Raw genomic sequence first — 56139 nt, forward strand, 5'->3', positions numbered from 1 at the left:
GCTGGCCGGGTTTTGCGGGCAGTTTATCCACCTGCAACAGCACTTTGCGCCCAACCATAAGCTCGGCCAGTTCCTGCGGGTTGGTATCGGCGGTTTTGACTGTGGCCGTCATCTCACCACGCCGCATGACCGAGACGGTGTCGGTGTTTTCCATGATCTCGCGCAGCTTGTGGGTGATCACGATGATCGTCTTGCCCTCGGACCGCAGCCGGTCGAGGATTCGGAACAGCTGATCGGCCTCGGCCGGGGTCAGAACCCCGGTAGGTTCGTCCAGAATCAGGATCTCGGCCTTGCGATACAGGGCTTTGAGGATTTCGACACGCTGCTGCATGCCCACGCCTATTTCGTCGATACGCTTGTCAGGGTCGACGAACAGCTCGTATTCTTCTTCCAGCGCTTTCAGTTCTTTACGCGCTTTGGACAGCGAGGGGGCAAGCAGCCCTCCGTCCTCGGCACCCAGAACGATGTTTTCCAGAACGGTGAAGTTTTCCACCAGCTTGAAATGCTGGAATACCATCCCGATACCTGCCGCAATCGCAGCCTGACTGTCGGGAATTTCGGTCTTGTCACCGTTGATCCAAATCTCGCCCTTATCGGCCTTGTAAAAGCCGTAGAGGATACTCATCAGCGTGGATTTGCCCGCACCGTTTTCACCGATGATCCCATGGATCGATCCGGGGGCGACGCTGATGGAAATGTCTTTGTTGGCCTGAACCGGCCCAAAGGCTTTGGAAATCCCTTTGAGCTCAATGGCGGGGACGCTCATGTCTTGTCCTCAGATTGCCGAAAAGGCCGCATGGCGCGCGGCAGGGTAGGAGGCCGGGCGGAGGCTAAAACCCCCGCCCGCGCGATATCAGAACTGCAGTGCGGGGCAGCTGTCGTTCTCGTAATAGCTGGTCACCGTAACATTGCCGTCAATGATGTCCTGACGCGCCTTGTCGACCGCGCCTTTCATCTCGTCCGAGACCAGCGACGCGTTGTTGTCGTCCATGGCAACGCCCACACCTTCTTCGGCCAGACCCATGGCGAAGACGCCGGTTTCAAGGTTCTCACCCGCTTTCATCGCGTCATAAACGGCGACGTCCACGCGTTTCAGCATCGAAGTCAGAACTTTGCCCGGATGCAGGTGGTTCTGGTTGCTGTCCACGCCGATCGACAGGATGCCTTCGTCTGCAGCGGTTTGCAGAACACCCACGCCGGTGCCGCCTGCGGCTGCATAGATCACGTCAGCACCTTGGCTGATCTGCGCTTTGGTCAGCTCGGACCCTTTCACCGGGTCGTTCCATGCAGCCGGAGTGGTGCCGGTCATGTTGGCAACAACTTCGATATCGGGGTTCACAGCTTTGGCGCCCTGGGCATAACCACAGCCAAAGTGACGGATCAGCGGGATGTCCATGCCGCCAATGAAGCCAACGGTGCCAGATTCAGACGCCATCGCCGCCATCATACCAACCAGATACGAGCCTTCATGCTCGGCAAAGCCGATCTGACGGATGTTCGGAGCGTCCAGCCAGTTCACGTCAACCGCGACAAATTTGGTGTCGGGGTAGTCGCCCGCAACTGCCGACAGCGGATCGGCCATGGCGAAACCCATGGTGATGATCGGGTTCAGACCGGCCTCGGCAAAGCGACGCAAAGCCTGCTCGCGCTGGGCTTCGGATTGCAGTTCGATTTCGCGATAGCTGCCACCGGTTTCATCGGCCCAACGCTGCGCGCCATTATGGGCGGCCTCGTTGAATGACTTGTCAAACTTACCACCCAGGTCAAAGATCAGGGCCGGCTCAGCCAGGGCCGCACCTGCGGTTAGTGCGACGGCTGCGGCGGCGCCCATCAAGGATTTCATCAGGGTCATTTGTTACTCCCGTTGTTATTGTCGGTCGGAGCCAAGATAGCCCCGTTCACCCACTAAGAGCGAGCATATCTGTTGTGATGGCGGGAATTAAGGCCGTTTGCAACAGCCGGGGTCAACTGATTTTTGACCACTTGGTCGAGAAAAAATTCGACGACTATTCAGGTCAAGTCACATTCCATCACGAGAGCGTCAATTTTCTGATTGTTTTCGCGCACATAGTACGATTTGCGTAATCCACAGGGGCGGTAGCCGCAGCTGTGGTACAAGGACAGCGCCGGAAGATTGTCCTGCGCCACATCCAGAAAGGCGCGCGTCGCGCCCAATCTTTGGGCCTTTGCATGCCACTCGGCCATACGGATTCTTGCGAGCCCCTGACGCTGCAGGTCAGGATGCGTCGCTATTGTAAGCAGTTCCGCTTCGTCGGCGATTACCTGAAACAAAGCAAAGGACGTCGCGATTCCGACTACGTGAGTAAAACGATTCTGCAGTAAATCCGCGAATTCTGCCTCGGACCACGGCCGGGATTGTGTAAAAGCCGCAGAATGGGTTTTGGCAAGGGCTTGCGGAGTCATCCGTCCAACAAAACCGGTGGCGAGTCTTTGGACGGGGCCGCATCTGCCGCGCGGATGTAAAGCGGCGCAGGCGCGCTGTTTGTGGTTTGCCACTTCTGAGAAGCCGCATTTGCGATCCCGCGAACCTGCACTTCGGGGTCATCGTTGAAAGCCAGTGGACTTAGTGATTCTGCCTGTTCAAGCGGGATCAAGGCCGGGTCTTGACCTTCGGGTGAGATATACACTTGATCCCGTGGTGCGCGAATGGCCGGTAACGCGCCTTGAGTTTCTTGCGCCAGCGCCTCAAAACCCGAAACGCCGACGGCCGGAACGCCAAGGCCCAACGCCAGCCCACGCGCAGCGGATACCGAAATTCGGATGCCGGTGAAATTGCCCGGCCCGATACCAACGCCGATGGCTGAAAGGTCTTTCCACGTGTATCCGGCATGGGTCAGCAAATCTTCCAGCATGGGCATCAAGTGTTCTGCCTGACCGCGTGTCATGGCGTCGACTTGAACCGCAATGATCTGATCTCCGCGTAACAAAGCGGCCGCGCAATGCGCGGCCGATGTATCAAACGCCAGAATCAGCGGGTCAGACGGCAACGGGGCGAACCTCGGTCACTTCAGGGATGTAGTGACGCAGCAGGTTCTCGATCCCCATTTTCAGTGTCAGGGTCGAGGACGGACAGTTCGCGCAGGCCCCTTGCATGTGCAGATACACAACGCCGCGGTCAAAACCATGGAAGGTGATATCGCCACCATCTTGGGCCACAGCAGGGCGCACGCGGCTATCCAGAAGGTCCTTGATCTGATTCACGACTTCCGCGTCTTCGCCGGTGTGTTCGGCATGACCAGATGCGGTTGTGGCGTCAGCGGCCATGACCGGCTGGCCCGACTGGTAATGCTCCATAACTGCGCCAAGGATCGCGGGCTTGATGTGGTCCCACTGAACATCGTTAGATTTGGTGACAGTCACAAAATCATTGCCAAAAAAGACGCCGGTTACGCCGTTGACGGTGAAAATCCGGTTGGCCAAAGGGGACTTCTCAGCCGCTTCTGCCGATGAAAAATCTGCGGTGCCCGCCTCCAGCACAGTTTGACCGGGCAGGAATTTCAGGGTTGCAGGGTTCGGCGTGGATTCGGTCTGGATGAACATAGCGCGGCTCCGTTTCAGTTGCCTCTGATATGCGGGTCCGCGCGCGGGAAGTCAAGATTTGGAACGATTCTAAATTTCAGCCGCCAGCTTTATCGCCTCATCTAGCCGGTCATCGCCCCAGAACAGTTCATCCCCGACCAGAAAACTGGGGGCACCGAACAGTCCTTTGGCCTGCGCGATCTCGGATTGTTTTTTCAACGCAGCTTTGATCTGAGGGTTTTGCGTCTGGCTCAACGTCTCTTCGGGCAATCCGGCGGCGGTCAGACAAGTAACCAGAACCGCGTCATCAGCGATGTTCTGGCCATGGGCAAACTCAGCGGAATAGACGGCGCGGACAAAGGCGGCTTTTTGGGCCGGGTCTTCGATGGCCAGCGTCAGGCGGGCCGCCTTCAAGCCGTTTTGCGGAAATGGATCGGGGCGCTGGAACGGCAGGCCGCGGCGGGCGGTCAGACGCTCCATATCGCGCCACATATACTGCCCTTTGGCTGGATAGAGGTTGAAGGGCGAATCCGTCCAGCCCTGTGCAAAAAAGATCGGGCCCAGCAGGAAGGGCTGCCAATCGACACTCACGCCATGCCGGGCGGCGGCCTCTTCGATCCGCATCGCGCTGAGGTAGGAATAGGTCGAGGCGAACTCGAACCAGAACTGAATGCTGTGGGGCATCTAGGTGATTTCTTCCAGTTTTTCCTTGCTCAGATCACCGGGAACGATGGTGATCGGGATCGGTAAACTGCCGGAGTTTTTGGTCAGTTGCGTCACCAGAGGACCGGGGCCCTTCTTTTCGACGCCCGCGCCCAGTACCAGCACGCCGATCTCGGGATCGGATTGCACGTGTTCGATGATTTGCGCCACTGGCTCGCCCTCGCGGATGGCCAGTTCCGGATCAACGCCCTGCTTGTCACGCATCCATTTGGCGAACACTTCGTAATGGGCGTGGATGCGTTCACGCGATTCCTCGCGCATCACCTCGGCCACTCCGATCCAGTGGTTGAACTCATCGGGGGGAATGACCGACAGGATCGTCACGCCGCCGCCCGTATGGGCCGCGCGCATGGCTGCAAAACGCATTGCGTTCAGGCATTCGCGGCTGTCATCCAATACCACCAGGAACTTACGCATGGGTGTCCTCATTCATTTCGGGCGATCATGCCCGACCAAATGCGCGCTGGCAACCGAAGCCTATCGCGTGCTGGCAGCCCAGTCCCAATACAACTCGCGCGCGCGACGGGCGACGGGGCCGACCTGATATTGCGTATCCTGCAACGCCGTGACCGGGGTGATCTTGCTCATGTTGCCGGTCATGAAGACCTCATCAGCTTTGTGGAAATCCTCGAAACTCAGGATCGCTTCGTGCACGGTCACACCGTCTGCACGCAGGTTTTCGATGTGGCGTGCGCGGGTGATTCCGGCCAGAAACGTACCATTGGGGGTGGGGGTGAACACCTCGCCATCCCGGACCAAAAAAATGTTCGCAGTCGCGGTTTCGGCCACATGTCCCAGCGCATCCGCGACCAGGGCGTTTGAGAAGCCGTTGGACCGAACTTCTTGCAACATCCGCGCATTGTTGGGGTAGAGACAGCCCGCCTTGGCGTTCACAACCGCCGATTCCAGAACCGGGCGACGGAAGCGCGTGTAGCCCAGTGTCACCGACGCAGATTCGGGCGCCATTGGAATCTCTTCGAGGCAAATCGCGAAGCCCGTACTGTTCTCCAGCGGTACGATTGCCGTTCGGTCGCCGTCGATGCCCCAATACATCGGACGGATATAAACCGCTGCGTCGGGCGCATAACTTTCCAGCCCTTCGCGGATGATCTCGACCATCTGCTCGGTGGTCACAAACGGCGTCAGCATCAAAGCCTCGGCCGAGCGGTTCACGCGGGCACAGTGCGCCTCAAGATCGGGGACCAGACCGTCGAAATAGCGGGCTCCATCGAAGACGGACGACCCCAGCCAAGCGCCGTGATCGGCTGCCCGCATGATGGGCGCATCCCCGTCATGCCACTGACCTTCGAAATAGGTGCGAATATTCTTGCCGACTGCCATCACGCCCTCCCAAGCTTTGCGGCAAACCTAGGAAGACGCCGCGGTAACGTCCAGAGCAATCAGCCCTGTTTTGCGCCAACCATGCCCACGATTTCGTAAGTTTGTTGCAGGATCGGGGCGGCAACAGCGCGCGCCTTTTCTGCCCCATTGGCCAGAATCCGGTCAATCTCGTCCTCTTCGCCCATCAGGCGGGCCATCTCGCCCGAAATCGGAGCCAGTTTCGACACGGCCAGTTCGGCCAGCATAGGTTTGAACTCGCCAAACTGCTTGCCGCCAACCTCGGTCAGAACCTGCTCGGCGGTTTGATCGCTGAGCGCCGCGTAGATATTGACCAGATTGCGCGCCTCAGGGCGTTCGGACAGGCCATCCACATCCGAAGGCAGAGCATTGGGGTCGGTCTTGGCCTTGCGGATTTTCTTGGCAATCGTGTCGGCGTTATCGGTCATGTTGATGCGCGTCATATCCGACGGGTCCGAGGACGACATCTTGCGCGACCCGTCCCGCAGGTTCATCACGCGCGGGGCAGGGCCGCCGATGACGGGTTCGGTCACAGGGAAGAACTCGACGCCATAGTCATGGTTGAACTTGATGGCGATGTCGCGGGTCAGTTCCAGATGCTGTTTCTGATCCTCACCCACCGGCACATGCGTCGCGTGGTAGGTCAGGATGTCCGCCGCCATCAGCGCCGGATAAGCAAACAGACCCAGTGAGGCATTCTGAGCATTCTTGCCGGCCTTATCCTTAAACTGCGTCATCCGCTGCATCCAGCCCATCCGGGCGATACAGTTGAAAATCCAGGCCAGTTGTGTGTGCTCGGGCACTTGGCTTTGATTGAACAGGATGGATTTTTCCGGGTCCAGACCAGCGGCGATGAAACCGGCGCAGACCTCGCGCGTTTTCTCGCGCAGGCGGGCGGGGTCCTGCCAGACGGTGATCGCGTGCAGATCGACCATGCAATAGATGGTCTCAAAATCGTCGCCCTGCATATCCACGAACCGCTTGAGCGCACCCAGGTAGTTGCCAAGGTGCAGGTTCCCCGACGGCTGGATGCCGGAAAACACGCGCGGTGTGAACTGGGTGTCGGTCATCGAAGGGAACTCCCGTCTGGAAAAATAGGCCCCCGTCGCTTACCCATGAGGCCAAGGGACGTCAACAGCCGCGAAAGGCCAGCCCAATGAGCAGTGAGCATTATACACCCGCCGTGAACCCTTTGCCGCCCGTGGTGGCGGCGTTGGCCTTGTTCATCTTCGGGATCGAACTGGCCCTGACGCTGGGCTCGCGCGGGTTGATCGGAGGGCCATCGGCCGTGGGCTGGCGGCTGGATGCGTTGCAGCACTACTCCTTTTCGCCGGACATTTTCGACTGGATGATGGAAAACGGGCGCTGGCCGTTTGAACATCTGATCCGCTTAGTGACATATCCGTTCGTGTCGGCCAATTTCACTCAGGCCATCTTTGTCTGCGTCTTTGTTCTGGCCATGGGCAAAATGGTGGCCGAGGTTTTTGGCAGCGTGCAGATGCTGGTGATCTTTGTGCTGTCGGGCATCGGCGGGGCGCTGGCCTATGCGCTGCTGCTGGACCCGCAATATCCGCTGGTCGGAGGGTTCCCACCCGTCTACGGCCTGATCGGAGCATTCACGTGGATTTTGTGGCGTAAGCTGTCGCTGGTGGGTGAAAACCAATCTCGCGCCTTCAGCCTGATTGCCGTATTGATGGGGATCCAGTTGTTGTTCGGTCTGATCTTCGGCGGCACGTTGGACTGGGTGGCCGATCTGGGCGGGTTCGCCACAGGCTTTGTTCTGTCATTTGTGGTTGGTCCCGGCGGTTGGTCCCGGATCATTGGTGGTATCCGCCGCGACTGATCAGGACCGCCGCAGGGCCTTTTTGAACTCGTTGATCTGGAAGGCGCGCAGCAGGTGGCCCAGCACAAAATACAGCACTGCCGCACCGATGATGAGGGCCAACAGTGCCACATAACGCCAGCCTGGCAGGTGAAATGCCCACCCGAACAGGGAAAGCGCGGCAAAAAGGCCAACGCCCATCCCAAGCGATGCGGCTACGATCCGCCATGCCCGACGTTTGAACCGGTCATCAAAACGCGCCTCCTCGCCCATACGTCGCGCCCCTAGCGCCAGCAGTCCGACCATGGCCCACCCGGCGACCGAGGCCGCAATTGCAGGCGCGATCCAGCCCAGCAGTGGATAAAGCCCAAAGGCCAGCCCCGCATTCACCACCATCGCCACCACCGCATAGCGGAACGGAGATTTTGTGTCCTCGCGTGCGAAGAACAGCGGTTGCAGCAGCTTTTGCAACATGAAAGCCGGCAGGCCGATGCCATAGATCGCCACGGCCAGCGCAGTGGCGGCGGTATCCTCGGCGGTGAACTGTCCACGCTCGAACAGGACCGAGACCAGAGGGATCGGCATGATCACAAAGGCCACTGTTGACGGAAGGGTCAGCAGCAGCGTGAACTCTCCGGCGCGGGAAAAGGCGTTGCGGGCGCCGTCTTTGTCACCCGCACGCAGGCGGCGAGACAGGTCAGGCAGCAACACGATTCCAACGGCGATGCCCACCACACCCAAGGGCAGTTGATACAGCCGGTCCGCGGCAAACAACCAACTGACCGCGTTTTCGGTTTTTGAGGCCACAAGCTGCCCCACCACAAGATTGACCTGCGTCACCCCCATCGCCAGCGCGGCGGGGACGGCGATGCGGACCATACGCTTCATCTCAGGGCTGAGTTTCGGCAGGCCGGGGCGGATGCGGATACCCGCGCGCTCGGTCGCGACCCAGACCAGCGCAAGCTGCGCCACACCGGCCAAGGGGATGATGGCGATCAGCCAGCGGATGACTTCGCCACCCGACAGTGCTCCGGCGATCATGGCGGTGCAGGCGAAAATGTTCAGCAGAACGGGCGCTGCGGCAGCGGCCGCAAAGCGGCCCGTGGCATTCAGAACGCCCGAAAACAGTGCTGCCAGTGACATGAACAAGATGTAAGGGAAAACCACGTAACCATAATCCACGGCCAGATCGAACCGGTCGTCGCCGTAAAACCCTTCGGCGGTGATCCAGACCAGTGCGGGCATGAACACCATCGCCAGCCCAACCAGCGCCAAAACGGCCACAGCCAGCAGGTTGAAGGCGTCCTGTGCGAAACCTTCGGCGTTCTCGTCCCCTTCCAGCCGTTTGGAAAACATCGGGACGAAGGCCGCGTTGAACGCACCTTCGGCAAAGAAGCGGCGGAACATGTTGGGCAGGCGGAAGGCGGCCACAAAGGCGTCCATCACCGGGCCCGGCCCGATAAAAGCCGTCAGCAGGATTTCCCGCAAAAACCCCAATATCCGACTGGCCAGGGTCCAGAACCCGACCGTGAATAGGCCCGAGAACAGCCGAATCTGCTTCATGATTCCGCGCGCTCGGCGCCCTCGGTGATGGCTTTGCGCAGCTTGGCTTCAAGTCCGCGCTGCTTGCTGTCCGAGTGGTATTTCAGCCCGAACATGTCTTTGACATAGAACGTGTCCACCACCTGTTCGCCATAGGTCGCGATCACCGCGTTGGCGACATAGACATTGGCTGCGGCCAGCGTGCGGGCCAGATCATAGAGCAAACCGGGACGGTCACGGGTATCGACCTCGATTATCGTGTAGATCTCGGACCCGTCATTGTCGAAGATGATATGCGTCGGCACGTTGAAGGCGCGTTCGCGTTTCTTAATCTTGTCGCGCGATTTCAGCGCGTCACGCGCCACAACTTCGCCCTTTAACGTTTTGTGTATCATTTGCGTCAGGCGTGGCAGGCGGCTGGCTTCGAATGGGCGGCCATCTGCGTCCTGTATCCAGAATGCATCCGTGACATAACCATCCTTGGTCGTATAGCTGCGCGCATCGACCACGTTCGCTCCAACCAGCGCCAGCGCGCCAGCGATCCGCGCGAAAATACCCGGATGATCGCCCATGGCGAAACAGGCGCGAGTGGCATCGCGATCCTCGTCCGGTTGCAGGCGAATTTCCATCGCGCCCGCGTCGCCACTGTGATCCAGCGCTTGCAGCATCTCGGCAAATTCAACATGCGTCGACAGGTTAAGGCCCTGCCAATAGGGGTCGTAATGCCGACCGGTCTCGGTTTTCAGGTCAGCCTTGGACCAATCGGCCAATTCGGCGCGTAGGGTCTTTTTCGCCTCAGCCCCGCGATTGGCACGGTTGAGGTCTTCCATCCCGGTCTCAAGCGCGCGTTTGGTTTCCGCGTGCAGTGCGCGCAACAGGGTGGCCTTCCAGTTGTTCCAGGTATCCGGACCGACGCCGCGAATGTCACAGACTGTCAGAACTGTCAGCAAGTCCAACCGTTTGACCGTTTTCACGGCCTTCGCGAAATCGCGTACCGTTCGCGGATCGGAAATATCGCGCTTCTGCGCCATGTCGGACATCAGCAGGTGATAACGCACCAGCCATTCGACCGTTTCGCAATCAGCCTTGTTCAACCCAAGCCTTGGCGCGATTTTGCGCGCCATCTGCGCGCCGAGGATCGAGTGATCTTCGGGCCGCCCCTTGGCAATATCGTGGATCAGCAGGGCGACATACAAAACCTTGCGGTTCACGCCCTCTTTCAGGATCGACGAAGCCAACGGGAGGGATTCCACCAGTCTTCCGCGTTCGATCTGGTTGAGGTTGACGATGCACTGGATGGTGTGTTCGTCCACCGTATAGCTGTGATACATGTTGAACTGCATCATCGCGACGATGTGCTCAAATTCGGGGATAAAGGCTGACAGGACCCCCAGCTCGTTCATCCGGCGCAGGGCGCGTTCGGGGTTGCCGTGTTTCAGCATAAGATCAAGGAAGATACGTTGTGCTTCCTTGTCTTCGCGCATGTCCTCATCGATCAGGTTCAGATTCGCTGTCACAAGACGCATCGCATCCGGATGGATCAGCATGCCCGTGCGCAACCCTTCCTCGAACAGACGCAGCAGGTTCACCTTATCGGACAGGAACTGGTCCGGGTCAGCGACGTCCAAACGACCATGAACGACTTGATACCCTGCCTTGACCCGTGGGCGGCGGCGGAAAATCCGTTCCAGCAGCGGTGCGCCCTTCATGTGTGCGGCTTCCAGCTTGGTCAGGAAGATGCGGGTCAATTCACCCACCATCGTCGCCTCGCGGAAATACCGCTGCATGAAAACCTCGACGGCACGGCGACCGGCGCGATCCTCATAGCCCATGCGATCGGCTACCTCGACCTGCATATCGAAGGTCAGGTGCTCAGTGGCGCGGCCCGTTACCAGATGCAGATGCGAGCGTACGGCCCACAGGAACTCCTCGGCCTCGTCGAAGGCTTTGTACTCGTCTTCTGTTATCAGCCCCAGCGGTACAAATTCAGACACGTCCTGAACGTCGTAGATGTATTTCGCGATCCAATACAGCGATTGCAGGTCGCGCAGCCCGCCTTTGCCTTCTTTAACATTAGGCTCGACCATATAGCGCTGGCCCTGCTTTTTGTGACGCTCGTCACGCTCTTGCAGTTTGGCTTCGATAAATTGACGTTCAGTGCCCTTGAACAACTCGTCTCGCAGGCGGGTTTTGAGTTCATCGCCCAAGGCCGTGTCGCCCGCCAGATAACGCTGCTCCAGCATAGCGGTGCGGATAGTGAAATCCTCGCCCCCAAGCCGCAGACAATCCTTGATGGTGCGCGAAGAATGCCCGACCTTCAGACGCAAATCCCACAGGATATACAGCATGGACTCGATCACGCTTTCGGCCCATGCAGTGATTTTGTAGGGCGTCAGAAACAGCAGATCGACATCTGACGCGGGGGCCATCTCGCCCCGCCCATAGCCGCCCACAGCCAGAACGGCGATCTTTTCGCCCTGCGTCGGCGTGGCCAGAGGGTGAAGATCGTGGCTTGCGACCTGCATGGCGGTGCAGACCAGTCCATCGGTCAGATAAGTGTAAGAATGGGTCAGCGGCCGTGCGTCGAACGGGCGTTGGAAAAACGCATCAGCGATGGCTTGCCGCCCTGCCTTTTGGGCATTCCGCAGAATGCGCACGCATTCGGCCCGGCGCGCGGTGTTGTTTGATACGTTTTCAAAGGCTTCCGACAGTTGCGCCAGAACGGCGGTGCTGTCGAATATGTCTTGGGCCGGGCAGATCAGCTCACCTTTTGGGGTGAGCGTCAGTGCCGGTCGATCAGAAACCGGCGCCTGAGAAGCTTTGTGGGGCAGGGTCAATCACTACTACCTGTTTGTTCTGGATCGTGGCAACTGCCAGACCGCGTTCGTTGGTACCGTTCGAGCGCAGGCGAAAGATGCCGCCCACGCCCTGGAAACCGGCATTCTGTGTCAGGGCCGAAGCCGTAAGCGCATCCGATTTACCCTGGCTGACCAAGGCTCCGATTGCTGCGATGCCGTCGTATGCCAGCCCGCTGATAGGGTGCGGTGCCTCACCATAGGTATTGTTGTACCGCTGACGATAGGATTGTGCCTTGGCCGGGTCGGGTAGCGCGAACCATCCCCCCTGCACGCCCGGCAATTCAAGCGTCTGAGCCGGAATATCCCAGCGTGTCAGACCGATATATTGCGTCGTTGCTGGCGAGACACCCGCCTCTGGCAGCAACTGCGAATAGAGTGGCAACGCACCAGCCGTGGTTGCCGTAAGGAACACCGAGTCAGCCGCCGATGCATCCACCGTGGCCTTGATTGTCGGAACCGAGTTGATCACGCCCTGCTGGGACCGGTCATAGCCGACTGTTCCAGCGTTGTTGACGCGACTGTTACTTAGCGCGTTGGCGATGGCAGATTGTCCCAACTGGCCTGCCGCATCGTTGCTGTGCACGATGACCATGTTGTTTTTGCCCCGCGAACCGGCAAAATTAACGAGTCGGTTAGCCGTGTTGTCGAAGGTGGGGCCCAGGACAAAGACGTTCCCGCCCGCGATGCTGGTGTTGTTCGAGAACGACAGGACATTCACGTTGTTGTTTAAAACGGCTAACCCTGCCGAGTTTGCTGCCTGCGCGTAAACCGGACCCAGGATAACCTTTGCACCATCCGCCACGGCCCGTTGGGCCACCTCCGCCGCTGTGTTCGAGCTGCCGCGCGTGTCATAAACCCGAAGGTCGATCTGCACATTTTGCAAATCTGCCATGGCCATACGTGCTGCATTCTCAAGGCTTCGGGCCAAGGCCGCATCGCCCGAATTGGCCGATCCCGCCGGAACCAGCAGCGCCACAGGCACCGGCTTAGAGGTGTTAATCGATGGCCCTCCGCCCAGTCCTGTTGTCTCACAGGCGGTCAGAAAAGCGGCGGTGGCCAAAACGGCGGCGGTTTTTGCCAGTTTGCGAACGGGCTTGCAAACGGTAAACATCTGAATGAAAACTCCCTGTCCCGGCGACTTGAAAGACGCCATTTTATTAGGTCGCGATAATAAACGTCACGCTGCGAGGGTCCAGCTTTGAATCACCAAAAAGTCAGATTGGGCGCGGGCCTGTATTTTGTCGCCACTCCGATCGGAACGGCGCGCGATATCACGCTCAGGGCGCTGGATGTGCTGGCCTCGGCTGATGTGGTCGCTGCCGAGGATACCCGCAGCCTTCGGCGCCTGATGGAGATTCACGGTGTGCCGTTGGAGGGACGGCGCATTCTGGCCTATCACGATCACAGCGGTGCAGGCGCGCGGGGCAAGATCCTGGACGCGCTGGCCGAAGGGAAATCGGTTGCCTATGCCTCTGAGGCCGGGATGCCACTGATTGCTGATCCGGGTTATGATCTGGGGCGTCAGGCGGCTGAGGCCGGTCACATGGTGACCTGTGCGCCCGGGCCATCGGCGGCTTTAATGGCCCTGACATTGGCCGGATTGCCAACGGATGCGTTCTTTTTTGCCGGATTCTTGCCCAATGCGTCGGGCGCGCGCCGGGCACGGATCGAGGCGTTGCGCGACATACCCGGCACGCTTGTTTTCTACGAATCGCCAAAGCGTGTCGCGGCCTGCCTGTCCGATCTGGCGGATGTATTGGGAGAGTCGCGTCATGCCGCCCTGTGCCGCGAATTAACCAAGAAATTCGAAGAGGTTCGCCGCGGGACTCTGAAAGACCTTGCCGAAGGGGTGCAGGATCAGACCACCAAAGGCGAAATCGTTCTGTTGGTGGATCGAAGCCATTCGGAAACTGTTAACGAATCTGACGTAGAAGAGGCTTTGAAAAGGGCCTTGGAAACCCATTCGGTTCGGGATGCGGCGGATCTGGTTTCGGAAATGTACAAACTTCCGCGCCGTCCAATCTATCAGAAGGCGCTGAAACTGGGAAAGAGATGACATGTCTGCGCGATCCGTTCGAAGCTCTGTCTCTAATGAGGCTGGTCAATCCGCCGAGATGCAGGTTGCGACCGATTATGAACGTCGTGGCTTTTTTATCGCTCACCACCGTTGGCGCGGGGCCGGTGGGGAAATCGACCTGATCGCGCGGGATGGTGACTGCCTTGTGTTCATCGAAGTTAAGAAAAGCAGCAGTTTTGACCGAGCTGCGGCACGGATCAACCAGCGTCAGATGAAACGGATCTGCGCCTCTGCTTCACAGTTTTTGGAAAATGAACCCGCAGGACAACTGACGAATGTGCGCTTTGACGCAGCGCTGGTGGATGCCACTGGCGCAGTCAAAATCGTTGAAAACGCCTTTGGGCAAGCCTGACCCCCATTGAACCCGCGGGCTCGCTGGGCCATGTATCTGGCGTGAAACTGAGGGACACGCCATGAAAATCGCCTTTCAGATGGACCCGATCGGGGCCGTGGATATCAATGCAGACAGCTCATTCCGACTGGCCGAAGAGGCGCAGGCACGTGGGCATTCGCTGTTTTTCTACGGACCGGATCAGTTGGCGTATCAGGAAGGGCGCATAACAGCACGCGGCCATGACATGACGGTGCAGCGTGTGGCTGGAAACCCGGCGAAACTGGGGCCTGAGCGTGAGGTTGATCTGGCTGATTTCGATGTGATCTGGCTGCGTCAGGATCCTCCGTTCGATATGCACTATATCACGTCAACGCATTTGCTGGACCGTCTGAAGGGCAAGGCGCTGGTGGTCAATGATCCGTTCTGGGTGCGCAATTACCCCGAAAAACTGCTGGTTCTGGATTTCCCCGATCTAACGCCGCCGACGACCATCGCGCGTGATTTACAGACGATCAAAGCGTTCAAGGAAAAGCATGGCGATATCATTCTCAAGCCGCTTTATGGCAACGGCGGTGCGGGCGTGTTCCGGCTGGATGCCAATGACCGCAACCTGACTTCGCTGCACGAGTTGTTCACGGGTTTCTCGCGCGAGCCGCTGATTGTTCAGAAGTTCCTGCCCGACGTCAGCAATGGCGACAAACGGGTGATTCTGGTTGATGGTGAGGCAGTCGGCGCAATCAACCGTGTGCCTGCCAAGGGCGAGACGCGGTCGAATATGCATGTGGGCGGTCGCCCGGAAAAGATCGGCCTGTCCGACCGGGATTTGGAGATTTGCGCCGCCATCTGTCCGTTGCTGAAGGAAAAAGGCCAGATCTTCGTCGGTATCGACGTGATCGGAGACTATCTGACTGAGATCAACGTGACCTCGCCTACCGGCATTCAGGAGTTGGAGCGGTTCGACGGTGTGAACGTCGCCGAAAAAATCTGGCAGGCGATTGAGGCCAAAATCTAAGACGCCGCCCGGGCGCTGATGCGAAAGCTCAGCGCCTCGGCCACGTGGGGTCGGCGGATATCTGGCGCGCCTTCAAGATCAGCAATGGTGCGCGCGACCCGCAGGATGCGGTGATAGGCGCGCGCCGACAGGCCGAACCGTTCGGCGGCTTTCAGCAACAGCTCTTTGCCTTCGGCGTCGGGGGCGGCGATTTCCTCCAACAACTTACCCTCCATATCCGCGTTCTGGCGGGGCTCCATGCCCTCAAACCGCTCCGCCTGCACAGTACGGGCGGCTTCGACCCGTGCGGCAACCGTGGCAGAACTGTCCCCCGAGGGCGGCAGGTCCAGATCGGTGAACCCGACCGGAGGCACCTCGATCCGCAAGTCGAACCGATCCAAAAGCGGGCCAGAAATGCGACCCAGATAGTCCTCGCCACAGACCGGCGCACGGGAACAGGCGCGGGCGGGGTCCGTTAGATATCCGCATTTGCAGGGGTTGGCGGCGGCCACCAGCATGAAGCGGCAGGGGTATTTCACATGGGCATTGGCGCGGGCAACCATGACCTCGCCCGTTTCAATCGGTTGGCGCAGGGTTTCCAGAACGGTGCGTGGAAATTCGGGGAATTCGTCCATGAACAGAACCCCGTTATGAGCCAAGGAAATCTCACCGGGTTTCGCGCCTCGACCACCGCCGACAATCGCAGCCATCGAGGCGGTGTGATGCGGTTCTCGGAATGGGCGGGAGCGGCTGATCCCGCCTTCGTCCAGCAATCCGCAGAGCGACTGGATCATAGAGGTTTCCAGCGCCTCGGATGGGGTCAGAGGCGGCAGAATTCCCGGCAGACGCGCGGCCAGCATGGATTTGCCCGACCCCGGCGTGCCGATCATGATCAGGTGGTGTCGCCCGGCGGCGGCAATTTCCAACGCGCGTTTGGCCCGTTCCTGCCCTTTCACATCGCGCAGGTCGCGCGCGCTGGACGCAAGGCTGACCTCGCCGGGTTGGGCGGCGGATAAAGGGGCCTGACCTGAGAAATGCCGCACCACATCGCCCAGTGATGTGGCCCCGATAACCTGTGTAGCATCGACCCAAGCCGCCTCAGCGCTGGAGGCTTTGGGGCACAGCAGCGCGCGATCTTCGGCGGCGGCGGTCATGGCGGCGGGCAGAGCGCCGACCACGGGTACAAGCGATCCGTCCAGTGACAGCTCACCCAAGGACACCGCACTTTCGGCGGCGTCGGAGGGAATGATCTCGAGCGCGGACAGCAGCGCGACGGCGATGGGCAGGTCGAAATGGCTGCCTTCTTTGGGCAGGTCGGCGGGTGAGAGGTTGATGGTTATTCGCTTGGATGGCAGCGCGATGGCCATGGAACTGAGCGCGCTGCGCACGCGGTCGCGGGCCTCGGACACGGCCTTGTCGGGCAGGCCGACGATGGAAAAAGCGGGCAGGCCCGGCGAGACGGCGCATTGCACTTCGACCGGGCGGGCCTCGACCCCTTGGAAAGCAACAGTATGAGAGCGGGCGACCATGAACGACCTTTTTGGTAAACAGGTCGTTGCTGGCACGCCGCCGGTTTAGGAATCGTTAACGCCTGCGACCATGGCAGAGAATTTCGGCCAAGCGCCCGGGTCTGCGGCGGTTTTGTCACGGCAGAACGGGTTGCAGAAGCCCCAGATGCGGCCGTCCAGTTCAAGGAAATTTGTCACAGGGTCGCCGGAATAGGGGCATGTGGTGTTGACCGAGGGGCCTGCGTCCACAACGCGGGCTACGGGCGAGCCGACTGGCCAGGGTTGTGTTGCCAATCCCAGTGCGTAGGGGAAAGGGTCATAGGACACAGTCAATCCCATCGCGCGCCATTGGCGGACGGACAGGCCTGACAGCAGGTCAAGGCAATAGACCCGGTTTGCGTCCGAGACTGGCAGACCATAGCCGATAATCCGCGCGGCCACCGGCGTATAGAAGACATCCGCCAGGGAATAGTCGCCAAACAGCGGACCGGAGGTGGCCCCGGACACGCTGCGAGAATGGGCCCATAGGGTCTCGATCCGGTCAAGGTCGCGCAGGGTATCTGCTGAGGGTTCAAACCCGGTCCAGCAATGGTGCAACTGCATCGGGCATTCGCCGCGCAAGGCGGTGAACCCGGCCACCATCTCGGCGCATAACCAGCGCGCGGTGGCGCGGGCGGCTGGATCTGCAGGCCACAGCCCGGTGTCGGGATGTCGTTCGGCCAGAGTTTCGGCCATGGCGAGGCTTTCGCCTACCACCGTCCCGTCGGGCATGCGCAAGGCGGGCACCAGACGGGCGGGGGCGAGTGGCTTCACATCCTCGGCCATGGTGCCGGAATAGAGGCCGATCATTTGGGTCTTGTAAGGCAGGCCGAACTTTTCCAGCATCAGCCAGCCGCGCATGGACCAGCTGGAAAACAGGCGGTCTCCGATAAACAGATCATAGGTCATGCACGCAGGATGGCGTGGCCCGGCACGGCGGTAAATCAGAGATTTGTGCGCTGGTACATCACGCGAGGTGATTGATCCGCCCGACCGACCAGCGATCCCCGTGATGGGTCAGTTCCGTGACCGAGAGGTTGTCGATCTTGTGGCTGAACGCCTCTTGTGCCGTCACGTCCAGCGCGCGCTGTACCTGTGTCAGGATCACGCCGAAATGCACCACGATGACCAGATCGCGCCCGCTATGATCGGCAATCAGCCGGTCGATCACGGCATCTACCCGCGTACGCACCTCGTTCCAGCTTTCGCCGCTTGGGGGCCGCACGTCGCCGGGATTGTCCCAATAGGCGAAGGCCAGTTCCGGGTCTTCGGCCTCAATCTCGCGGAAGCCGCGCAGCTCCCACGTGCCGAAATTGATCTCGCGCAGGTCGGGGTGATGGGGCAGGCGGGTGCGTGTTCCCTGAATGGCCGAGGCCGTATCCGCTGCGCGGGACAGGTCGGATGAGATAACAACCGCATCAGACGGCAGATGGTCATGCAAGCGTTGGATCGCCACTGAGTCGCTGAGATCAGCGGGCAGGTCGGACCAGCCGACCATGGTTTTGGCATGGGTCGGGCCGTGGCGGACAAGATGCAGGCGAGTCACGGCAGCTGTCCTTTCAGTACCAGAGGCAGCCCGGCTGTGACTTGCACCACCAGATCGGCCTGCGCGGCCAATGCGATGTTCAGCCGTCCCTGTGCCTCTCGAAAGCGGCGGGACAGGGCGTTGTCGGGGACAATGCCGTGGCCGACTTCGTTCGATACGACTACAATCTGGGCTTTGCAGGTATTCAGCGCATCCAAAAGCAGGGCTTGTTCTTGTTCGAGATCGTTTTCCGCCAACATATGATTGGTCAGCCACATCGTCGCACAGTCAATCAGACAGACCTGATCCCGCGTCAGAGCGGCCAGAGCAGGGCGCAGGTCGAACGGAGCCTCGATCGTCGTCCAACCCTCCCCTCGTTGCTTCACGTGCGACTTCACCTTTTTGTGCATTTCATCATCAAGCACTTGTGAAGTCGCGAGGTAGATGCGGCTTTTCTCTTTTGAAACAGTGAGTTGTTCGGCAAATGCCGACTTTCCCGAGGCTGCTCCGCCTATAACAAAGGTCAAATCCGAACCCACTGGTGTTACCTTCCATGTGATCCACCCGGTTTTGTCCTGCGTATCGACCACAAGTCGACAAGGCAAGGCTGGCTAGGCCTGCGAAAATGGGAGGCTTCCATGGCTCTGGATAATACAAACGATTTTTCGATGTCGCGACAGGCGATGAAAGCGGAACTGCTGGATGCAGAAACCGAGCTGAAACTGGCGTATGCGTGGCGAGATCATCGCGACGAGCAAGCCCTGCATCGCTTGATTACCGCCTATATGCGGCTGGCGATTTCCATGGCGGCCAAATTCAAACGGTACGGCGCGCCAATGAACGATCTGATCCAGGAGGCCGGTCTGGGCCTTATGAAAGCCGCCGACAAGTTCGACCCGGACCGGGGCGTGCGGTTCTCGACCTATGCAGTCTGGTGGATCAAGGCCAGCATTCAGGATTACGTGATGCGCAACTGGTCGATGGTGCGAACCGGCTCGACCTCATCCCAGAAATCTCTGTTTTTCAACATGCGTCGTGTGCAAGCCCGGCTGGAGCGTGAGGCCGCGACGGATGGAATGGATTTGGACCGCCATCAGTTGCATCAAATGATCGCCGCAGAAATCGGTGTGCCTTTGCGTGACGTCGAAATGATGGAAGGCCGCCTTTCGGGATCGGATTTCTCGCTGAACGCGGTGCAATCTGCGGATGAGGATGGTCGAGAGTGGATTGACGCGCTGGAAGATGAGCGCGAACAGGCTGCCGAAATGGTCGAAAACAGCCATGATATGGAACAGCTGCGCCATTGGCTGGTCGCCGCGATGCAATCGCTCAACGAGCGCGAGCGGTTTATCGTCCGCGAACGGAAACTACGTGAGCCTTCGCGTACCTTGGAAAGCCTGGGGCAGGAATTGGGTCTTTCAAAAGAACGGGTGCGTCAGCTTGAAGCGGCGGCATTCGTAAAAATGCGCAAGAACCTTGAAGCGCAATCGCGCGAGGTGCAACACTTCATCGCATGAGACAGTTTGCGATTCTGCTGTGCGCGTTTGTGGTTGCAGCCGGTATAGGCCGGGCTGAAGGTTTGATTCCGGATGACGTCGCCGATGCGATGCGTGCGGCTGACGTGGTGATCCTGGGTGAAATCCACGACAACCCGCAGCATCACATCGTCCAAAAAGAAGCATTAGAGATCGTCAACCCCTCGGCCGTGGTCTGGGAAATGGTCACCGAAGAGGGCGCGCAACGGCTGGCTCAGAAAGCTGCGACCAACCCCGAGGAATTGGACCGTATTCTGAAATGGGCCGAGATGGGGTGGCCTTCCCTCAGCATGTATTACCCGGTCTTTCAGGCTACTGATGCGCCGGTCTATGGGGCGATGGTTCCCCGTGCGGCGGCGCGCGCTGCAATGGAACGGGGTGCTGCCACGGCGCTGGGCGCGGATGCGGCGCGCTATGGGCTGACAGTGCCTCTTTCGGCTACGGATCAGGCTGCACGCGAGGCCGATCAACTGGCGGCGCATTGCGATGCGCTCCCGCAAGAGGCGCTGCCTCAGATGGTTGCAATCCAACGTTTGCGCGACGCGGTTCTGACGCGTTCGATCTTGCGTGCCGATGACGAAACAGGCGGGCCGATTGCTGTGATCACCGGCAATGGGCATGCCCGCAAGGATCGCGGGATTCCGACGTTCACGTCCCGGCTGCGCCCTGGTTTGAAAGTCTTTGTGTTGGGGCAGTCCGAGGATGGCGCGATCTCAGGCGAGTTTGACGCGGTGATCGACAGCCCTTCGGTCGAACGCGAAGACCCCTGTCTGGCATTCCAGACGCAGAATTAACCGCTGGAACTGTCTGGCCTGCTTGCCTAATGTCAGGGCCGACCGGGACGGGAAGGGCTGAACATGCTGGCATCGAAACGAATTCTGCTGATCATCGGCGGAGGCATCGCAGCCTATAAATCACTGGATCTGATCCGACGCCTGCGTGAACGCGGCGCGGCTGTGACCCCGGTTCTGACCCGCGCGGCTGAAGAATTCGTGACGCCTTTGTCCGTGTCTGCCTTGGCCGGAGAGAAGGTCTATCGCGATCTCTTCGATCTGACCGATGAGGCCGAGATGGGCCATATCCAACTGTCCCGCTCCGCCGATCTGGTGGTCGTCGCCCCGGCCACTGCCGATCTGATGGGCAAAATGGCGGGTGGGTTGGCCAATGACATGGCCTCGACCCTGCTGATGGCGACCGACACGCCGGTTTTGAGTGCGCCCGCGATGAATGTACGGATGTGGGATCACCCAGCGACGCAGCGCAATCTGGCGCAATTACAGGCGGATGGTGTCCGCTTTGTTGGCCCGAACGAGGGCGACATGGCCTGTGGCGAATACGGCCCCGGCCGCATGTCCGAACCGCTTGAGATCGTCGCAGCGGTTGAGGGCGAGTTGGGCGGCGGCCCGTTACAGGGCAAGCGTATTCTGGTCACGTCTGGCCCCACACATGAACCTATTGATCCGGTGCGCTATATCGCCAACCGGTCCTCGGGCGCGCAGGGAACGGCGGTGGCGCGGGCGCTGGCCGTGTTGGGGGCAGAGGTGGTGTTTGTCACCGGCCCTGCGGATGTTGCCCCGCCTCAAGGGGTGCAGGTGGTCGCGGTCGAGACCGCACAACAGATGTCGGATGCGGTGGACGCCGCCTTGCCCGTGGATGCGGGCGTCTTCGCGGCAGCTGTGGCGGATTGGCGGGTGGCCAGCGCCTCGGACCGGAAGCTGAAGAAAACCCGCGACGGTTTGCCTGCGCTGGAGTTTGCAGAAAACCCAGACATTCTGAAACGCGTCTCGCATCTGGAAACGGGTCGCCCCGCGCTGGTCGTGGGCTTCGCGGCCGAAACCGACAATGTGATCGACCACGCCACCGCAAAACGTGCGCGTAAGGGGTGCGACTGGATCGTGGCCAATGACGTCAGCCCCGCCACCGGCATCATGGGCGGGTCTGAGAATGCGGTCACGCTGATCTCGGACGCAGGGGCCGAAGAATGGCCGCGTATGGGCAAGGACGACGTGGCCGAGCGTTTGGCGCGCAAGATCGCTGACGCGCTGACCGCGTGAGGGAAAGGAAACAAGATGGTTGCAATCCGTGTGATCCGCGAGGGCGGCTCTGACCCCTCAGTTCCGTTGCCGTCCTACGAAACCACCGGCGCGGCGGGGGCCGATGTGCGGGCCAACCTGCCGGGTGGCGCGTCGATGACGTTGGAGCCTGGGCAGCGCGCCCTGGTTCCCACCGGTCTGCGGATCGAAATCCCGAATGGCTATGAGGTGCAGGTCCGCCCAAGGTCCGGGCTGGCGTTGAAACACGGGATCACGTTGCCTAACACACCGGGTACAATCGACAGCGACTATCGCGGCCCGCTTGGCGTAATCGTACTGAATGCGGGGCAAGAGGTGTTCGAGATCACCCACGGTGAACGCATCGCGCAACTTGTCGTGGCCCCGGTCGTGCAGGCCACGTTTGAGTCTACCGATACACTCAGCGATACCGAACGCGGCGCGGGTGGGTTCGGCTCGACCGGGCGGGGCTGATGTTGCTGGTTTTCGTTCTGGCCGCAGGGCTGTGGGGCGTTGGCTATCTGGCTGGCGTGTCGCGCAGCGCGCGGATGACATCCGTCGGGGTGATGCTGTTGGGCGTGATCACGGCGCAACTGGTTCTGCCGGATGGCCACCCCTTGCGTCAGGCGACTGGCGGCTCTGCAGCGATGTGGCTGATCTTGGGTGGTTTCGCGGTTCTGGTTCTGGTTTATGGAAGGGTGCTGAAAGCGTTGCGAAACCGTGCAACGCCCGCCACGAAGGAGCCCGCCATGCCATCCGACCAATTCTCAGAGACCGAACTGGAACGTTATGCCCGCCATATCGTGCTGCGGGAATTGGGCGGGCCGGGTCAGAAAAAGATGAAACAGGCCCGTGTGCTGGTCATCGGCGCAGGTGGTCTGGGCGCGCCTGCCTTGCAATATCTGGCCGCAGCCGGGGTTGGAACCATCGGTGTGATCGACGATGACGAGGTTGAGAACGCGAACCTGCAACGTCAGGTGATCCACCGCGACGCGGATATCGGGATGCCCAAGGTGTTCTCGGCCCAGCAAGCAATGCTGGCGCAGAATCCAAACGTGACGGTGCTGCCCTATCACCGCCGTCTGACCGATGAGATTGCCGCAGACCTGTTTGCCGATTTCGATCTGATCCTCGATGGCACTGACAATTTCGACACGCGCTATCTGGCCAACCGCACGGCGGTTGCGCTGGGCAAGCCGCTGATCTCGGGTGCGCTGTCGCAATGGGAAGGGCAACTGAGCGTCTTTGACCCCGCTCATAACGCCCCCTGCTATCAGTGCATCTTCCCCGAGGCCCCGGCCCCCGGATTGGCCCCGTCGTGTTCCGAGGCGGGGGTGATCGGCCCTCTGCCCGGCGTGGTGGGATCGATGATGGCGGTTGAGGCGATCAAGGTGATCACCGGGGCGGGGCAGGCCCTGCGCGGTGAAATGCTGATCTATGACGCGCTTTATGGGGAAAGCCGCAAGATCACACTGTCACGCCGCGCCGATTGTCCGATTTGCGGTAAGTGAGCGCGCGCACTGGATCATTCCACCTTGCGTTCCTAGGTTGTGCTCAAAGGAGAGTTTCATGACCAACCCGATCCTGTCCAACTGGACCACACCGTTTGAAATCGCGCCCTTCGACACGATTGCCGACAGCGATTTCGCGCCCGCGCTCGATGCGGCCCTAGAGGCCCACAACGCGCAGATCGACGCGATTGCGGACAACCCCGGCGCGCCCAGCTTTGCAAACACGGTTGAGGCGCTTGAGGCCGCAGGCGAGCAATTGGACAAGGTCCTTTCCGTCTTTTTCACCGTGGCCGGGGCCGACAGCAACCCGGCGCGCGAGGAACTGCAACGAGACTTCTCGCCCAAACTGGCGGCGCATTTCTCGGGGATTTCGTCGAACAAAGCACTGTTTCAGCGGGTGGCCGATCTGTGGGCGCGCAAGGATGATCTGGGCCTGACGGACGAACAGGCGCGGGTGCTGATGCTGACCCATCGCGGCTTCGTGCGCGCAGGCGCGGCGCTGACCGGGGATGCAGACGCAAGGATGCAGGAAATCAAGGCGCGGTTGGCCTCGCTGGGGACGTCCTTCACTCAGAATCTGCTGGCGGATGAGCGTGAGTGGTGCATGCCCCTGTCCGAGGATGATCTGGAAGGTTTGCCCGATTTCGTCGTTGATGCCGCCCGGGCTGCCGGGCAAGAAAAGGGTGCAGACGGCCCGGTTGTGACCCTGTCACGATCAATCATCGTGCCCTTCCTGCAATTTTCGCCCCGCCGTGATTTGCGTGAGGTTGCGTGTAAGGCCTGGACCGAGCGTGGCGCCAAAGGGGGTGAAACGGACAACCGCGAGATCGCCGCTGAAATCCTTTCGCTACGCGAAGAACGCGCCAAGCTGTTGGGTTATGACAATTTCGCGGCCTACAAGTTGGAAACCGAGATGGCCCGCACTCCAGACAAGGTGCGTGACCTGCTGATGCAAGTGTGGGAGCCCGCCAAGGCCCGCGCGGATGCGGATGCCGAGACCCTGACGCAGATGATGCAGGCGGACGGGGTCAATGGCCCACTGGCCGCGTGGGACTGGCGCTATTATGCCGAGAAACGCCGCAAGGCCGAGCATGATCTGGATGAGGCGGCGCTGAAACCCTACTTGCAGCTGGACCGGATGATCGAGGCCGCCTTTGCCTGTGCCAACCGTCTGTTCGAGTTGGAGTTCGCGCCGCTGGACGTACCGCTCTACCACCCGGATTGCCGCGCGTGGGAAGTCACGCGCAACGGTCAGCATATCGCGGTGTTCATCGGGGATTACTTCGCGCGCGGGTCCAAACGATCCGGCGCGTGGTGCAGCGCGATGCGGTCGCAGGCCAAGTTTCCTAAGGTACAAGCTCCGGTCGTGATCAATGTCTGCAACTTCGCCAAGGGCGATCCTGCGCTGCTGTCATATGATGATGCGCGGACACTGTTTCACGAATTCGGCCATGCGCTGCATCAGATGCTGTCAGATGTGACTTATGAAAGCATCTCGGGCACATCAGTGGCGCGCGATTTCGTAGAACTGCCCAGCCAGCTTTACGAACACTGGTTGGAAGTGCCCGAAGTTCTGGCCGAGTTCGCCACCCATGCCGATACCGGCGCACCGATGCCGCAAGACATGCTGGACAAGGTGCTGAAGGCCGCCAATTTCGATCAGGGGTTTCAGACGGTCGAATATGTCGCCTCGGCGCTGGTTGATCTGGAATTCCACGACGGTGCGGCCCCCGCCGATCCGATGGCGAAACAGGCAAAGGTGCTGGAGGGTCTGGGAATGCCCCCGGCCATCGGAATGCGCCACGCCACCCCGCATTTCGCGCATGTGTTTGCGGGCGACGGCTATAGCTCTGGCTATTACAGCTATATGTGGTCCGAGGTCATGGACGCCGACGCCTTCGCTGCCTTTGAAGAGGCTGGAGGCGCATTCGACCCCGACCGCGCCAAGGCGCTGGAGGAAAACATCCTGTCCACCGGAGGCTCGCGCGAGGCCGAAGACCTGTATCTGGCCTTCCGTGGCCGGTTGCCGGGGGTCGAGGCGTTGCTGAAAGGACGCGGGCTAGTAGCCTAAAGCGCGGTCGACGAGGTGCAGGTAGGGCTCGCCTGCCTCACCGCGTCGAATGTTCTCAACGATCACCTGCGCGGCTGTCACCGGCCGCGTTTCCGAGGCGATATGCGGCGTGACCGTCACATTCGGATGCGCCCAATAGGGGTGGTCGATTGGCAAGGGTTCAACCCGGAAGACGTCCAGCGTGGCGTGGCCTATATGCCTAGCATTTAGCGCATCCAGCAGGGCGTGGTCGTCGATCAGAGGTCCGCGGCCGGGGTTGATCAGACACGCGCCCTTGGGCAGTAGGGCGAGGGTTTCCGCGTTCAGCAGGTTCTCGGTCGCCGGTGTGTCGGGCAGAAGTAGAACGGCGATTTCGGCGCTGGCCAGCGCGTCGCGCAGCCCTTCATCGCCGTGCAGGCAAGTGACGCCGAGGATGTCCTTGGACGAGCGGCTCCAGCCCGTGACGTTGAAACCCAACGCCGCCAGGGCCCGCGCGGATGTCTCGCCCAACATGCCAAGGCCCAGAATACAGACGGTACGTTCAGGGGCCAGCGGTGGGGCCTCGGGTGTCCATGTGCCGTCTTGCAGGGTGATATGGCGGTCCATCCCCAGATGATAACGCAGCACATGGCCGACCACCCATTCGGTCATGCCTTGCGACAGCCCGTGATCGACCATCCGCGCCAGCGGGACGGTCAGAGAGGCGTTGCCCGCGATCTTCTCGACCCCGGCCCAGAGGCTAAGCACGGCCTTGAGGTGCGTATAGGGGGTGAAATCCAGCAGCCCTCCATTCGGGGCATAGACCACATAGTCGACCTGATCGGCCGGCAGGTCGGTGGCAAGATGGGCATCCACGCCTGCTTGTTCCAACCCTTTGGTCAGCAGTGGTTCATACACGGGCCACAATTCAGGGCGCGCGGAAAACAGAACGTTTACGGGCATCGGGGGCCTTTCAAATCAGCGGGGACGGTGGATATGGGCGCTTTGCACAATACCGAAGGCCGCCATCAGAACAAGCATCGCCGAGCCACCGTAGCTGACCATCGGCAGGGGTACTCCCACCACCGGGGCCAGCCCCATCACCATCGACATGTTGACTGCAAAGAACAGGAAGAAGTTCAACGCGATGCCCAGCGTCACCAGCGACGAGAATCTGTCCTTGGTCGACAGTGCCGTGACTAGGCAGAACACAAGGATCAACCCGTATAGCGTCAGCAGGGTGATGCCGCCGACAAAGCCGAACTCTTCGGCCAAGGTGGTAAAGATGAAATCGGTGTGTTTTTCCGGCAGGAAGTTCAGGCGCGATTGAGTGCCTTGCATGAAGCCGCGCCCATTCCAACCCCCTGATCCCAGCGCGATCTTGGACTGTGTGATATGATACCCTGCGCCCAGGGGATCGGTCGATGGGTCCAGAAACGTATCAATGCGACGGAACTGGTAGTCTTTAAGCAATTGCCACTCGGTCCCGCGGCTGTTGAACACAGTGGCGATTAGGCCGACCACCGCCGCGATGACGGCGGCAAAATAGGCCCAGTGGACACCGGCTAGGAACATCAGACCTCCGCCCGCCGCAAGCAGCAGGATCGACGTGCCCAGATCGGGCTGCTTCAGGACCAGCGCCGTCGGGATCAGGATCAGCGCAACCGGGATCAGAACCCATATCGGGCGTGAGGTTTTATGCGAAGGGAGCCAGTCGTAGTAAGCGGCCAATACCATCACCAACGCCACTTTCATCACCTCGGAGGGTTGCAGCCGCATGAAGCCCAGATCAATCCAGCGCTGCGCGCCCATACCGATTGTTCCGAAAAGCTCAACCATGATCAGCAGCCCGATCGAGCCCAGATAGGCCAAAACAGACATGTTTCGCCAGAACCAAATCGGAACCAGCGCGATGATGAACATTACTGTGAGGCCCAGACCAAAACGCTCCATCTGGGGCTCGGCCCACGGGGTCCAGGATCCTCCGGCCACGGAAAACAGCATCAGGAACCCGGCGCTGGCTGTGCTGATCAGCAAAAGCGTCAGAGGCCAATTCATGTACAGGAACTTGCGGAACCCCGATGGCGTGGATTTGACGGCGTATTCAAGATAGCTCATGCGCGGTCCTTTGTGGTTGGACGCGCTTTGGGGCGGCGGTCGCCTTCAAGCTGTTTCTGTTGTTCCTTTATGCGTTCCCGGTCTGCGACAGGATAGGCTTCGAGTGGGGGCGTGCCGTTGTATAGCGCCTGTAGCATAATATCCCGCGCGACGGGTGCGGCGGCCTTAGAGCCGCCTCCGCCGTGTTCCACAACAACAGCGATTGCGTATTTCGGTTTGTCATAGGGGGCAAAGCTGACGAACAGCGCGTGGTCGCGGCGTTCCCATGGCAGGTCTTCATTTCGGATCACGCCTGCGGCACGTTCGGCCTTGGTGATGTTGCGCACCTGACTGGTGCCGGTCTTACCAGCCATGCGCAGATCGTCGGCAATGATGCGGCTGCGATAGGCTGTACCACCCCGATCATTCGAGACCGAGAACATGGCCTTGCGCACCTGTTCAAGATTGTTTGGGTTCACCGCCAAAGGTTCACCCAGGCCCGAGGGTACTTCGACCCCATTGATCGAACGAACAAGTCTTGGTTTCACTTCACGTCCCGTGGCGATCCGTGCAGTCATGACCGCAAGCTGCAGAGGTGAGGCCAGCATGAAACCCTGACCAATCGACGCATTTGCTGTGTCGCCCACAAGCCAGCTTTCACCGTGTACCCGCTCTTTCCATGCCTGGTTCGGGGCCAGCCCGGCCGCAACTGCCGACATCGGAATGTCATGTTTGACGCCCAGCCCGAAAACACGCGCCATGTCGGAAATCTTGTCGATACCGGTCCGCAGTGCCACATCGTAATAATAGACATCACAGCTGCGCTTGAGCGAAAGGTTCAGATCGACAGTCCCATGCCCGCCGCGCTTCCAGCAGTGGAAACGGCGGCTACCCACCTTTAGATGGCCGGGGCAATAAACGGTATTGCCGGGGCCGATCACTCCGGCCTCAAGCGCGGCCATGGCGGTGATCATCTTGAAGGTTGATCCCGGAGGGTACGTGCCTTGGACTGTCTTATTCGCAAGCGGGCGGTAATTGTCTTGAGTGAGGGCTCGGTAATCCCCAACCGAGATACCGCGCACAAACAGGTTCGGGTCGAAACTGGGTGCTGAACTGATCGCGCGGATATCGCCGGTCTCACAGTCGATCACCACGGCTGCGGCGCTTTCACCCGCCAATCTGGCCTGCGCGTATTGCTGCAGGTCAGCATCAACTGAAAGCTGCAAGTCTGCTCCGGCCTCGCCTTCTTGCCGGTCCAATTCGCGCATGACGCGACCGGTGGCGTTGACTTCGACCCGCTTGGCCCCGGCCTTGCCGCGCAGGGTGCTTTCCTGCTTGGCCTCAAGTCCAACCTTGCCGATTTGAAAGCGGGGGATGCGCAAAACCGGCTCGGGGTCGTCGATCTGGCTTAGGTCATAATCACTGACTGGGCCGACATATCCGACCACATGGGCAAAATCCTCGTAGCGCGGATATTGCCGCGTCATGCCGACTTCGGGTGTCACCCCCGGCAGAGCGGGCGCATTGACGGCGACTTTCGAGATATCCTCCCACGTGACCTGATCAGCCAACGTGACCGGAAGAAACGGGGCTGAACGGCGCATCTCGGTCTTGGCGCGTTCCATTTCGTCTTCGGTCAGCGGAATCAGGGACGACAGCCGCGTCAGTACTTCGTCCACATCGCCTGCGTCCTCGCGGACCATCACGATACGGTAGGAAGGTGAGTTTTGCCCGATGATCTGACCGTTTCGGTCATATATACGTCCGCGCGTCGGAGGGATCAGGCGAATGTTGATGCGGTTTTCTTCGGCCAGCAGGCGGTATTCATCGGCCTGATCGACCTGCATATAACGCATGCGGGCGGCCAAACCCCCGATAAAGGCAGCTTGCAACCCGCCAAGAATCAAGGCCCGACGGGGTAAGCGTTTATAGGCCAATCCTTGTGACTTGGGCTTCTGTTGCTTCATCAGCGTGCCCCCATCGTGCCGGTTTCGGCGGCGGATATGCGTTGAACGCCGAATGCGCTCTGTGTCAGCAGAACGATCAAGGGGTAAATAGCTATTGTCAGAACCACTTGAACCACGACTGGCCCCAATGCCGCCTGTTGCACGGACACAATAGCAAGAATAACGCGGTTGAGCACAAAAACTGCCGTGATCACCACCGCTGATGTCATCCACTCACTTGGAAAACCGGCATCCCTCATGCCCAGCGATGCTGTTCGCAGATAGGCCGCGCCCATTACCACCAATGCCGCCATCAGGCCCGGCGGACGCTGAAGCAACAGGTCGGCAGTCAGCATCACAACCGCTATCAGCGGAATCGGCACAAATTCGGGCCGGCGCATGACCCACGCGAACGTTAACGCGATCAGCAGATCGGGAAAGGGCCAGCGGTCCGGTTTCGTATCCAGCGGAAGGAGGTGCATGAACAAGATCAGCATTGCCAGAAACAGATACAATGCACGCTTGGTCCAAAGCTGAGACGCATTCCTATCCATCTCCGACCTCTGCTGGTGTCAGGGCGGCTTCGGGACGTCGTGGTCCGACGATATCCCCCGAGTCTTCGATGGCAGGAGCCGAGTGGAACCTCAGAACACGCAAGAATTCCAGCCGTTCGAAATCGGCAGACAGGCGTACGCGCAGGCGCCCGCCCGGATCGGCCGTGATCTGGCCGATCAGCAGGCCGCCGGGAAACACTCCGCCATCACCTGACGTGACAACACGGTCGCCCGGCCGTACAAGTTCGCGATTTTCCAGAAACTCGACGGCGGGTGCGGATGTGTTATCGCCCGCGATCAGTGCAGTCTGGCCCGAAGGCTGAATCGTCGCGGGAATGGCGCTTGAGGCATCGGTCAATAGGATGACCCGGGCCGTGTCGGGGCCAACGCCCGAGATGCGCCCCACCACGCCAATACCGTCCATCGTTGCCCAGCCATCCATTATGCCGTCGCGTTCACCAACATTCAGCAAAACCGATTGCCGAAAGGGTGAGCCGCTGTCGGCCATAACGACACCAGTGATATAGGTCAGGCGCGGGTCAAGCCGTACATTGTTAAGGTCCAGAAGGCGCGCGTTTTCCTGTTCCAACTGCAGTGCGGCCTCTTTCCAGGCGCGCATCAGGCGCAACTCGCTGCGCAGTTCCTGGTTCTGTTCGCTCAGCCGCTGATAGCTTTGGAAGTCACGGGCCAGATTGACGATTCCTGTGACTGGCACCATCGCCCATTCCATCGAGGGCACAACCTTGTCGACCACTTGCGCGCGGAACCGTTCAACCCGAGGGCTGTCGATGCGCCAGACGAGAAAGATGCCCAACAGGCAAAGCACAACAATCCCCAGCAACAAGCGGCGCAGAGGTGCCGTGTATTCATCGCGCTGTGATCGGTCGTTTGCCACAGGTTACCTTCCCGTGCTGCTCTTGCCCGAGTTCTTACCCCGAAAGGGTGCGCGCCTTAGCTTTCGTAGTCAATCGCGTGGCGCAGTTGTTTTTCGTATTCCAGCGCTTTGCCGGTGCCCAAAGCCACACAATTCAGGCTTTCATCGGCAATCGACACAGCCAGACCGGTCTGTTCGCGCAGGGCAAGGTCCAGATCGCCCAGCAGCGCGCCGCCGCCGGTCAGCATCACGCCCCGGTCCACGATGTCGGCGGCCAGATCGGGCGGTGTGGTTTCCAATGCAGTCATCACCGCTTCGCAAATCTGCTGGACAGGTTCTGAAAGGGCCTCGGCCACTTGGGCTTGGCTGATCTCGATTTCTTTGGGCACGCCGTTCAGCAGGTCGCGGCCCCGGATATGCATTGACTGGCCCCGACCATCGTCTGGCATCCGGGCGGTGCCGATGGTGGTTTTGATACGTTCTGCAGTAGATTCGCCCACCAGCAGGTTTTGCTGACGCCGCAGGTAAGAGATGATCGCCTCGTCCATACGGTCTCCGCCCACGCGGACCGAGCGCGCATAGACGATGTCGCCCAGCGACAGAACGGCCACCTCGGTGGTGCCGCCGCCGATATCGACAACCATGTTGCCGGTCGGATCAGTGATCGGCATGCCAGCACCAATGGCGGCTGCAATCGGTTCGGCAATCAGGCCCGCGCGGCGCGCACCTGCCGACAGAACCGACTGGCGGATCGCTCGCTTTTCAACCGGAGTCGCGCCATGGGGTACGCAGACGATGATTTTGGGCTTCGAGAAGGTCGAGCGTTTATGCACCTTGCGGATAAAGTGCTTGATCATTTCCTCAGCAGTGTCGAAATCGGCAATCACGCCTTCGCGCATCGGACGGATCGCCTCGATCGAGCCGGGGGTCCGGCCCAGCATCAGCTTGGCGTCTTCGCCCACGGCCAGAACCTTTTTGACGCCGTCCTTGACGTGATAGGCCACCACCGAGGGTTCTGACAGGATAACACCGCGTCCTTTGACATAAACCAGCGTGTTCGCCGTCCCAAGGTCAATCGCCATGTCCGCTGTGAACAGGCCGCCCAGATTGCCAAAGATTCCCATGTTTTCAATGATCCCGTTCGTCAAAATTTCCACTGCCCGCGACTCGACGGTTCCGGGACGGATGTCTTATAGGGTGCCATCTCGCCCGGTAAAAGGGCTGATTCCGCGTCAATCAGCACCTTTCCGCCTTAATGATAGGGACTTTAGAAGGCAACATGCTCTCATATCAACATATTTACCATGCTGGAAATCTGGCTGATGTGCAAAAGCACGCTTTGTTGGCATGGGTGCTGGAATATTTGACCCAAAAAGAGAAACCATTGACCTATCTCGAAACACATTCAGGTCGTGGTTTGTATCACTTGGACGCGGATGAAGCAGTGCGAACAGGCGAGGCTTTGGCCGGGATAAAGCGGGTGCAGCGCGAAGGTTGGTTCGCAGCGGATCATCCGCTGTCTCGTGCGCTGACGCAGGTTCAGGCGACACACGGACGGCACGCCTATGCGGGTTCACCCCTGATTGCGGGTAATTTGCTTCGCGATCAGGACAGCATGCATTTGGCCGAATTGCATCCACAAGAATTCGGCGCCTTGTCGCTGGCCGTGTCGCGGTTCGGAGCAAAAACCTACAAGCAGGACGGATATGAGTTGGCGCATTCGCTGCTGCCGCCAACGCCGCGGCGAGGGGTTCTGTTGATTGATCCGAGCTATGAGGTGAAGTCAGAGTATGACCGGCTGCCGGGTTTTGTCTCTAAAGTGCATCGGAAATGGAACGTAGGCGTTATTGCCTTGTGGTATCCAATCCTTGCGGACGGGCGGCACAAGTCGATGGTCGCGGCGCTGCAAGGGCAAGACTTACCAAAGGTCGAGTGTCACGAAGTCCGCTTTCCCGCCGCGCGCGAAGGGCATCGCATGATCGGATCAGGGATGTTCGTTGTAAATGCGCCATTCGGAATTGCGGATGAGATGCGCCGTTTGGATGCGTTGTTTGCCAAGCTCTGAAGATACCTGAATACACTTGATCAGGGCATTCGCGTCTTCGCGATACACGCCTTGGGTGTTTTTACAAAATCTGTTTTGGAAATGGGGTGTTCGGTCCTAGACTTTGGTCAGGGAGGTGCGCGATGGATCGCCGACTAGCTACGGTTCTGGCCGCTGACATGGTGGGTTATAGTCGGCTGATGGAAGCGGATGAACAAGGCACGCTTGCCCGTCTGCGTACGCACCGTATCGAGCTGATCGACCCGGCAATCGACAAGAACCGCGGAAAAATCATCAAAACAACGGGCGACGGGATGCTGGTTGAATTCCCCAGCGCCAGCGAAGCAGTGACCTGCGCGGTCGCGGTGCAGAACCGGATGTTGCGTCGCAATGCAGATGTTCCGAAGGACCAGCGCATTCATTTCCGCATCGGGATAAATCTGGATGAGATCATTTTTGAGGATGGCGATATCTTCGGCAGCGGTGTCAATATCGCCGCGCGGCTTGAGCAATCTGCAAATGCTGGTGAGGTTCTGATCTCGGGCGCGGTGCATGAACAAGTCTCGGACCGATTGGAGTTGCAATATGATGATCTAGGCGATCTGACACTTAAGAACCTGTCTCAACCTGTTCATGCCTATCGGGTCGCTTTGGATGGCACGGTTGCAGACGATGCGCCAGCAGGTGATGGCGATACCAAAGTGGTCAAACCCTCTATCGCGGTTTTGCCCTTCGCAAACATGAGTGGAGATACCGAACAGGAGTTTTTTGCCGACGGTCTTACCGAAGATTTGCTGACCGAGTTGAGCCGCCGGCATGAGCTGTTCGTGATCTCGCGCAATTCCAGTTTTGTCTACAAGGGACAGGCTGTGAATGTACGCGAAGTGGGTGCTAAGCTGGGTGCGCAATACATCGTCGAAGGTAGTGTCCGAAAGGCTGGCAACAGGGTACGTGTCACCGTTCAGCTGATTGATAGTTACAGTGATGGCCATGTCTGGGCTGAGAAGTATGATCGCGACCTGGATGACATTTTCACAATACAGGACGAGGTTATCTCGGCCGTGGTTGCCACACTTCCCGGTCGTATCGAAGCTTCGCAGCAAGAGGGGCTGACGCGCAAGAAACCTTCCAGTTTTGCAGCCTATGAATGCGTTTTGGCCGCGAAAGTCCTGCATCACCGCAGCACGCGCGAGGATAATGCCGAGGCGACAAAGTTGATCGATCGCGCTATCGAACTGGATCCGGATTACGCGCACGCCCATGCCTGGAGCGGTTGTATCCGCGGTCAAGCTTGGGGATATGGTTGGTGCGATGATCGTGAAGCCATGCTGGGTGAGTGTGAAAAGGCGATCCTCAAGGCCGCTTCTCTGGATGACAACGACGCAGATGTTCATCGTTTGATGGCTGCGGTAGAGATTTTGCGAAACAACCTTGGCCGGGCGCGGTATCATCAGGAGCGCGCGCTGTCGCTGAACCCGAATTACGATCTGGTTGTGGTTCAGATGGGCGAATTGCTGACATGGTCGGGTCGTGCCGATGAAGGTGCCGAGTGGATACAAAGGGCGATGCGTCTGAACCCTCACCACCCTGCACGGTTCTGGAGCCATCTTGGAAAGGCGCGCTTCGGTGCTAAGAAGTATGATCAGGCATTAGAGGATTTCGCCCGGTTGCCTGCCCTCGACTCGCTTCAGAACGCATATGTCGCTGCCTGCCATGCGTGGCTGGGAAACCAGGTCGAAGCGCGAGCGTACGTTGACGCAATTTACGAGGCCCAGCCAGAGTTCAAGATCGCTGATATTGAAGGCATGCTGCACTACGCCAGCGATGAAGATCTTCGGCATTTTGTGGATGGGATGCAAAAGGCCGGGTTGTCCTGACCTTTGCGACGAAAAAGCGGCCCGCAAAGACGGGCCGCCGTTCGGTCAGGTCAAATCTTTGTAGCTGATCTCGCGCGCATCAGCGCCCGGACCCGCTTTTTCACGTCTTACAATCAGGCGGTTCAGCGCGTGGATGTAAGCTTTGGCCGAGGCGACGACGGTATCGGTGTTCGCCGACTGACCGGTGGCGATCATGCCTTCCTCTTCCAACCGAACAGACACCGTGGCTTGGGCATCGGTTCCTTCGGTCACTGCGTGGACCTGATAGAGTTGCAGATGCGCTTTGTTGGGATAGATAGCACGGATTGCCTTGAAAGTCGCGTCCACTGGACCGTCGCCATGTTCGGTGGCGATGATATCCTTGCCGTCCATCTCAAGTTCGACCGTAGCCTCGGCTTGGCCGCCTGTGCCGCAGGTCACCTTCATCGACACGAGCTGCAAATAGTCGTCGTGCTGATCCATGGTCATCAAGGCAATGAGGTCGTCGTCAAAAACCTCTTTCTTGCGGTCGGCCAGATCCTTGAACCGAACAAAGATGTCCTTGAGCTGGTTGTCGCCCAAATCAAAGCCCAAGGTCTCGAGCTTGTCGCGCAGGGCCGCGCGGCCCGAGTGTTTGCCCAACGGCAAAGACGTGCCGGACAAGCCGATATCCTCGGGGCGCATGATCTCAAAGTTTTCGCGGTTCTTCAGCATCCCGTCCTGGTGGATGCCGCTTTCATGCGCAAAGGCGTTTTTGCCGACGATAGCTTTGTTGAATTGCACATTGAACCCGGACACCGTCGCCACACGACGCGAGATATGCATAATCTTGGTGGTGTCGATACCTGTGTGCCACGGCATGATGTCATTGCGCGTGCGCAATGCCATCACGACCTCTTCTAACGCGGTGTTGCCAGCGCGTTCGCCAAGACCATTGATGGTACACTCGATCTGCCGCGCTCCGCCCGCCACAGCAGCCAGCGAGTTCGCCGTCGCCATGCCGAGATCGTTGTGACAGTGGGTGGCGAAAACCACCTCATCTGCACCCGGTACGGTCTCGATCAGGCGTTTGATCAGGTCGGCGCTTTCTACCGGAGCGGTATAACCCACCGTGTCGGGGATGTTGATCGTCGTCGCGCCCGCCTTGATCGCGATCTCGATCACGCGGCACAGGTAATCCCACTCGGTCCGGGTGGCATCCATCGGCGACCACTGCACGTTGTCGCACAGATTGCGTGCATGGCTGACCGTTTCGTGGATCTTCTCGGCCATCTCGTCCTGGGTCAGGTTCGGAATGGCGCGATGCAGCGGAGAGGTGCCGATGAAGGTGTGAATACGGTTTTGCCGTGCGTGTTTCACCGCCTCCCAGCAGCGGTCAATGTCTGCGAAATTGGCGCGGGCCAGACCGCAGATACGGCTGTTTTTCGAGCGCTCGGCAATCTCGCTGACAGCTTTGAAATCACCCTCGGAGGCGATGGGGAAACCGGCCTCGATGATGTCGACGCCCATTTCGTCCAGCAGCTCGGCAATTTCGAGCTTTTCGTTATGGGTCATGGTTGCGCCGGGGCTTTGTTCGCCGTCGCGCAAGGTGGTGTCAAAGATCAAGACGCGGTCTTGGTCGGTCACGTTGGTCATGGGAATCTCTTTCTTCTTCTGTCCTAAAGCCTATGGCGCGCGGGCGTCCTCCTCTGAGCGGGCGCGCCGGGTGGCACGCTCAGAGGCGGATTAGGATCAGTAGGCCACGCAGGGACGCACCGCAAAGGGCGGTGTCGGCAACAAGGATATCTGCGCGGTTGATCATGGGTTTGAGGTTATACAGACAGCGCTGCGAATGAAAAGACGGAATTTGCAGCTTGTTACCGGTCGTGTTTGTTTTTCGGGAAGTATTGATTGGTGAGGGCGGGCTGCTAGGTGAAGAGGCATGCAAACAGCACTTATCATCGGCGCGTCCGGGGGGATCGGTTCAGCCCTTCACGCGCGGCTACTTGGGCAATCTGTTTCAGTCACGACCCTGTCGCGGTCTGTGGACGGGTTCGATTTGATGGATCCGGACAAATCCAACGCGTTTCTGGGCATGCTAACTGGCCCTTATGACATGATCTTCGTCGCGTCCGGCGCGCTTGAGATCGACGGGGCCACGCCGGAAAAGTCGATAAAGGCAGTGTCTGCGCAGGCCATGATGGATCAGTTCGCATTGAACGCGGTAGGCCCCGCTTTGGTTCTGGGGCACGCAGCCAGACTGATGCCCCGTGACAAGCGCTGCTTGATTGCCGTGCTTTCGGCCCGCGTAGGGTCCATCGGCGACAACCGGTTGGGTGGATGGGTCAGTTACCGCGCGGCCAAGGCCGCCGTGAACCAGATTGTGCATACAACCGCGATCGAATTGGCGCGGACGCATAAACAAAGTGTTTGCGTGGCCTTGCATCCTGGCACGGTTCAAACCGCGTTCACCGAGAAATACGTAGGTCGACATCCGGCAGTTAAACCGGACAAGGCGGCTCAGAACCTGCTGGCTGTGGCTCAATCACTGACCCATGCTGATACTGGCGGCTTCTTCGATTGGGCGGGTCAGACCGTTCCGTGGTAGCCTAAGCTACCCGTCCGAGGGTGTCTCGGTCGGTTGGGACGCGGGCGGGGTTTCCTCTGGCGCCGTCGTCTCAGCCTCGCCGCTGCTGGGCAAGACGTCGTTTTCCCAGGTGCCAGTCTCGACCTCTCCATTGGCATAACGCATGGTGCCGTCACCGTGGCGTTTATTGTCGCGGAAATTGCCCTCGTAGACGTCGCCGGTGGCATAGGTCGCGATACCGCTACCACTGATTTTTCCGTCAACCCACCCACCGGTATATGTGAAATTGCGTGCCGTGGTGACGGTACCTTGGCCGTGCCGCTTGCCGTTCAGGAATTCGCCTTCGTAGACTGTGCCATCCGGAAAGCTGGCTTTGCCAGTGCCTTGACGGTTTCCGTCAACCCATTCGCCCTCGTATACATAACCATTGGCCAATTTCAGAACACCTGAGCCATGGCTCAGGCCGTTCCTGAACTGGCCCGAATAGACTACGCCGTTGGGATAGGTGACGGTTCCGCGGCCTTCGTAGATGCCAGCGATCCAGTCACCGTCGTATACAGTGCCATCCGGGTAAGTGTGTACGCCTTTGCCGTGGGGCAGGTCGACGCTGAAATCCCCCACATAGACCGAGCCGTCAGGATAGGTCATCTCGCCGAACCCGTCGATCTGGCCTCCGGACCATTCGCCGTTATATTCGAACCCGTCTGCGCCAACAAAGCGGCCCTTGCCTTCTCGACGGTCATCGACATACGCGCCTTCGTATGTCGTGCCGTTCACATAGGTCGCCTTGCCGATGCCCTGACGGCGCCCGTCCACCATGTCGCCTTCGTAGACGTCTCCATTCGCCAGAACCTGCCGGCCCTTTCCGGTCATCCGACCTTCAAGCCACGCACCGCTATAGGTCATGCCGTCGGGAACGGTCAGAGTGCCTTCTCCATGGCGCTGCCCATTCAGGACGTCGCCTTCATAAACGTTACCGTTTGCCCAGGTGATTTTGGCCTTGCCCTGCTTGACGCCCTCGACCCAATCACCGTCATAGGTATAGCCGTTCGGATTTGTCAGAATGCCTTTGCCGTGACGCTTGGCATCTTTGAACCCACCTTCGTACCGTTGACCATTCGCATAAGTCGCAATGCCGGTGCCGTTGATCGTGCCGTTAGCCCAGTCGCCCTCATAGCTGCCGCCGTCAGTATAGATGATCTTGCCACGCCCCTCGGGCTGACCCTTTGCAAACATACCTTGGTAGATCGACCCATTCGCGTATCGGGCAATGCCGCTGCCTTGAATTTCGCCTTCGGACCACTGGCCAGTGTATTCGAACCCGTCCGGTAGGCGATACGTGCCGGTTCCGTGGCGCAGGCCGTTCAGAAACGTACCTTCGTAGACGCCGCCGACCTCATCATCGGCCGTGATCACTTGTCCTTCCTGCGCGCTAACGGTTCCGGCCATCAAGGCCAGGGCCGTTACAGCAATTGAGGTGCGGAATGCATTCATGATCGTTCCAACCTGCCCGGTTATCATCCTTTTGCGCAAAACTAAGATACCGCAGGGGGCAGGGCAACGGCTTTTGCCGCATTTGCCTTTCACTCGCGCCGCGATCTGCTAAATGGCATAAGACTGACGAGGGCAAGAGGGCAGCATGGCCGACCGTTTCCGCATCACTCTGGCGCAACTCAACCCGACTGTGGGGGATATCGAAGGCAATGCGGCGCAGGCGCTTGACGCATGGGAACAAGCGCGCACCGCAGGGGCCGAGATGGTGGCGTTGCCGGAAATGTTCATAACCGGGTACAATACGCAGGACCTGGTCATGAAGCCTGCTTTCCATCGCACGGCCATGGCCGCTGTCGAGGCTTTGGCCGCGAAATGTGCAGATGGGCCTGCTCTGGCGATCGGCGGGCCTTGGGTGGAAGACGGCCACCTATACAACGCTTACCTGATTCTGAAGGGCGGCAAGGTCAGTAGCAAGGTGTTGAAACATCATCTTCCCAATGAAACCGTTTTCGACGAAGTGCGCCTTTATGATTCAGGCCCTTTGGGGGGGCCTTACTCAGTTGGCAATACGCGCATCGGCAGCCCGATCTGTGAGGACAGTTGGCATCCGGATGTGGCCGAGACGCTGGAAGAGACCGGGGCCGAGTTCCTGCTGATCCCGAATGGTTCGCCCTATTTTCGCGACAAATACGACATCCGCCTGAATCATATGGTTGCACGTGTGATCGAGACAGGGTTGCCCCTGATCTATCTGAATATGGTCGGTGGACAGGACGACCAGGTATTTGATGGCGCGACTTTTGGCCTGAACCCGGGCGGAGAACTTGCTTTCCGAATGCCCGTTTTTGACGCGGCCCTGGCTCATGTTGATCTGGAGCGTGGGGACGACGGGTGGCGTATCGTTCCGGCAGATATCGTGCCGCAGCCCGATGCATGGGAGCAGGACTACCGCGCCATGGTCCAGTCTCTGCGTGATTACATGGGTAAAACGGGGTTCAAAAAGTGCGTGCTTGGACTGTCCGGGGGGGTGGATTCAGCGCTCGTTGCCGCGATTGCCGTGGATGCGCTTGGGGCCGAGAACGTGCGCTGTGTCATGCTGCCGTCGGAATATACCAGCCAGGCCTCGCTGGACGACGCCGAGGCCGTCGCCAAGGCGCTGGGCGTGCATTACGACTATGTTCCGATTTCGGATAGCCGGGCGGCCGTTACTGGGACTCTGTCCCAGCTCTTTGCCGGGCGGGACGAGGATCTGACCGAGGAAAACATTCAATCCCGTCTGCGCGGGCTGCTGCTGATGGCGATATCAAACAAGTTCGGCGAGATGTTGCTGACCACCGGTAATAAATCCGAGGTCGCCGTGGGCTACGCCACGATCTACGGCGATATGAATGGCGGCTATAACCCGATCAAAGATCTGTACAAGACACGGGTTTTCGAAACATGCCGTTGGCGGAATGCCAATCATCGCGACTGGATGAAGGGCCCCAATGGCGAAGTTATTCGGCCGTCGGTTATCGACAAACCCCCCAGCGCCGAGCTGCGCGCGGATCAGAAAGACAGTGACAGCTTGCCGGATTATCCGGTGTTGGACGCGCTTTTGGATATTCTAGTCGATCAGGACGGCTCGATCGCTGATTGCGTTGCTGCTGGTTTTGACGAAGCGGATGCCCGCAGGGTCGAGCATCTAATCTATATCTCAGAGTACAAGCGGTTTCAGTCTGCGCCCGGAACACGTCTGACAAGCCGTGCCTTCTGGCTGGATCGCCGCTATCCGATAGCGAACCGGTGGCGCGACCGCTCCTGAGGTAGATTGTCAGCAATCCCGATCCAATTTCCCTAAGTGCGATAAAGTGTTTCCACTCAATCTCCTTTGATCGGGGTGATAGCCTTTGTTTGGCAGTTTTCCTTGTCGACAGGCCGCTTTTTCGCCACATTTTAGCTGTATTGTCGCCCAATGTCGGGCGGGTGTGACGTAATTGGGTTGGACAAACCGGACGGTTGACTCGACCAGGTAAGTTTGCGCGTCGCCTCAGATGTCTGTGTTAACGATTTGGTATCGCCATGCGTGAGGAATACGATAAACCGCTGCATTCTCCGTTACCGTGGAAGTCCATGGAATCGGAAGGTCAGGTTCTGGATGAAACCAAGCTGGACTTGGCGATTGCCGACCTGATGAACCAAGAGCATTCGGTCAAGTCGGAACCAGAGCCAACACAGCCAACGATTCCGGCATCCGAGGACAAGCCTGAAGAGGCTGCACCTGACTCAGTCATCGGGTTTTCGGCCTCTCTGCGGCAAAAATGGGCTGAACTGGTCGGGGCAGCCTGAGCGCTTGCGGTTTTTGGAAACTGTGCGCGATAGCCACAGATCACGAAAATAGTAGCAACTACGACTTCGGTCGTATTGCCACTGGTTGTGCCACGGGCATTCATTGCGGTCCGAGCAATGATAAAAGAGCGGTAGATGCCCGGCCCGAAACCCACCCACGTGGAACCAGATTTGAACCTTCCGAAGTCCGTGGATGTCGTGGTGATTGGAGGAGGTATTATTGGTGCCGTAACCGCTTTGGAGCTGTCCGAGCGGGGCGCACGGGTTCTACTTTGCGAAAAAGGCCACATAGCTGGTGAGCAGAGCTCGCGCAATTGGGGTTGGGTGCGATTGGGTTTGCGGGATCCTCGCGAAATTCCTTTGATGCTGGAGGCCCAGAAACTCTGGGATGGGCTTGATGACCGTGTCGGGCGCAAAACCGGATTTACCCGGTCAGGAATTCTGTTTGGTGCTTCGGGTCGCCGCGGGGCCCAAAACCTCGAACGGTGGGCGCAGCATGTTGAGGGATTGCAGACAGGCGCAGAATTGCTGTCTGGCGCTGAACTGGACGCTGTGTTGCCGGACCACAAAACTGGATTGAACTACGCGCTTTACATGCCTCGCGATGGGCGGGCCGAGCCGCAGTGGGCAGCCCCTGCGATCGCCGAGGCAGCCCGCGACAGGGGTGCGGTGCTCATGACCAACTGTGCAGTGCGCAGCTTGGATGTGCAGGATGGGCGCATTGCCGGGGTTTTCACTGAACGCGGCCGTGTCGCCTGTGATTCCGCGGTATTGGCAGGAGGTGCCTGGTCCCGCCTTTTCGCAGGCAACGCGGGTATAGATTTGCCACAGCTCAAAGTGCTGAACACGGTGTTACGGGCTTCTCCGGTTGCAGGTCCCGAGACAGCTTTATGGTCGGACGACTTCGCAATTCGTAAACGTGCGGATGGAGGGTACACAATAGCATCTGGCCATGAGAATACGGTTGATATCGTCCCTGACAGCTTTCGATTGGCCCGGCGTTTTCTGCCCGCAATTCGGCAGGAATGGCGATCACTCCGGTTCCGATGGTCCAAACGTTGGGCGGTCGAAGCACAAGAGGACAGATCGTGGCTGCCTACGGATGTCACGCCGTTCGAGCATACCCGCGTTCTGGACCCCGATCCTTCGGGCAAGGTTCTTCGCCGCGCTTGGGCGAGTGCGCAGAGAGCAATTCCGGCCTTACAGGCAAGTGAACTGGTTCAGAGTTGGGCGGGGATGATCGACGTTACACCCGATGCCATACCTGTCATTTCGGGTGTGGATACGATGCCGGGTATGTTCATCGCCACGGGCTTCTCCGGCCACGGCTTTGGCATAGCGCCCGGCGCGGGCCGCCTTATGGCTGATTTGGTCGCGGACACAACACCATGTGTTGATCCGGCCGCGTTTCGTCTGTCACGTTTTACCGATGGCTCACGCGTGCGGCCGGACCCAGGATATTAAGAGTTAGCCCATCATCTGATAGCTGACGGGGACAAAGCGGAAACCATCCCCGCGTGTTTCAACAAAACCTGCTGCAGGGAACGGCATATGGAACCCGATCATCGGGACTTTATCTGCGGCCAGCATACCCAAAACCTTACGGCGTGATGCTGTGGCTGCAGCCTTGTCCATGTCAAAGCGCACCTCCCATTCGGGATGCGCGAAAGACCAGACGTAATGGTTTGCGAGGTCAGCAGTCAGCACCAGACGCTGCCCGTTGCTTTCAAGGTGATAGACAGTGTGGCCCGGTGTATGGCCATACGCCGCGACGGCTGTGATGCCTGATGCGACTTCTCCGCCATCGCCAAGGAATGTCATCTTTTCAGCTTGCGGAGTGACCTTGGCGGCAACCAGATCGCCGACGCGGTTCCCGGCATCCTGAGCTGCCCAGAAATCATATTCGGGCGAAGCGGTCACAAAACGCGCGTTGGTAAAGGTGGGGGCATCATTGATTGTCATGCCGCCGATGTGGTCGGGATGCATATGGGTAAGTACGACGACGTCGATCTGATCAGCGGTAACCCTCGCATCTGCAAGAGCGGCCTGAATACCCCCCTGACCCAAGCCGGTGTCGAACAGAACCAGCTCGGATCCGGTGTTGACCAGCGTCGGGGTAAAGAAGAATTGTGCTTGGTCGGCAGGGATGAAATTGTCGGCCGAGACCTTGGCAAATTCCTCGTCCGAGGCACCGCCGCCAAAAATCTCTTTGGCGCCGTCACGCGGCAAACTGCCATCCAAAAGCGAGGTGACAGTGAAATCGCCCAGTTGAAACGATTTGGCGATTGTTGAGTTCGCTTTGGTTTCGTTCGTTGCTGCCAGCACCGGGGTTGCAGCGGCGGCAAAAGGCAATGCTGCGGCTGATCCGAGCGCTGCGCGGCGTGTCAGTTTGATGGTCATGTCTCATTCTCCCTGTCAGAGCACCAGTTGTAATCCTAGATCGGTGAAGGCCACTTGCCAGTTCACACATCAGTGAAATGGGCTGCGTGAGCGAACATAGCATGTTAATTTTTGCTCATGTTACGATCCGCGCCGGATCTGAAGGCAGATTTGTTTCCTGCCGCCCCGTTTTCCTGCATGTGCTGGACAAAATGCCCATCCTGTGACAAGAGCCGCGCCAACAGGAGACACCTATGACAACCACCCGTTTCGCCCCGTCGCCCACCGGTTACATCCATGTGGGCAACCTGCGCACCGCGCTGATGAACTATCTGATCGCTCGCAAGGCAGGCGGCACGTTCATCCTGCGCATCGACGACACCGATCCCGAGCGGTCGAAGGAAGAATATGTCGACGCGATCAAGCAGGATCTGGAGTGGCTGGGTTTGCATTGGGACCGGGTCGAGCGTCAGTCCGACCGTCTGGATCGTTATGCCGAAGCAGCCGACAAGCTGCGCGAGATGGGTCGTTTCTATGAGGCGTTCGAGACACCGACCGAGCTGGACCTGAAACGCAAGAAGCAGCTGAACATGGGCAAGCCGCCGGTCTACGACCGCGCCGCGCTGAACCTGTCGGCGGCCGAGAAAGAGGCTCTGCGCGCGGAACGTGGCAATGGTGTGTGGCGCTTCAAACTGGATCACGAACGGATCGAGTGGAATGATGGTATTCTCGGCAACATCTCGATTGATGCGGCGTCAGTGTCTGATCCGGTGCTGATCCGGGGGGATGGTCAGGTTCTGTACACCATCGCGTCTGTGGTCGACGATACCGAGATGGGCGTGACCGATGTGGTGCGCGGTTCGGACCATGTGACCAATACCGCGACGCAGATTCAGATCATTCAGGCGCTGGGCGGAGACTGCCCGCGCTTTGCGCACCACTCGCTGCTGACTGGCCCGCAGGGTGAGGCGCTGTCGAAACGTCTGGGTACGCTGGCCTTGCGCGATCTGCGCGAACAGGGAGTGCAGCCGATGGCTCTGCTGAGCTTGATGGCGCGTCTGGGGTCCTCTGATCCGGTCGAATTGCGTTCGGACATGGCCGAGCTGATAGACGGGTTTGACATTGTCCGTTTTGGCGCGGCGCCGACTAAATTCGACGTGCAGGACCTGTTTCCGCTGACCGCAAAACACCTGCAATCGTTGCCACTGGCCGATGTGGCCGATGCGGTCGCCGATGCGGGTGTCCCGGCTGAGCTGGCCGAGTCGTTCTGGGCCATGGCGCGCGAGAACATCACGACTCTGGCTGATCTGAAGGGCTGGTGGGACCTGTGCCGCGACGGGGCCGAACCTTTGATCGCTGACGAGGATCGGGCATTCATCGCCGAAGCTGTTGCGCTGTTGCCAGAAGGACCGTTTGATGGTGAGACCTGGGGTGCCTGGACCAAGGCCGTCAAAGAGGCCACGGGCCGCAAAGGTAAGGGGCTTTTCATGCCGTTGCGCAAAGCGCTGACAGGGATGGAGCGCGGACCGGAAATGGCGACTTTGCTGCCCTTGCTGCAAGTGATCCGCGCGCGCGGGTGATAAACGCGCTCTGCGGCGCACGTATTTTCTACTAAAGAATGGCGGGGCAAGCGTCCCCGACCTTTTTTACAAAGAGTGGACCAGTTTTGCAGAAAGATGCTGCAGGCGGGTATCCACAAATTCGGTCTCGTTCGGTTTCAACTGCTGGTGGCGCGGATAGCGAGGTTCGGCGCGGTCGTTTAGGATCGGAGCATCCCATCCATCAGTGGTGGCAAAAAAGCGGTCCGCCCCTGCTTCGCCAAAGGCCCGCAGATAGCCTTGTACAACCACGTCGATATAGCTGAGCAGCAAGGGATGGCGATTGGTCGGTTCGGCGTGACGGCCATGAGGCACTGCATAGACGGCGATTTCCACATCATGAGTCAGGGGATGTGTCACGGCTTGGGTTGCGGGTACTCGGTCATAGGCCCATTCGCGTTCATCCAGAGCGGCCCAATCGTTTCGAGGCACATGTGCGATCATGCCTTCGATTTCGCTGTTCGGATCAGGGATGGCCGTTAGAAATGCCACCGGGCGAAGGTCCGTATGCCGCCACGCGCGGCGCCAGCCCTTCAGGCGGGCAGGGCGGGCATCCGGAAAATCGTGGGTCGCAAGGTTGACCAGGCTTCCGTAGCCAAAGAAGTAAGGGTCTGCCATGTGCCACTGTGTCCTTTGCGCCGATTGATGTATGTCAAACCGCTTTTTTGCAGGACATGCAATAAGGTCGCATCTTGAAATTTGGGAGGCGACCATGCGCATTACCAAACGGACGAATATTGCGGTGCGCCTGCTGATGTATTGTGCCGCGCATCAGGACAGGCTTGTGACCAAATCCGAGATTGCCGAAGTGTGCAACATCTCGGAAAACCACTTGGCGCAGGTGATCAATCAACTGAGCCAGCTTAACTATCTTAGCACGCAACGGGGTCGAAACGGAGGCATGACGCTTGCCAGACCTGCTGACCAGATTCGTATCGGGTCGGTCTTTCGCCATGTCGAAGGGAACCTGCCGCTGGCCGAGTGTTTTGCCGATGCAGACAACACTTGCCCATTGACCGATGCGTGCCGTTTGCGGTTGGCGCTGCAAGATGCTGCCGAAGTGTTTTATGCGTCGTTAGACGACATCACGCTGGACGCGCTGGTATGCGACAACGACCAACTGTTGCAGATACTGCAACCCGTGGCCTGCGTGCGATAGGATCAGTCACTGGCGCGCAGAATGCGGGCCGGTCTCACCGCGAGAGGGCGCAAAGCGAAGATCAGACCTGCGCCCAGCGTGACCAGAACCCCGGCCAGAACAATGCCAATGGCCGAGGGCCAGATGACCGCAAAACGAGTGTCAAAAATATAGGTGGCGACGGCCCATCCGCCCAGAATACCCGTCAACAGCGCAACGCTTCCGGCAGCTGCCCCCAAGAGAGCTGCGCGCATGGTGAAGCTGAGCAGGATGCGACGCCTGTCAGCGCCCAGCGTTTTCAGGATCGCGGCTTCATATCGTCGGGCCGGTTCGCCCGCCGCAGCGGCGCCGATCAAAACCAGAAACCCGGTCAACAGCGATACGCCTGCACCGTAAGAGGTCGCAGCGGCCAGACCGGCCAGTAGGTCTGACACCCGGTCAATTGCGTCGCGCACCCGAATGGCAGTGATATTGGGAAACTGCCCGGCAAGGTCACGCAGTATCGGACCTTCGGCCTGTTCTTCGGCGTAGACTGTCGCGATGAAACTGTGCGGTGCTCCGGCCAAGGCGGACGGGTTTATCGACATGATGAATCCCATGCCAGCATTGGAAAAGTCGACTTCGCGCAGGGATGTCAGCTCTGCCGTGATGTCGCGCCCGAGGATGTTGACTGTCAGCATGTCGCCAAGGTTAAGCCCCATCTCTTCGGCTTCTTCTGCGGCGAAACTGACCTGAGGGGGGCCTGCATAGTCCTCGTCCCACCAGTCCCCTTTGGTGACACGCGCGTTGCTTGGTGGCGTTGCTGAATACGTAACGCCTCGGTCGCCGTCCAGAACCCAGTGATCACCCGCCACATCACGCGCAGGGCTGCCGTTGATCTGAGTGATGATGCCGCGCAGCATCGGAGCACTCTCGATGCGGTTGACCGCCGGGTCGGTTTCCAGACGTTCGAGAAAGCCGGGCATTTGGTCTTTTTGGATGTCTACGAAAAAATACGACGGTGCCACATCCGGCAGATTTCCCGAGATCGCATTGCGAAGTGTGCCGTCGATCTGGCCAACTGCCGCCAAAACAGACAACCCCAAACCAAGCGAAAGAACAACCGACGCTGCCCCTTCCCTTGGATCGGAAATGGCAGACAGCGCCCATCGCATTGCGGGTTTACCGCGTGCCCAGGGGGCGCTGACACGAGCCAGCTTGCGGATGGCAAATGCCGATAGGGCCAACAGCGCCAGCGCGCCGACCAACCCTCCGGCAGTCCAGAGCGTCAGGCGGGTCGATCCGCTGAACCAAGCTGCAGAGGCAACAAGCAATCCCAGCCCGATGACCGTCGCCACTAGGAATACAGGGCGCGGAAAAACGCGTGCCGATGAAAGGGCATCGCGGAAGAGTGTTGCCGCGCGGACCTGTTCAGTGCGGGCCAATGGCCAAAGGGTAAACAAAAACGCAGTTAGCACTCCATAAAGTGCCGCCTCGGCCAGCGGTTTGGGGTAGAAAGAAAACACTGCGGGTACGGGCAGGCGCGCCTCGATCAATGGGGCAAGAAGCACGGGTGTCAGACCACCCAGCACAAGGCCCAGCAGGATCCCGATACCAGACAGAATCCCGATCTGGATCATATAGGTTTGGAAAATTGTTGCTCGATCCGCACCCAGTGTGCGCAGCGTCGCAATCGTTTCCGTTTTTTGTGACAAATAGGCCCGTACGGCGGCTGATACGCCGATGCCTCCGACCGCCAGTCCGGACAGGCCAACCAGCACCAGAAACGCGCTGAGCCGATCTACGAACTCGGCGATGCCGGGTGCCCCGTTTCGGGCGTCGGTCCATCGCATTCCGGTGCCGTCGAATGTCTTTTCTGCGGTCGTGGCCAGCTGGGCAAGGTCAGTGTCGCGTGGCAAGTCCAACCGGTACTTGGTTGAAAACAGTGTTCCGGGTGCCAACAACCCCGAACTGCCCAAATCCTCGGTGCGAACCAGTGTGCGTGGGCCCAGCCCGAACCCGTCTGCCGCTCCGTCGGGTTCGTGGATAAGCGCAGCTGTCAGCACAAAGTCTTGCGAGCCAAGAGCAAAAGTTTGGCCCACCGACAGGTTCAATCGGTCCATTAAAGACGGGTCCATGACCGCACCGGGCAAACCCTGATCGCCCTCAAGAGCTTGGGACAGAGTCATGGTGGGCTCTAATACGGTTTCGCCCACCAAAGGATAGGCATCGTCCACGGATTTTACTTGCGTCAGCGCGCGCTGCGCGGTCTCTGCCTGCCCGGTTACGGCCATCGACCGGAAATCGACGACTTCGGAGGTTGCCTCGGCCGCCTGTGCCATCCAAGCACGCTCATCGTCGGACGCGAAGCGATAGGTGAACTCTAACTGTGCGTCTCCGCCCAACAACGCGGCCCCTTCCTGTGACAGGCCGTTCTGAATTGCGTATCTGACCGAGCCAACAGCTGCGATGGCAGCCACCCCAAGCGCCAGACAGGCAAGGAAAACGCGGAAACCACGCAAGCCGCCGCGCAACTCGCGCCGCGCTAGCCGCCCCGCAAGGCGCAGGCTCATTCGGCGGCCTCTTGCCGTGTATCTTCGGTAATCCTGCCATCGCGCAAGCGGATCACACGGTCGCACTTACGGGCCAGGCTATGGCTGTGGGTTACAAGGACCAATGTCGCGCCGTGGCGGTCCCTCAGGTCAAACAGAAGATCGACGATTGCAGCGCCGTTGGTTTCATCAAGGTTTCCAGTTGGCTCATCCGCCAGCAATATTTTCGGTCGAGGAGCAGCCGCGCGCGCAAGTGCGACGCGCTGTTGTTCGCCACCCGACAGCTGTGCAGGGTAATGTTCGTGCCGGTGGGAAAGGCCGACCGCATCCAATTCCGCTTGCGCACGAGAGAATGCATCTTTCTGGCCGGCAAGCTCCAGCGGCGTTGCTACATTTTCCAATGCTGTCATAGTTGGGATCAGGTGAAAGTTCTGGAACACCACGCCCATCGTGTTACGACGGAACCGAGCCAGAGCATCTTCGTCCATACGACCCAAATCCTGGCCGAGTGCGTTGATCTTGCCGCTGGTTGCCCGTTCCAACCCACCCATCAGCATCAGCAGCGAAGACTTGCCAGACCCGGACGGCCCAACCAGCCCCAGAGTTTCATTCTGAGCAACCGAAAGAGTGATGTCATGCAGGATATCCACCCGACCGGCATTGCCATCCAGCGATAAAGCGGCATGTTCAAGGGACAGAACTGGTAGAGTCATAGGGCGATCCAAATCGGGGGCGTTGATGATTGATATGGAGCGGTTATGATGTTGCGCAAGGCTTTGATCACGATGCTTTTTGCTTGCTGGGGCGTCATGGCAACAGCGGAAACCGTCGTGATTGCGGCATTAGGAGATTCCCTGACGCAAGGATACGGCCTGCCAGAACGTGATGGGTTTGTGCCGCAACTTGGCCGTTGGCTTGATGGTCAGAATGCTAACATCCGCTTGATCAACGCCGGTGTTTCAGGCGACACAACCGCTGGCGGTGCTGCAAGGGTGGGTTGGACCCTGACCCCCGAAGTTGACGGGTTGATCGTCGCACTCGGTGGAAATGACCTATTGAGGGGAATCGATCCGGCCGTTTCGCGTGCCAATCTTACAGCCATCCTGAAAACCGCGCAGGAGGCGGGTGTTGAGGTCTTGCTGGTCGGCATGCAGGCCCCGGGCAACTACGGAGCCGAATACAAGGCGGCCTTCGATCAGATGTACCCTGATCTTGCGCAGCAATTTGACACCGCTTATGCCCCTAGCTTTTTCACGGGTCTCACATCTGACGCAGACCCGAATGCAGCGCGCCGATTTATGCAACCTGACGGCATCCACCCCAATGCCGAAGGCGTTGCGTTAATCGTTCAGGACCTTGGGCCTTACGTTCTGGATCTTGCCGATTATGCCATAGAATAGTCAAATGACTGTAACCACGGTTCCGATCGGTACACGTTCGTAAAGATCGACAACATGTGAATTCAGCATTCGGATGCATCCGTTTGATGCGGCGGTGCCAATCGTCTGTGGCTGCGTGGTGCCGTGAATGCGAAAATACGTGTCGACCCCGTTCTGAAACAGGTACAACGCCCGCGCGCCAAGCGGGTTGTCCCCTCCGCCGGGTTGGACGTAGTCGTTATCCTTGAAACGGGCATAGGTTACCGGCTCGCGCTCGATCATCTCGTTGGTGGGGCGCCATGTGGGCCACTCTTTCTTGACGTCGATGGTCGCTGTTCCCGTAAACTCGAGCCCAGCTTTGCCGACTCCGCAGCCATAGCGAATCGCCTTGCGCGGTTCGGTGACGAAATACAGGTAGAAAGACCTCGGTACGACCAGAAGCTGGCCGGGCAGGAATTCTTTCTTGATCCGAACGTACTGGGGCGTCGGGTCGTATTCAGCAGTCTTCGTTTTTGCTGATGCAACGCCCGGCACAAGGCTTAGGGCGGTGGCGCTTGTCATGAAGCTTCGGCGTGTGAACATGTCGTATCTCTTCACTCGAAAAACAAAATCTTGAACAGAGTGTCGGAATGATATCCGATCCGGTCAATCTGCGGTGAAGAGTAACTGAAATGTGATGTCGTCAACGGGCCACACTATTCGGGCCCGTTGAGAAAAAAGGCAGAGGAAATCCTCTTCCCTTTCAATGGCTTATGCCAGTTGAATGTCGTCGGCGCTTTCGCGACCGTCACGACCCGAGCGCAGCTCGTACGTGACTTTCTGGTTGTCGGCCAGACCGGTCAGGCCCGAACGCTCGACAGCCGAGATGTGAACGAAGATGTCTTTGCCGCCATCTTCGGGTGCGATAAAGCCGTAGCCTTTGGTGGTGTTGAACCATTTAACGGTGCCTGCGGGCATATCCGTATTCTCCTGTTTGGTGCTGCCCACGGGGATGCGGCAGCCTGGCGTCGTAGTCTGGATCGAATGACTGAGCGCCGAAAGAGGAGACAGTAGGTCGAAATAGAAAAACGTTAGCCCTTTGGATATGGCATTGGTGTAGGGATGTGGCAAGGGTGATCGTCTTTGTGTACCGTAATCGGTTCATAAGGCGACATCGATCGCCCGAGTTAGCGGGTTTGCGCTGGCCTTCCGCTTTGCACCTAAACCGGAAGCTTGGCGACAATATCAGCGTATTTGGGTGATGCTATGAAACACCTTGGCAGTTCTTCGACAATTTCATCAATCGAATCGTAGACTTGGCTTGCCGCCGACCTGAGTTCAGTCGGAATCTCTTTGGGCGCGCGCTGTTCACGTTTCGGGAGCTTCATTTTCAGGCCGGTAAATTCCGATATGTCGTTTTGATGATCCCATATCGCATCATAGTGAACGCATAAAACGGGGACGCCCTTAAATACGGCCCATTCTTTTATCTGCTTGGCTTGTTGCAGAACATCCCGCTGAAACAGATCGCAATATTCGCCGGTCGCATGAAGGTGATAAAAATGCTGTCGGATCCAATCTTCACCATACCGCTCTTTTGCCGAATAGACGGAAAAGGCCGAATCCTTGGTGGAACCGAAGCAAAAGACCACTCTGGTATTGGCCGGCCACTCCAACAACGCCTGCGGAAAATCGTGGGTCTTGTAGATGAACGGCGCTTTGAATTCGGCGTCCTTGAGACGAGCAACGAAGGCCGAGCGTTCTACAGCTGAAGGGTTTCTTTTTCTAAGTGCCTTGCTAAGGGCAAGATAAGTCACGGTACTTCCGGATCGACCGTTGCTTGCGACTATGACGCAATGGTCGCGGTCCGGTGTCTTTCCAAACCTTGTAATGCGTCCAATCGCCAAGAACAGCGATTGGAACATACGTTTGGAAATTCGGGTTCTCACCGGGCAAACTTCTTATGCTTCAACCGCTTGGGCTCCAGCGCGTCCGGTCCCAGACGGCGCTTTTTATCCTCTTCGTAATCCTCGAAGTTGCCCTCGAACCACTCCACATGGGCATCACCCTCAAACGACAGAATATGCGTGCAGATGCGGTCAAGGAAGAAGCGGTCGTGCGAGATGACCACAGCGCAGCCGGCGAAATCGACCAGCGCGTCTTCCAGCGCGCGAAGGGTTTCGACGTCGAGGTCGTTGGTCGGTTCGTCGAGCAGCAGGACGTTGCCGCCCTCTTTCAACAGGCGGGCCATGTGGACGCGGTTGCGCTCACCACCTGACAGCAATGAGACCTTCTTCTGCTGGTCACCGCCCTTGAAGTTAAACGACGAGCAATAGGCGCGGGAATTGACCTGTGCGTCGCCCAGCTGGATGATCTCGGCCCCGCCGGTGATCGCCTCCCACACAGTGTCGTTGTCCGCCAGATCATCGCGGGACTGGTCGACGTAAGACAGTTGTACCGTGTCGCCCAGCGTGATGGTGCCGCTGTCGGGTTGTTCCTGACCGGTGAGCATCTTGAAGAGCGTCGACTTACCGGCACCGTTGGGGCCGATGACGCCCACAATGCCGCCGGGGGGCAGGGCGAAGTCCAGCCCTTCGATCAGTTGCTTGTCGCCCATGTGTTTCGACAGACCCTCGACCTCGATCACCTTGCCGCCAAGGCGCTGGCCGTTGGGGATGACGATCTGGGCACGAGTCAGCTTTTCGCGCTCGGACTGCTCGGCCAGCTCGTTGTAGGCGTTGATCCGGGCCTTGGATTTGGCCTGACGGGCCTTTTGACCCTGACGCATCCACTCCAATTCACGCTGCAGGGTCTTCTGCTTGGACTTGTCCTCGCGGGCTTCCTGCTCCAGCCGTTTGGCTTTTTGTTCCAGCCACGCGGAATAGTTGCCCTCGTACGGGATGCCGCGGCCGCGGTCGAGTTCCAGGATCCAGCCAGTGATGTCATCCAGGAAATACCTGTCGTGGGTGACGATCAGGATGGTGCCTTTGTAGTCGATCAGGTGCTGTTGCAGCCAGGCGATGGTCTCGGCGTCCAGGTGGTTGGTCGGCTCATCAAGCAGCAGCATGTCGGGCGCTTCCAGCAACAGCTTGCAGAGCGCCACGCGGCGTTTTTCACCGCCCGAGAGGTTGGCGATGTTGGCATCGTCCGGCGGGCAGCGCAGCGCCTCCATCGAGACGTCGATCTGGCTGTCGAGGTCCCAGAGGTTCTGGCTGTCGATCTCGTCCTGCAGCTTGGCCATCTCATCGGCTGTTTCGTCCGAGTAGTTCATGGCGAGATCGTTGTAACGGTCGAGGATCGCTTTCTTCTCGGCCACGCCCAGCATAACGTTTTCGCGGACGGTCAGCGATTCATCCAGTTGCGGTTCCTGAGGCAGGTAGCCGACCTTGGCACCTTCGGCGGCCCATGCCTCGCCGGTGAAATCCTTGTCGAGACCGGCCATAATCTTCATCAGGGTCGATTTACCCGCGCCGTTGACGCCGACAACACCGATTTTCACGCCGGGCAGAAAGCTCAGGTGGATGTTTTCAAAGCACTTCTTGCCACCGGGATAGGTCTTTGAGACACCCTGCATGTGGTAGACATATTGATAGGCGGCCATGTCGCGTCCTCTGGGTCGGGGAAATTGGGTTGATCCGCTTGATATCCAAGCGGGGCGGGCGGGGCAAGCTGGTGGTTTTGTGAATTTTGCATTCGGATGTGCGTCGGTAGTTGTCCGATTGTAGCAAAGGGGGAAGCATGGCGGATTTGGCGGCACTGATTGCAGGATGGGCTAAGCCGGGTCGGCTGGAATGGATTGGTCTGCGACCTGATCGCAGGGCCGAGGTTCAACTGGTCGATACTGTTTCGATCTCCGCCGGTGGTTTGGAAGGCGACCGCGCTCGTGCGGGCAAGCGTGCCGTGACCCTGATCCAGCAGGAGCATCTGGTCGCGATTGGATCGTATCTGGGTCGCGGGCCGGTTGCGCCTGAAATCTTGCGGCGCAATCTGGTTGTCTCAGGGATCAATCTGGCCGCTCTCAAGGGGCGTGAAGTGCAAGTCGGTAAAGCGATTTTGCGCTTTACCGTGATCTGCGCGCCCTGCAGCCGGATGGAGGAGGCTTTCGGTAAAGGCGGCTATTCTGCCGTGCGCGGCCACGGGGGCTGGTGTGCTGAAGTCGTCAAACCCGGCCGGGTCAAGCTGGGCGATGTCGTGCAGCCCGTTGATTGACAAGCCGTCCCAGTTCTGAACAACAGCAAAGGATGGAACGTTTTGCCATACCACACGCGAGGCCCGGTCAAGTAATCGGTCTGTTCGGGGGGTCTTTTGATCCACCGCATCAGGGACATGTTCATGTCACGCGAGAGGCTATGAAGGCATTTGGGTTGGATCGGGTATGGTGGCTGGTATCCCCCGGAAATCCCCTGAAAGCACGCGGGCCAGGGCCATTGGCGGAGCGTGTCCGGGCCGCGCAGAACGTGATGCAAAATCCGCGTGTGGAGGTCACGGATATCGAGGCGGCGACGGGGACCCGGGCGACCGCAGATACTCTGGCGGCATTGCAGCGACTTTATCCGCAGGTGCGGTTCGTATGGATCATGGGGGCCGACAACCTTGCCCAGTTCCACCTCTGGAAAGATTGGCGAACCATCATGGATAACGTGCCTGTCGGTGTTGTCGCACGCCCAGGTGATCGTATTTCAGCGCGAATGTCTCCGGCGGCCAAGGTCTATGCGACGTATCGCATAGACGGGCAGGCGCGGCATCTTCTGGGGCGGGCGCAGGCCCCGGCGTGGTGTTTTGTCAATGTCCCAATGCTTGATGTGAGTTCAACTGAACTTCGCAATCGCGGCATCACGGCGAATGGGGTGTTGCCGGAATAGCCCCCACCGGAGCATAATCCTTTTGACTGGTTGTTCGCCCGCGATCTGTAGGATTTTAATTGGCCATGGCTGATCGTTTCACACGTCGTTTTGTTTTGGCTGGCCTTGGGGCAGCGATGGCTCCGGGCGTTGCCCTGGCGAATGCACCGCTGGTTTCCCTTAGGCCGCAACTCCGGGGTGCGCAACCGCTAGGGGCGGAACGCTTGATACAGGCTGCGGGTTTGCGCGGTGAGGTTGCTTTCGCCGTTGCCGATGCGCAAACCGGGGTCGAGTTGGAAGCGGTCGGAGGAGATCTCGGCTTGCCGCCAGCGAGCGTGGCAAAAGCACTGACCGCGCTTTACGCGTTGGATGTTCTGGGCCCAGAATTCCGCTTTGAGACAAAGCTGGTTGCGGATGGCGCCATTGAAAATGGCGTTTTGAATGGCGACCTGATCCTTGTGGGTGGCGGCGACCCATTGTTGGATACAGATGCGTTGGCAACGATGGCAGCCAATCTGCGCGAGGTTGGGATCACCGAAGTTCGGGGCGCATTCAAAGTGTATGATGGTGCGTTGCCTTACGTGTTCAGCATTGATCCGGGGCAACCTGACCATTTGGGTTACAGCCCTGCCATCAGCGGGATATCCCTAAACTTCAACCGTGTTCATTTTGAATGGAAACGGGCCGGAACTAACTACGATGTGACCATGGATGCGCGCAGCGCGCGGTATAAGCCCGCGGTGGACATGGCGACGATGTGGGTCGAAGCCCGCAAGGCCCCGATCTACACCTATGAAGCCAGTGCCCGGCAGGATCGCTGGACTGTTGCGCGCGCTGCCCTTGGCAACGGCGGAGCGCGATGGCTGCCGGTGCGCAAACCCGCCCTTTATGCGGGAGATGTGTTTCGGACGCTCGCCCGGTCCAACGGGATTGTCTTGGATCGGGTGCAAGTGACGCGCCAAGCGCCAGTCGGTCTTGCTTTGGTTGTGCATAACAGCGATCAGCTGGACAGCATTTTGCGCGGAATGCTCAAATACTCGACCAATATCACTGCCGAAATGGTGGGTATGACGGCATCAAGAGCGCGTGGC

At 59.1% G+C, this 56139-nt stretch carries 54 protein-coding genes (2 of these 54 only partly in view); 22 read left to right on the forward strand and 32 right to left on the reverse strand.

The annotated features are described in order from the left end of the window. From ACR0DX_RS05645 to trpS, 9 genes are all read right to left on the reverse strand, one after another. A protein-coding gene (locus tag ACR0DX_RS05645; RefSeq protein ID WP_170353494.1) for an ABC transporter ATP-binding protein crosses the window boundary here: on the reverse strand, nucleotides 1-766 show its 5' portion. It extends 764 nt beyond the left edge of the window; only the first 766 of its 1530 coding nucleotides appear in the window; its start codon is at nucleotides 764-766; its stop codon lies beyond the left edge, outside the window. A gap of 87 nt (nucleotides 767-853) precedes the next feature. After that, on the reverse strand, nucleotides 854-1852 hold the full coding sequence (locus ACR0DX_RS05650) for a BMP family lipoprotein (protein WP_170353493.1): 999 nt from the start codon (nucleotides 1850-1852) through the stop codon (nucleotides 854-856). A 158-nt stretch (nucleotides 1853-2010) separates the two neighbouring features. Then, entirely contained in the window at nucleotides 2011-2424 is a 414-nt protein-coding gene (locus tag ACR0DX_RS05655; protein ID WP_170353492.1) for a GNAT family N-acetyltransferase, read from the reverse strand. Beyond that, nucleotides 2421-3008, reverse strand: coding sequence for a tRNA (adenosine(37)-N6)-threonylcarbamoyltransferase complex dimerization subunit type 1 TsaB (gene tsaB / locus ACR0DX_RS05660; protein WP_170353491.1), 588 nt, complete (start codon nucleotides 3006-3008; stop codon nucleotides 2421-2423). Before tsaB ends, ACR0DX_RS05655 begins: the two co-directional genes overlap by 4 nt. Continuing rightward, a complete protein-coding gene (locus ACR0DX_RS05665) occupies nucleotides 2998-3561 on the reverse strand; it encodes a NifU family protein (protein ID WP_170353490.1) in 564 nt (187 codons plus the stop codon). Before ACR0DX_RS05665 ends, tsaB begins: the two co-directional genes overlap by 11 nt. A 69-nt stretch (nucleotides 3562-3630) precedes the next feature. Beyond that, nucleotides 3631-4224: a DsbA family protein gene (locus ACR0DX_RS05670; protein WP_480845447.1), complete on the reverse strand. Its 594-nt coding sequence runs from the start codon at nucleotides 4222-4224 to the stop codon at nucleotides 3631-3633. Continuing rightward, nucleotides 4225-4680 (reverse strand): universal stress protein, encoded by a 456-nt coding sequence (locus ACR0DX_RS05675; protein ID WP_170353488.1) that lies wholly within the window; start codon nucleotides 4678-4680, stop codon nucleotides 4225-4227. Between the two features lie 60 nt (nucleotides 4681-4740). Then, nucleotides 4741-5604 (reverse strand): branched-chain amino acid aminotransferase, encoded by an 864-nt coding sequence (locus tag ACR0DX_RS05680; RefSeq protein ID WP_170353487.1) that lies wholly within the window; start codon nucleotides 5602-5604, stop codon nucleotides 4741-4743. 59 nt (nucleotides 5605-5663) lie between these two features. Continuing rightward, nucleotides 5664-6692 carry a tryptophan--tRNA ligase gene (gene trpS, locus ACR0DX_RS05685; protein WP_480845450.1) on the reverse strand — a complete coding sequence of 343 codons (1029 nt, stop codon included), beginning with the start codon at nucleotides 6690-6692 and terminating at the stop codon, nucleotides 5664-5666. An 86-nt stretch (nucleotides 6693-6778) separates the two neighbouring features. Between trpS and ACR0DX_RS05690 the strand changes: the two genes are divergently transcribed. Further along, the gene (locus tag ACR0DX_RS05690; RefSeq protein WP_170353485.1) at nucleotides 6779-7465 is read left to right on the forward strand and encodes a rhomboid family intramembrane serine protease; all 687 of its coding nucleotides are present in this window, start codon (nucleotides 6779-6781) and stop codon (nucleotides 7463-7465) included. Here ACR0DX_RS05690 and murJ read toward each other — a convergent pair whose 3' ends face one another. From murJ to ACR0DX_RS05705, 3 genes are read right to left on the reverse strand one after another with little or no spacing between them, the layout of a single operon-like run. Beyond that, nucleotides 7466-9007 (reverse strand): murein biosynthesis integral membrane protein MurJ, encoded by a 1542-nt coding sequence (murJ, locus tag ACR0DX_RS05695; protein ID WP_170353484.1) that lies wholly within the window; start codon nucleotides 9005-9007, stop codon nucleotides 7466-7468. It abuts the gene before it with no gap. Beyond that, nucleotides 9004-11823: a [protein-PII] uridylyltransferase gene (locus tag ACR0DX_RS05700; protein ID WP_170353483.1), complete on the reverse strand. Its 2820-nt coding sequence runs from the start codon at nucleotides 11821-11823 to the stop codon at nucleotides 9004-9006. Before ACR0DX_RS05700 ends, murJ begins: the two co-directional genes overlap by 4 nt. Continuing rightward, nucleotides 11783-12955 carry a penicillin-binding protein activator gene (locus tag ACR0DX_RS05705; protein ID WP_170724091.1) on the reverse strand — a complete coding sequence of 391 codons (1173 nt, stop codon included), beginning with the start codon at nucleotides 12953-12955 and terminating at the stop codon, nucleotides 11783-11785. Before ACR0DX_RS05705 ends, ACR0DX_RS05700 begins: the two co-directional genes overlap by 41 nt. Nucleotides 12956-13042: 87 nt before the next feature. On the opposite strand from ACR0DX_RS05705, the gene rsmI reads away from it, so the two are divergent. The 3 genes from rsmI (at nucleotide 13043) to gshB (ending at nucleotide 15267) form a co-directional block, all read left to right on the forward strand. After that, nucleotides 13043-13900: a 16S rRNA (cytidine(1402)-2'-O)-methyltransferase gene (gene rsmI, locus ACR0DX_RS05710; RefSeq protein ID WP_170353481.1), complete on the forward strand. Its 858-nt coding sequence runs from the start codon at nucleotides 13043-13045 to the stop codon at nucleotides 13898-13900. Between the two features lies 1 nt (nucleotide 13901). Beyond that, nucleotides 13902-14273: a YraN family protein gene (locus ACR0DX_RS05715; protein WP_170353480.1), complete on the forward strand. Its 372-nt coding sequence runs from the start codon at nucleotides 13902-13904 to the stop codon at nucleotides 14271-14273. A gap of 61 nt (nucleotides 14274-14334) precedes the next feature. Beyond that, nucleotides 14335-15267 (forward strand): glutathione synthase, encoded by a 933-nt coding sequence (gshB, locus tag ACR0DX_RS05720; RefSeq protein WP_170353479.1) that lies wholly within the window; start codon nucleotides 14335-14337, stop codon nucleotides 15265-15267. On the opposite strand, the gene ACR0DX_RS05725 is transcribed toward gshB, so the two are convergent. From ACR0DX_RS05725 to cobU, 4 genes are read right to left on the reverse strand one after another with little or no spacing between them, the layout of a single operon-like run. Beyond that, nucleotides 15264-16775 (reverse strand): YifB family Mg chelatase-like AAA ATPase, encoded by a 1512-nt coding sequence (locus ACR0DX_RS05725; RefSeq protein ID WP_170353478.1) that lies wholly within the window; start codon nucleotides 16773-16775, stop codon nucleotides 15264-15266. The two genes, gshB and ACR0DX_RS05725, sit on opposite strands and share 4 nt — an antisense overlap. Nucleotides 16776-16820: 45 nt before the next feature. After that, nucleotides 16821-17702, reverse strand: coding sequence for a glutathione S-transferase (locus ACR0DX_RS05730; RefSeq protein ID WP_480845453.1), 882 nt, complete (start codon nucleotides 17700-17702; stop codon nucleotides 16821-16823). Between the two features lie 58 nt (nucleotides 17703-17760). Further along, nucleotides 17761-18339, reverse strand: coding sequence for a histidine phosphatase family protein (locus ACR0DX_RS05735; RefSeq protein ID WP_170353476.1), 579 nt, complete (start codon nucleotides 18337-18339; stop codon nucleotides 17761-17763). Next, nucleotides 18336-18857, reverse strand: a complete 522-nt coding sequence (gene cobU / locus ACR0DX_RS05740) for a bifunctional adenosylcobinamide kinase/adenosylcobinamide-phosphate guanylyltransferase (protein WP_170353958.1) — start codon at nucleotides 18855-18857, stop codon at nucleotides 18336-18338. Before cobU ends, ACR0DX_RS05735 begins: the two co-directional genes overlap by 4 nt. Before the next feature lie 99 nt (nucleotides 18858-18956). Between cobU and ACR0DX_RS05745 the strand changes: the two genes are divergently transcribed. The 6 genes from ACR0DX_RS05745 (at nucleotide 18957) to ACR0DX_RS05770 (ending at nucleotide 25486) form a co-directional block, all read left to right on the forward strand. After that, the gene (locus ACR0DX_RS05745; RefSeq protein ID WP_170353475.1) at nucleotides 18957-19835 is read left to right on the forward strand and encodes an RNA polymerase factor sigma-32; all 879 of its coding nucleotides are present in this window, start codon (nucleotides 18957-18959) and stop codon (nucleotides 19833-19835) included. Next, the gene (locus tag ACR0DX_RS05750; RefSeq protein ID WP_170353474.1) at nucleotides 19832-20647 is read left to right on the forward strand and encodes a ChaN family lipoprotein; all 816 of its coding nucleotides are present in this window, start codon (nucleotides 19832-19834) and stop codon (nucleotides 20645-20647) included. The genes ACR0DX_RS05745 and ACR0DX_RS05750 overlap by 4 nt, the downstream gene beginning before the upstream one ends. Before the next feature lie 63 nt (nucleotides 20648-20710). Beyond that, the gene (coaBC, locus tag ACR0DX_RS05755) at nucleotides 20711-21907 is read left to right on the forward strand and encodes a bifunctional phosphopantothenoylcysteine decarboxylase/phosphopantothenate--cysteine ligase CoaBC (protein ID WP_170353473.1); all 1197 of its coding nucleotides are present in this window, start codon (nucleotides 20711-20713) and stop codon (nucleotides 21905-21907) included. 15 nt (nucleotides 21908-21922) lie between these two features. Continuing rightward, nucleotides 21923-22378: a dUTP diphosphatase gene (gene dut, locus ACR0DX_RS05760; RefSeq protein ID WP_480845457.1), complete on the forward strand. Its 456-nt coding sequence runs from the start codon at nucleotides 21923-21925 to the stop codon at nucleotides 22376-22378. Beyond that, nucleotides 22378-23415: a molybdopterin-synthase adenylyltransferase MoeB gene (locus ACR0DX_RS05765; RefSeq protein ID WP_170353471.1), complete on the forward strand. Its 1038-nt coding sequence runs from the start codon at nucleotides 22378-22380 to the stop codon at nucleotides 23413-23415. The genes dut and ACR0DX_RS05765 overlap by 1 nt, the downstream gene beginning before the upstream one ends. Nucleotides 23416-23473: 58 nt before the next feature. Next, a complete protein-coding gene (locus ACR0DX_RS05770) occupies nucleotides 23474-25486 on the forward strand; it encodes a M3 family metallopeptidase (protein ID WP_170353470.1) in 2013 nt (670 codons plus the stop codon). Here the strand turns inward: ACR0DX_RS05770 and ACR0DX_RS05775 are convergent. From ACR0DX_RS05775 to ACR0DX_RS05800, 6 genes are read right to left on the reverse strand one after another with little or no spacing between them, the layout of a single operon-like run. After that, nucleotides 25475-26407, reverse strand: a complete 933-nt coding sequence (locus ACR0DX_RS05775; RefSeq protein WP_480845459.1) for a 2-hydroxyacid dehydrogenase — start codon at nucleotides 26405-26407, stop codon at nucleotides 25475-25477. The genes ACR0DX_RS05770 and ACR0DX_RS05775 overlap by 12 nt on opposite strands. A gap of 15 nt (nucleotides 26408-26422) precedes the next feature. Beyond that, nucleotides 26423-27562: a rod shape-determining protein RodA gene (gene rodA, locus ACR0DX_RS05780; protein ID WP_170353468.1), complete on the reverse strand. Its 1140-nt coding sequence runs from the start codon at nucleotides 27560-27562 to the stop codon at nucleotides 26423-26425. Next, nucleotides 27559-29508 carry a penicillin-binding protein 2 gene (mrdA, locus tag ACR0DX_RS05785; RefSeq protein ID WP_170353467.1) on the reverse strand — a complete coding sequence of 650 codons (1950 nt, stop codon included), beginning with the start codon at nucleotides 29506-29508 and terminating at the stop codon, nucleotides 27559-27561. Before mrdA ends, rodA begins: the two co-directional genes overlap by 4 nt. Continuing rightward, nucleotides 29508-30041, reverse strand: a complete 534-nt coding sequence (locus ACR0DX_RS05790) for a rod shape-determining protein MreD (protein ID WP_170353466.1) — start codon at nucleotides 30039-30041, stop codon at nucleotides 29508-29510. The genes mrdA and ACR0DX_RS05790 overlap by 1 nt, the downstream gene beginning before the upstream one ends. Next, a complete protein-coding gene (gene mreC / locus ACR0DX_RS05795; RefSeq protein WP_170353465.1) occupies nucleotides 30034-30936 on the reverse strand; it encodes a rod shape-determining protein MreC in 903 nt (300 codons plus the stop codon). Before mreC ends, ACR0DX_RS05790 begins: the two co-directional genes overlap by 8 nt. A 56-nt stretch (nucleotides 30937-30992) precedes the next feature. Further along, nucleotides 30993-32039 (reverse strand): rod shape-determining protein, encoded by a 1047-nt coding sequence (locus ACR0DX_RS05800; protein WP_039523195.1) that lies wholly within the window; start codon nucleotides 32037-32039, stop codon nucleotides 30993-30995. Nucleotides 32040-32194: 155 nt separating this feature from the next. On the opposite strand from ACR0DX_RS05800, the gene ACR0DX_RS05805 reads away from it, so the two are divergent. Next, nucleotides 32195-32980, forward strand: a complete 786-nt coding sequence (locus ACR0DX_RS05805) for a 23S rRNA (adenine(2030)-N(6))-methyltransferase RlmJ (protein WP_170353464.1) — start codon at nucleotides 32195-32197, stop codon at nucleotides 32978-32980. 122 nt (nucleotides 32981-33102) lie between these two features. Then, nucleotides 33103-34836 (forward strand): adenylate/guanylate cyclase domain-containing protein, encoded by a 1734-nt coding sequence (locus ACR0DX_RS05810; RefSeq protein WP_170353463.1) that lies wholly within the window; start codon nucleotides 33103-33105, stop codon nucleotides 34834-34836. A gap of 45 nt (nucleotides 34837-34881) precedes the next feature. Here ACR0DX_RS05810 and ACR0DX_RS05815 read toward each other — a convergent pair whose 3' ends face one another. Continuing rightward, nucleotides 34882-36450 (reverse strand): 2-isopropylmalate synthase, encoded by a 1569-nt coding sequence (locus tag ACR0DX_RS05815; protein WP_170353462.1) that lies wholly within the window; start codon nucleotides 36448-36450, stop codon nucleotides 34882-34884. A gap of 286 nt (nucleotides 36451-36736) precedes the next feature. On the opposite strand from ACR0DX_RS05815, the gene ACR0DX_RS05820 reads away from it, so the two are divergent. Beyond that, nucleotides 36737-37402 (forward strand): SDR family NAD(P)-dependent oxidoreductase, encoded by a 666-nt coding sequence (locus tag ACR0DX_RS05820; RefSeq protein WP_170353461.1) that lies wholly within the window; start codon nucleotides 36737-36739, stop codon nucleotides 37400-37402. A 6-nt stretch (nucleotides 37403-37408) separates the two neighbouring features. On the opposite strand, the gene ACR0DX_RS05825 is transcribed toward ACR0DX_RS05820, so the two are convergent. After that, nucleotides 37409-38875 carry an MORN repeat-containing protein gene (locus ACR0DX_RS05825; protein WP_170353956.1) on the reverse strand — a complete coding sequence of 489 codons (1467 nt, stop codon included), beginning with the start codon at nucleotides 38873-38875 and terminating at the stop codon, nucleotides 37409-37411. 145 nt (nucleotides 38876-39020) lie between these two features. On the opposite strand from ACR0DX_RS05825, the gene ACR0DX_RS05830 reads away from it, so the two are divergent. The 3 genes from ACR0DX_RS05830 to ACR0DX_RS05840 all read left to right on the forward strand — a co-directional run bounded on the left by ACR0DX_RS05830 (nucleotide 39021) and on the right by ACR0DX_RS05840 (nucleotide 42667). Further along, a complete protein-coding gene (locus ACR0DX_RS05830) occupies nucleotides 39021-40679 on the forward strand; it encodes an NAD+ synthase (RefSeq protein ID WP_170353460.1) in 1659 nt (552 codons plus the stop codon). Nucleotides 40680-40936: 257 nt separating this feature from the next. Then, on the forward strand, nucleotides 40937-41203 hold the full coding sequence (locus ACR0DX_RS05835) for a hypothetical protein (protein WP_170353459.1): 267 nt from the start codon (nucleotides 40937-40939) through the stop codon (nucleotides 41201-41203). A gap of 135 nt (nucleotides 41204-41338) precedes the next feature. After that, the gene (locus ACR0DX_RS05840; RefSeq protein ID WP_170353458.1) at nucleotides 41339-42667 is read left to right on the forward strand and encodes an NAD(P)/FAD-dependent oxidoreductase; all 1329 of its coding nucleotides are present in this window, start codon (nucleotides 41339-41341) and stop codon (nucleotides 42665-42667) included. Nucleotides 42668-42670: 3 nt separating this feature from the next. Here the strand turns inward: ACR0DX_RS05840 and ACR0DX_RS05845 are convergent, their stop codons facing one another. Beyond that, the gene (locus ACR0DX_RS05845; protein WP_170353457.1) at nucleotides 42671-43603 is read right to left on the reverse strand and encodes an MBL fold metallo-hydrolase; all 933 of its coding nucleotides are present in this window, start codon (nucleotides 43601-43603) and stop codon (nucleotides 42671-42673) included. Between the two features lie 233 nt (nucleotides 43604-43836). Here ACR0DX_RS05845 and gltX point away from each other — a divergent pair, with 233 nt between their 5' ends. Then, on the forward strand, nucleotides 43837-45162 hold the full coding sequence (gltX, locus tag ACR0DX_RS05850; protein WP_170353456.1) for a glutamate--tRNA ligase: 1326 nt from the start codon (nucleotides 43837-43839) through the stop codon (nucleotides 45160-45162). A gap of 66 nt (nucleotides 45163-45228) precedes the next feature. On the opposite strand, the gene ACR0DX_RS05855 is transcribed toward gltX, so the two are convergent. Then, nucleotides 45229-45798, reverse strand: a complete 570-nt coding sequence (locus tag ACR0DX_RS05855; protein WP_170353455.1) for a gamma-glutamylcyclotransferase family protein — start codon at nucleotides 45796-45798, stop codon at nucleotides 45229-45231. Nucleotides 45799-45892: 94 nt separating this feature from the next. On the opposite strand from ACR0DX_RS05855, the gene ACR0DX_RS05860 reads away from it, so the two are divergent. Next, the gene (locus ACR0DX_RS05860) at nucleotides 45893-46339 is read left to right on the forward strand and encodes an RrF2 family transcriptional regulator (protein WP_170353454.1); all 447 of its coding nucleotides are present in this window, start codon (nucleotides 45893-45895) and stop codon (nucleotides 46337-46339) included. Nucleotides 46340-46341: 2 nt separating this feature from the next. Here the strand turns inward: ACR0DX_RS05860 and ACR0DX_RS05865 are convergent, their stop codons facing one another. Next, nucleotides 46342-48870 carry an ABC transporter permease gene (locus tag ACR0DX_RS05865; RefSeq protein WP_170353453.1) on the reverse strand — a complete coding sequence of 843 codons (2529 nt, stop codon included), beginning with the start codon at nucleotides 48868-48870 and terminating at the stop codon, nucleotides 46342-46344. Continuing rightward, nucleotides 48867-49562, reverse strand: a complete 696-nt coding sequence (locus ACR0DX_RS05870) for an ABC transporter ATP-binding protein (protein ID WP_170353452.1) — start codon at nucleotides 49560-49562, stop codon at nucleotides 48867-48869. Before ACR0DX_RS05870 ends, ACR0DX_RS05865 begins: the two co-directional genes overlap by 4 nt. Before the next feature lie 48 nt (nucleotides 49563-49610). On the opposite strand from ACR0DX_RS05870, the gene ACR0DX_RS05875 reads away from it, so the two are divergent. Further along, a complete protein-coding gene (locus ACR0DX_RS05875; protein WP_170353451.1) occupies nucleotides 49611-50249 on the forward strand; it encodes an arylesterase in 639 nt (212 codons plus the stop codon). On the opposite strand, the gene ACR0DX_RS05880 is transcribed toward ACR0DX_RS05875, so the two are convergent. The 4 genes from ACR0DX_RS05880 to ettA all read right to left on the reverse strand — a co-directional run bounded on the left by ACR0DX_RS05880 (nucleotide 50250) and on the right by ettA (nucleotide 53808). Beyond that, entirely contained in the window at nucleotides 50250-50810 is a 561-nt protein-coding gene (locus ACR0DX_RS05880; RefSeq protein ID WP_170353450.1) for a L,D-transpeptidase, read from the reverse strand. Nucleotides 50811-50978: 168 nt separating this feature from the next. After that, nucleotides 50979-51185: a cold-shock protein gene (locus ACR0DX_RS05885; protein ID WP_170350547.1), complete on the reverse strand. Its 207-nt coding sequence runs from the start codon at nucleotides 51183-51185 to the stop codon at nucleotides 50979-50981. Nucleotides 51186-51427: 242 nt separating this feature from the next. Continuing rightward, on the reverse strand, nucleotides 51428-52024 hold the full coding sequence (locus ACR0DX_RS05890; RefSeq protein WP_170527261.1) for a hypothetical protein: 597 nt from the start codon (nucleotides 52022-52024) through the stop codon (nucleotides 51428-51430). 128 nt (nucleotides 52025-52152) lie between these two features. After that, nucleotides 52153-53808: an energy-dependent translational throttle protein EttA gene (gene ettA / locus ACR0DX_RS05895; protein ID WP_170353448.1), complete on the reverse strand. Its 1656-nt coding sequence runs from the start codon at nucleotides 53806-53808 to the stop codon at nucleotides 52153-52155. A 137-nt stretch (nucleotides 53809-53945) separates the two neighbouring features. On the opposite strand from ettA, the gene ACR0DX_RS05900 reads away from it, so the two are divergent. The 3 genes from ACR0DX_RS05900 to dacB form a co-directional block, all read left to right on the forward strand. Continuing rightward, nucleotides 53946-54416, forward strand: a complete 471-nt coding sequence (locus tag ACR0DX_RS05900) for an MOSC domain-containing protein (protein WP_480845469.1) — start codon at nucleotides 53946-53948, stop codon at nucleotides 54414-54416. 32 nt (nucleotides 54417-54448) lie between these two features. Then, on the forward strand, nucleotides 54449-55069 hold the full coding sequence (locus ACR0DX_RS05905) for a nicotinate-nucleotide adenylyltransferase (protein WP_170353446.1): 621 nt from the start codon (nucleotides 54449-54451) through the stop codon (nucleotides 55067-55069). A gap of 65 nt (nucleotides 55070-55134) precedes the next feature. Next, nucleotides 55135-56139, forward strand: the 5' portion of a protein-coding gene (dacB, locus tag ACR0DX_RS05910) for a D-alanyl-D-alanine carboxypeptidase/D-alanyl-D-alanine endopeptidase (protein WP_170353445.1). The gene runs 474 nt beyond the window's last position; the window shows 1005 of its 1479 coding nt (coding positions 1-1005); the start codon lies at nucleotides 55135-55137; its stop codon lies off the right edge, out of view.

The organism is Ruegeria sp. D3 (assembly GCF_056534465.1).

What these genes read in the sequence shown, in the direction of transcription:
- ACR0DX_RS05650 (WP_170353493.1), bottom strand. Translation starts at nt 1,852, where the DNA reads ATGACCCTGATGAAATCCTTGATGGGCGCCGCCGCAGCCGTCGCACTA.
- ACR0DX_RS05655 (WP_170353492.1), bottom strand. Translation starts at nt 2,424, where the DNA reads ATGACTCCGCAAGCCCTTGCCAAAACCCATTCTGCGGCTTTTACACAA.
- ACR0DX_RS05665 (WP_170353490.1), bottom strand. Translation starts at nt 3,561, where the DNA reads ATGTTCATCCAGACCGAATCCACGCCGAACCCTGCAACCCTGAAATTC.
- ACR0DX_RS05670 (WP_480845447.1), bottom strand. Translation starts at nt 4,224, where the DNA reads ATGCCCCACAGCATTCAGTTCTGGTTCGAGTTCGCCTCGACCTATTCC.
- ACR0DX_RS05675 (WP_170353488.1), bottom strand. Translation starts at nt 4,680, where the DNA reads ATGCGTAAGTTCCTGGTGGTATTGGATGACAGCCGCGAATGCCTGAAC.
- ACR0DX_RS05680 (WP_170353487.1), bottom strand. Translation starts at nt 5,604, where the DNA reads ATGGCAGTCGGCAAGAATATTCGCACCTATTTCGAAGGTCAGTGGCAT.
- trpS (WP_480845450.1), bottom strand. Translation starts at nt 6,692, where the DNA reads ATGACCGACACCCAGTTCACACCGCGCGTGTTTTCCGGCATCCAGCCG.
- ACR0DX_RS05690 (WP_170353485.1), top strand. Translation starts at nt 6,779, where the DNA reads ATGAGCAGTGAGCATTATACACCCGCCGTGAACCCTTTGCCGCCCGTG.
- murJ (WP_170353484.1), bottom strand. Translation starts at nt 9,007, where the DNA reads ATGAAGCAGATTCGGCTGTTCTCGGGCCTATTCACGGTCGGGTTCTGG.
- ACR0DX_RS05705 (WP_170724091.1), bottom strand. Translation starts at nt 12,955, where the DNA reads ATGTTTACCGTTTGCAAGCCCGTTCGCAAACTGGCAAAAACCGCCGCC.
- ACR0DX_RS05715 (WP_170353480.1), top strand. Translation starts at nt 13,902, where the DNA reads ATGTCTGCGCGATCCGTTCGAAGCTCTGTCTCTAATGAGGCTGGTCAA.
- gshB (WP_170353479.1), top strand. Translation starts at nt 14,335, where the DNA reads ATGAAAATCGCCTTTCAGATGGACCCGATCGGGGCCGTGGATATCAAT.
- ACR0DX_RS05725 (WP_170353478.1), bottom strand. Translation starts at nt 16,775, where the DNA reads ATGGTCGCCCGCTCTCATACTGTTGCTTTCCAAGGGGTCGAGGCCCGC.
- ACR0DX_RS05730 (WP_480845453.1), bottom strand. Translation starts at nt 17,702, where the DNA reads ATGACCTATGATCTGTTTATCGGAGACCGCCTGTTTTCCAGCTGGTCC.
- ACR0DX_RS05745 (WP_170353475.1), top strand. Translation starts at nt 18,957, where the DNA reads ATGGCTCTGGATAATACAAACGATTTTTCGATGTCGCGACAGGCGATG.
- ACR0DX_RS05750 (WP_170353474.1), top strand. Translation starts at nt 19,832, where the DNA reads ATGAGACAGTTTGCGATTCTGCTGTGCGCGTTTGTGGTTGCAGCCGGT.
- coaBC (WP_170353473.1), top strand. Translation starts at nt 20,711, where the DNA reads ATGCTGGCATCGAAACGAATTCTGCTGATCATCGGCGGAGGCATCGCA.
- dut (WP_480845457.1), top strand. Translation starts at nt 21,923, where the DNA reads ATGGTTGCAATCCGTGTGATCCGCGAGGGCGGCTCTGACCCCTCAGTT.
- ACR0DX_RS05765 (WP_170353471.1), top strand. Translation starts at nt 22,378, where the DNA reads ATGTTGCTGGTTTTCGTTCTGGCCGCAGGGCTGTGGGGCGTTGGCTAT.
- ACR0DX_RS05770 (WP_170353470.1), top strand. Translation starts at nt 23,474, where the DNA reads ATGACCAACCCGATCCTGTCCAACTGGACCACACCGTTTGAAATCGCG.
- ACR0DX_RS05775 (WP_480845459.1), bottom strand. Translation starts at nt 26,407, where the DNA reads ATGCCCGTAAACGTTCTGTTTTCCGCGCGCCCTGAATTGTGGCCCGTG.
- rodA (WP_170353468.1), bottom strand. Translation starts at nt 27,562, where the DNA reads ATGAGCTATCTTGAATACGCCGTCAAATCCACGCCATCGGGGTTCCGC.
- mrdA (WP_170353467.1), bottom strand. Translation starts at nt 29,508, where the DNA reads ATGAAGCAACAGAAGCCCAAGTCACAAGGATTGGCCTATAAACGCTTA.
- ACR0DX_RS05790 (WP_170353466.1), bottom strand. Translation starts at nt 30,041, where the DNA reads ATGGATAGGAATGCGTCTCAGCTTTGGACCAAGCGTGCATTGTATCTG.
- ACR0DX_RS05800 (WP_039523195.1), bottom strand. Translation starts at nt 32,039, where the DNA reads ATGGGAATCTTTGGCAATCTGGGCGGCCTGTTCACAGCGGACATGGCG.
- ACR0DX_RS05805 (WP_170353464.1), top strand. Translation starts at nt 32,195, where the DNA reads ATGCTCTCATATCAACATATTTACCATGCTGGAAATCTGGCTGATGTG.
- ACR0DX_RS05810 (WP_170353463.1), top strand. Translation starts at nt 33,103, where the DNA reads ATGGATCGCCGACTAGCTACGGTTCTGGCCGCTGACATGGTGGGTTAT.
- ACR0DX_RS05815 (WP_170353462.1), bottom strand. Translation starts at nt 36,450, where the DNA reads ATGACCAACGTGACCGACCAAGACCGCGTCTTGATCTTTGACACCACC.
- ACR0DX_RS05820 (WP_170353461.1), top strand. Translation starts at nt 36,737, where the DNA reads ATGCAAACAGCACTTATCATCGGCGCGTCCGGGGGGATCGGTTCAGCC.
- ACR0DX_RS05825 (WP_170353956.1), bottom strand. Translation starts at nt 38,875, where the DNA reads ATGAATGCATTCCGCACCTCAATTGCTGTAACGGCCCTGGCCTTGATG.
- ACR0DX_RS05830 (WP_170353460.1), top strand. Translation starts at nt 39,021, where the DNA reads ATGGCCGACCGTTTCCGCATCACTCTGGCGCAACTCAACCCGACTGTG.
- ACR0DX_RS05835 (WP_170353459.1), top strand. Translation starts at nt 40,937, where the DNA reads ATGCGTGAGGAATACGATAAACCGCTGCATTCTCCGTTACCGTGGAAG.
- ACR0DX_RS05840 (WP_170353458.1), top strand. Translation starts at nt 41,339, where the DNA reads ATGCCCGGCCCGAAACCCACCCACGTGGAACCAGATTTGAACCTTCCG.
- ACR0DX_RS05845 (WP_170353457.1), bottom strand. Translation starts at nt 43,603, where the DNA reads ATGACCATCAAACTGACACGCCGCGCAGCGCTCGGATCAGCCGCAGCA.
- gltX (WP_170353456.1), top strand. Translation starts at nt 43,837, where the DNA reads ATGACAACCACCCGTTTCGCCCCGTCGCCCACCGGTTACATCCATGTG.
- ACR0DX_RS05855 (WP_170353455.1), bottom strand. Translation starts at nt 45,798, where the DNA reads ATGGCAGACCCTTACTTCTTTGGCTACGGAAGCCTGGTCAACCTTGCG.
- ACR0DX_RS05860 (WP_170353454.1), top strand. Translation starts at nt 45,893, where the DNA reads ATGCGCATTACCAAACGGACGAATATTGCGGTGCGCCTGCTGATGTAT.
- ACR0DX_RS05865 (WP_170353453.1), bottom strand. Translation starts at nt 48,870, where the DNA reads ATGAGCCTGCGCCTTGCGGGGCGGCTAGCGCGGCGCGAGTTGCGCGGC.
- ACR0DX_RS05870 (WP_170353452.1), bottom strand. Translation starts at nt 49,562, where the DNA reads ATGACTCTACCAGTTCTGTCCCTTGAACATGCCGCTTTATCGCTGGAT.
- ACR0DX_RS05875 (WP_170353451.1), top strand. Translation starts at nt 49,611, where the DNA reads ATGTTGCGCAAGGCTTTGATCACGATGCTTTTTGCTTGCTGGGGCGTC.
- ACR0DX_RS05880 (WP_170353450.1), bottom strand. Translation starts at nt 50,810, where the DNA reads ATGTTCACACGCCGAAGCTTCATGACAAGCGCCACCGCCCTAAGCCTT.
- ACR0DX_RS05885 (WP_170350547.1), bottom strand. Translation starts at nt 51,185, where the DNA reads ATGCCCGCAGGCACCGTTAAATGGTTCAACACCACCAAAGGCTACGGC.
- ettA (WP_170353448.1), bottom strand. Translation starts at nt 53,808, where the DNA reads ATGGCCGCCTATCAATATGTCTACCACATGCAGGGTGTCTCAAAGACC.
- ACR0DX_RS05900 (WP_480845469.1), top strand. Translation starts at nt 53,946, where the DNA reads ATGGCGGATTTGGCGGCACTGATTGCAGGATGGGCTAAGCCGGGTCGG.
- ACR0DX_RS05905 (WP_170353446.1), top strand. Translation starts at nt 54,449, where the DNA reads ATGGAACGTTTTGCCATACCACACGCGAGGCCCGGTCAAGTAATCGGT.